We start from the raw sequence: 56,462 nt of genomic DNA on the forward strand, positions 1-56,462 counted from the left end.
CCGCCGACGACGCCGCGGTCCGCGCCGTGTTGCTGACCGGTAGCGGGCGCGCCTTCAGCGTCGGGCAGGACCTCAAGGAGCACGTCGAGCGACTGCACGACGACGCGGTGCGCGCCTCGGGGGCCACCATGGACACCGTCCGGGAGCACTACAACCCGATCGTCACGGCCATCGCCGGCATGCCCAAGCCCGTCGTCGCCGGGGTCAACGGCGTCGCGGCCGGCGCCGGCGCGGGCTTCGCGTTCGCCGCCGACTACCGGGTCGTCGCCGACACCGCCTCCTTCACCACGGCCTTCGCCGGGGTCGCCCTCAGCGCCGACTCGGGCGTCTCCTGGACGCTGTCCCGGCTCGTCGGCCACGGCAGGGCGGCCGAGCTCCTGCTCTTCCCCCGCTCGATCAAGGCCGCGGAGGCGGCTGCCCTGGGCATCGCGAACACGGTGGTCCCGGCCGCCGAACTCGCCGCCGAGGCCGAGAAGACCGCCCGCCGACTGGCCGCCGGCCCGACCCTGGCCTACGCCGCGATCAAGGAGTCCCTGGCCTACGCGGCCGGGCACACCCTGCCGGAGGCGCTGGCCAAGGAGGACGAACTCCAGGCCAGGGCGGGCGCGTCGGAGGACCACCGGATCGCCGTGGACGCCTTCGTGAAGAAGGAGAAGCCGACGTTCCTGGGGCGCTGACCGGCGCGTCCGGCCCGGGACCGCGCCACCGGGAGCCCGCCCGCCGCCGAAGCACGCCCACCGCCCGCCACCGGGGCACGCCCACCGCTCGCCGCCGGGCTCCACCCGCGCGCCGGCACCCGGCCGTGCCCTCGCGCGGGCCCGCGCCGGTCGGTCCCGGGGCGGGCCCGCGCGGCTCAGCCGGCCGGGCGGGCGCCCCGCGCGTGGCAGTCGGCCAGATGGTCGTTGACCAGGCCGCACGCCTGCATCAGCGCGTAGGCCGTGGTCGGGCCGACGAAGCGAAAGCCGCGCTTCTTCAGGTCGCGGGCGAGCGCGGTGGACTCCGGGGTGATCGCGGGCACCTCGTCCGGCGTGCGCGGCGCCGGCCGGTCCGCGTGGTCCGGGGCGTACGACCAGATCAGCTCGTCCAGCTCGCCCTCGGCCAGTTCGGCGGCGACCCTGGCGTTGTTCAGCACCGCGGTGATCTTGGCCCGGTTGCGGATGATGCCGGGGTCGGCGAGCAGCCGCGTCACGTCCTCGTCGGTGAACTCCGCCACCGCCTTGATCCGGAAGCCGGCGAACGCCGCGCGGAAGCCCTCGCGGCGGCGCAGGACGGTCAGCCAGGACAGGCCGGACTGGAACGCCTCCAGACACAGCCGCTCGTAGAGCGCGTCGTCCCCGTGCACGGGGTGGCCCCACTCGTGGTCGTGGTAGGCGCGGTAGTCGGCCATCGACTCGCCCTGGAGTCCCCACGCGCAGCGCAACAGGCCGTCCGGCCCGGCCTCCGCTCCCGTCTCGCTCATGCCCGCTCTCCCCGCTCCCCGTCCCGACCCGCGTGCCCAGACCCGGGCTCCGGCGTCCCGGGCTCCGGTGTCCCGGACTCTGGTACCCCGGGCTTCGCCGGCCGCGCGGGGGCCGGCCTCCCGTCCGAGGGTGTGTCCGCGTGCGCGTCCGGGCGGCGCTGTGCGGCGTCGTCCGGGTCGGGAGCCGTGCCGGGGTGATCCTCCACGGGGTGCGCCGGCCCGCCCACGGGGGCCGCGTCCGTGGGGTCGGCCGACCCGCCCGCGCCACCCGCGCCGTCCGTGTCGCCCGCGCCGCTCGGGGCGTCCGCCCCGGACGCGCCGCCACCGGGGCCGAAGGCCATCGCCTCGGCGGCGCGGGCGTCGCTCTCCACTGTGCCGGGCTCCGCGACGCCGGCCGGGCCGACGCCGTGGCCCGCCAGCGGGTCCACGTCAGGGTCCGGGCCGGCGGTGTCGTCCGTCCACGCCGGGGGCGGCGCGGCCCGGGCCGCGCCCAGCTCGCCTATCAGCCCCGGCTCCGCGTACCCCGTGGCCTGGGCACCGGCCAGGACGGCCTCCAGCTCGGCGATCCGGGCGTCCCGCTCGGCCAGTTCGGCCCCGAGCCGCCCGAGCGCGTCGTCCACCTCCGCCATCCGGTACCCGCGCAGCGCCACCGGGAGGCGCAGCGCCGCCACGTCCGCGTGGTCCAGGGGCCGGTCCTCGGGCAGCGGGTCGATCAGCCGGTCCGGCCGCGCCTCGGGCAACGCGGCGCCGTCACCACCGCCGACCACCACGAGCGTCACCGCCCCGACGACCGCGACGAGCGCGATGAGCAAGAACCAGAACACGACGTCTCCCCGAGGTGCATCCGCAATTCAACAGCCCCGATCGTGCCATGCCGCACCGACACCGACGCCGTACGCCGCGACAGTGGGCCCGCACCGCAGCGGCTAGGGTCGCTGCCGGACCACGGACGAGGGAGTGAGGCAATGTTGCGGCTTGGACGGCGCGAGTTCGACACGCACGAGCCGGTGATCATGGCGATCGTGAACCGAACGCCGGACTCCTTCTACGACCAGGGGGCGACCTTCCGGGACCGGCCCGCGCTCGACCGGGTCGACCAGGCGGTGTCGGAGGGTGCCGCCATCATCGACATCGGCGGGGTCAAGGCGGGGCCGGGGGAAGAGGTGAGCGCGAGCGAGGAGGCGCGGCGTACGGTCGGGTTCGTCGCCGAGGTGCGCCGGCGCCACCCCGACGTGGTGATCAGCGTCGACACCTGGCGACACGAGGTCGGCGAGGCGGTGTGCGAGGCAGGGGCGGATCTCCTCAACGACGCGTGGGGCGGCGTCGATCCCCGACTGGCCGAGGTCGCCGCGCGCTACGACGTGGGGCTGGTGTGCACGCACGCGGGCGGGGCCGAGCCCCGGACCCGGCCACACCGGATCGGCTACGACGACGTGATGGCCGACATCCTGCGGGTCACCCTCGGCCTGGCCGAGCGCGCCGCCGGGCTCGGGGTGCGGCGGGACGCGATCCTGATCGACCCCGGACACGACTTCGGCAAGAACACCCGCCACTCGCTGGAGGCCACCCGACGGCTCGGCGAGATGGTCGAGACGGGCTGGCCGGTACTCGTCTCGCTGTCGAACAAGGACTTCGTGGGCGAGACGCTCGACAAGCCCGTGAAGGAACGCGTGCTCGGCACCCTGGCCACCACGGCGGTCTCGGCCTGGCTCGGCGCGCGGGTCTACCGCGTGCACGAGGTGGCCGAGACCAGGCAGGTGCTGGACATGGTGGCGACCATCGCGGGCCACCGCCCGCCCGCCGTGGCCCGCCGCGGCCTGGCCTGACCCCACGCGGGCCGGCCGGGCCACGGGCCCGTCGAGCCACGGGCCGACCGGCGGTCGCTCGGCGCCGCTGGGGTGCCGGGCCCCCGGCGGGGTGCTCGACGCGGGTACGGGGTGGCTAGACGCCCGTCTCCTTGCTGACCAGCGCGACCGCCTCGTCCACGTCGTCCGAGATGTGGAAGAGGTCCAGATCGCGCGGCGACGCCTTGCCCTGGGCGATCAGCGTGTCGCGCATCCAGTCCACCAGCCCCTGCCAGTAGGCGGAGCCGAAGAGGACGATCGGGAAGCGGGTCACCTTGCGCGTCTGGACCAGGGTCAGCGCCTCGAACAGCTCGTCCAGCGTGCCGAGTCCGCCCGGCAGCACCACGAAGCCCTGCGCGTACTTCACGAACATCGTCTTGCGGACGAAGAAGTACCGGAAGTTCACCCCGATATCGACGTACTTGTTCAGGCCCTGCTCGAACGGCAGCTCGATGCCGAGTCCGACCGAGACCCCACCGGCCTCGTAGGCCCCCCGGTTCGCGGCCTCCATCGCCCCCGGGCCGCCACCGGTGATCACCGCGAAGCCCGCGTCCACCAGGGCGCGGCCGATCCGCACCCCCGACTCGTACTCGGGCGAGTCGGGGGCCGTGCGCGCGGAACCGAACACGCTGACCGCGGGGCCGAGTTCGGCCAGGGCTCCGAAGCCCTCGACGAACTCCGCCTGGATGCGCAGCACTCGGAACGGGTCCTCGTGCACCCAGCCGCTGGCGCCGTGGGTGTCGAGGAGGTGCTGGTCCGTGGTGCCCGACTGGATCTGACCTCGGCGACGCACCACGGGCCCCAGCCGTTGCTCCTGCTGCGGGCCCTCGCCCCCCGGCGTACGCCCGATCTCGGCATTGGCCATATGCGCTCCCTTCGCGTGCTCCTCCCCCCGCCGCGCGAGGGGAGGATCTGTGCCCTTCAGCGTATGCCTCCGGCACGGCCGACCAGCGAGGTTTCACATGAGCAAGGCCAGCGGTACGCGTACGGGACGGGCGCGCGAAACCGCGCGTTCAGGCCACCGGCGAGGTGGCCGGCGTCCGGGCGTACGGCCAGCTCGCGCGGCGCCGGTCGGTGGCCGGTGACGCCGGCCGACCGGTCGGGTCAGGACTCCAGCCAGGCACGCAGCCGCTCCTCGGCCCGCAGGATGGCGCTGACCGAGACGTGTTCCTCGCGGGTGTGCGCCAGTTTCGGGTCGCCCGGGCCGTAGTTGACCGCGGGCACGCCCAGGGCGGAGAAGCGGGCGACGTCGGTCCAGCCGAACTTGGGCGCGACCTCGGCGCCGACCGCGGCCACGAACGCGGCGGCGGCCGGGTGCGATAGGCCGGGCAGCGCGCCGGGGGAGCTGTCGGTGAGGACGACGTCGTAGCCGTCGAAGACCTCGCGGACGTGGGCGAGGGCCGCCTCCTGGGAGCGGTCGGGGGCGAAGCGGAAGTTGACGGTGACGGCGCAGGCGTCGGGGATCACGTTGCCGGCGTGGCCGCCCTCGATGCGTACCGCGTTCAGACCCTCGCGGTAGGTCAGGCCGTCGATGTCGACGTGGCGCGGCTCGTACCGGGACAGCCGTTCCAGGATCGGTGCCGCGTGGTGGATGGCGTTGTCGCCGAGCCAGCTCCGCGCGGAGTGGGCACGCCTGCCGGTGGTCTCCACGCGTACCCGCAGGGTGCCCTGGCAGCCGCCCTCGACCTGGCCCTCGGTGCCTTCGAGCAGCACCGCGAAGTCGCCGGCCAGCCAGTCGCGGTGGTGCTCGGCCAGCCGCCGCAGGCCGTTGAGCTCGGCGGCGACCTCCTCGTTGTCGTAGAAGACGAACGTCAGGTCGCGGTTGGGCTCGGGCACGGTGGCCGCGATCCGCAACTGCACGGCGACGCCCGACTTCATGTCGGAGCTGCCGCAGCCCCACAGCACCTGCTCGCCGTCGGCGTTCTCGGTCCGGTGCGAGGGCACGTTGTCCGCGATCGGCACGGTGTCCAGGTGGCCGGCGAGGACGACACGTTCGGCCCGCCCGAGGTCGGTGCGCGCGACGACGGCGTTCCCGTCCCGGTCCACGCGCAGGTGCGGCAGCGCGCGCAGCGCGGTTTCGACGGCGTCGGCCAGCGGCTTCTCGTTCCCGCTCACGGACGGGAAGTCCACGAGGCGGGCGGTCAGCTCGGCGGCGTCCACGGACAGGTCAAGTGCGGGGTGCTCGTGCTCCATGAGTGTGACCCTACGGGGTGCCGCGCCGGCCCCGCCCGTCGCGCCCGGCGCGTGCCCGCGCGCCTCGGGCGGGGCGCATACGCGGAGGTGGCGGGCGTGTGACGGCCGGTCGGCCGCTTCCTTGGCCCCTCGTACGGTGGAGGTACGCACTCCAGTACGGTGTCTCGCGTGGTCCTCCCCTTCCTCCGCAGCCGCGCCCGGCGGGCGCGCGTCGGGGTGGCGTGCGCGGTGGTCCTCGCCCTGCTCGGGTACGTGACGGCGCATCTGCTGACCGGGGGCGGCGGCGCCCCGCGCTGTGTCGTACGGGCCGACGGCGAACGCCTGGAGCTCGATCCGGAGCAGTCGCGCCACGCGGCCACCATCGCGGCGGTCGCCTCCGCGCGCGGCCTGCCCGACCGGGCGGTGACGATCGCGCTGGCCACCGCCATGCAGGAGTCGGGGCTGCACAACATCCGGCGCGGCGACCGGGACTCGCTGGGCCTCTTCCAGCAGCGCCCCTCGCAGGGCTGGGGCAGCGCGCGGCAGATCCTGGACCCGGTCTACGCCACGGGCAAGTTCTACGACGACCTGGTGAAGGTGCCCGGCTACTCGCGGTTGCCGCTGACCGTCGCGGCGCAGCGCGTGCAGTTCAGCGGCTTCCCGCAGGCGTACGCGAAGCACGAGCCGAAGGCCCGGCTGCTGACGGCCTCGATGACCGGCCGGCTCGCGGCCTCCTTCCGCTGCCCGGCCCTGCCCGACGACGGGGAGGCCGGCGACCCGGAGCGGCTGCGGACGCTGGTCGCGCGCGAGTTCGGGCCGCGGGTGTGGGGGGCCGAGGCGGAGCGGGGGCCCGAGGCCGGGAACGACGCCACCGGTCAGGGCGGCATCGGCGAGCCCGGGGCCGGCGGCGCCGACCACGGGGCGGCGGGAGGAACCTCCGACACCACCCGACGGGGGCCCGGCGACGGCGCCCCGGGCGCGCCGGGGCCCGGCGCGCGGCCCGACGCCGGCGCGGCCGACACGGCGCGCCACGAGGTGGTGATCCCGGTGCGGACGACGGTGCCGGGCGGCGACCCCCGGGAACGGGGCTGGGAGTTGGCGCACTGGGCGATGGCCCGCGCCACCGAGCTGCGTGTCGCGCGGATCTCCTTCGACGGCCGGGAATGGGTGGCGAGCTCCGCCGAAAAGGGTTGGCGAACGGTTTCCCGAAAGAGCGCTCATTCCGGGGATTCGGTTGCGCGGAATTCCCTGACCGAGGTACGCGTCGAGCTCGCCCGGTGAATCCCGAGGCCGGGGAGAATCCGTCGAACTCCACGGGCCCGCCCACCGCCACGCCGTGCGACCCACTTCGGACGTCGACCCGTGGCGCCTTCGTACGCCCGCCCGAGCGCGTACCACCCCGTGTGTACGCCAGGCGGATCACGGCCGCCCGACACCGGCACCGCGCGATGTGCGCCCCTTTCCCGTCCGGGGTGGGAAATAGGGCGCTCCTACCGGGGCGATAATGCGACGCATTAACAATTCTTTACCTTACGAAACCGCAACCTTCCGAGCCCTCGCGCGGTAGTCACTGCGTCCACTCTCCGGACACTCGCACCAAACGTCGCGCATCTGACGTTTTCCGCATGACACCGTCGAAGGAGCACTATGTCCCTCCCCCTCACGCGTCGGATCGCTCGGGCCGCGCTGCTCGTCGCCGCGGGCGCGGCCCCCCTGGTCGGCGCCGGGGCGGCGCAGGCGGCCCCCGCCCAGTCCCCCGCCGAACTGGCCGGCCTGAGCTCCCCCGACAGCAGCCCGCTGGGCGACGCGCTGGACCGCACCACCCAGGGGACCGCCGAGAGCGCGGGACAGATCGGCGGCGAGATCGTCAAGCAGGGCGTGCCCGCGGCGGGCAAGGCGGTGGGCTCGCTCGGCAAGAAGGCGGCTCCGCCGGTCGAGGAAGCGCAGCAGTTCGCGGGCGAGGCGTTCCTCGACACCGTGCTCAAGCTGGACAAGGCCCTGCCGGAGGACAACCTGCTCCAGCGCGGCGTCTCCACCGACAACCTGGCGCGCGACGTGACCGGCACCGACCTGCCGATCGGCTGACCCAGCACGCTCCTCCCGCGCGGGCCGCGCCTCCCCCACGAGCGGCCCGCGCCCCGCTCTCGGCGCGGTCGAAGCCGAAGGGGCCCGGAAAGCGCTCACCACACGCGCCTCCGGGCCCCTTCGGCTGCCCGTCAGGCGCCCAGCCGGGCGACCGCCGCCGCGATCCGCTCGTCCGTCGCCGTCAGGGCGACCCGGACGAACTGGTCGCCCGCCGCGCCGTAGAAGTCGCCCGGCGCCACCAGGATGCCGCGTCGCGCCAGGTCGGCCACGGTCTCCCAGCACGACTCGGCCCGCGTGGCCCACAGGTAGAGCGACGCCTCGCTGTGCTCGATACGGAAGCCGTGGGCCTCCAGCGCGCCGCGCAGCGCCTCGCGCCGGCGGGCGTAACGCTCCCGCTGCTCGGCCACGTGCGTGTCGTCGCCCAGCGCGACGACGGTGGCCGCCTGGACGGGCGCGGGCGTCATCAGCCCGCTGTGCTTGCGGATCACGAGCAGCTCGCCGAGCACGGCCGCGTCGCCGGCCAGGAACGCCGCGCGGTAGCCGGCCAGGTTGGAGCGCTTGGACAGCGAGTGGACGGCCACCAGGCCCTCGAAGGAGCCGCCGCACACGTCCTCGCGGAGCACCGAGACCGGCTCGGCCTCCCAGCCGAGCTCCAGGTAGCACTCGTCGCTGACCAGCAGCACCCCGTGCCGCCTGGCCCAGGTCACGGCGCGGCGCAGCTCGTCGGCCGACATCACGCGACCGGTCGGGTTGGACGGCGAGTTGAGCCACAGCAGCTTCAGCCCGGCCGGGTCGAACGCGGCCAGCTTCGCGTCGTCGGCGAAGACGTCCTCGTCGTAGGGGACGGGTTCGGCCCGCGCGAGCCGCGCCCCGACCTCGTACGTCGGGTACGCCAGCCGGGGGAAGGCCACCCGGTCGCCGGGGCCCAGCCCGAGCTGGCTGGGCAGGGCCGCCACCAGCTCCTTCGAGCCGACGACCGGCAGCACTTGGGCGTGGTCGACCTCGCCGGCGCCGAGCCGCCGCCGCACCCAGCCGGCGATGGCGTCGCGCAGCGCGAGCGTCCCCCACACGGTGGGGTAGCCGTGGCTGTCGGCCGCCGCGCTCAGGGCCCGCTGGATCGCGGCGGGCACCGGGTCCACCGGGGTGCCGACCGACAGGTCCACGATGCCGTCCGGGTGGCTGGTCGCGGTGGCCTTGTACGGTTCGAGCCGGTCCCACGGAAAGACGGGAAGGCGGTCGGTGACGGGGGACACGGTGCCTCGTTTCCTGTGCTGCCGGAAGTGCTGGTGGTGCGGGTGGTGCGCGTACCGCCGGAGTCGGGGCCCTCTGGCGCCGCGCGCGACGCGGAGGGGGCGCGGAGGGGGCACCGGATGGTGCGCGTACGACGGGTGTCGCGGGTGTCGCGCCGGAAAAACGTCTCGGCCCCGCGCGGCCCGTCACGCGCGCCCACGGGGGGCGGGGAGGGCCGTACGGGACCGAGACCGCGCTCGACGCGCGGAGCCTATCGGGGCCGGACGAGGCCGGTGGTCACTCGTCGCGGCTGAGGGTCACTCGTCGTGGCTCTGCGGCGGGAGTGCTGCGATGAAGGGGTGGTCCCGCTCGATCAGACCGAGCTTCGAGGCACCGCCGGGCGAACCGAGCTCGTCGAAGAACTCGACGTTCGCCTTGTAGTAGTCCTTCCACTCCTCGGGAGTGTCATCCTCGTAGAAGATGGCCTCGACCGGGCAGACCGGCTCACACGCACCGCAGTCGACGCATTCGTCAGGATGGATGTACAAGGACCGCGAGCCCTCGTAAATGCAGTCGACGGGGCATTCCTCGATGCAGGCCTTGTCCTTCAGGTCAACACAAGGCTCCGCGATGACGTAGGTCACGCTGTCGTTCCTCCTCGGTAGGGCTGGCGGGACCGGTGTGCGGCCCCGCCGCGTGGCGCGCGGGAGCGCGGCGTCGTCGATGCCCACACCTAGTATCTCCGTTCCGGGGCAGGAGACGAACATGAGGGGCGGACCAAGCTGTGGAGTTCACCACGGGCGGACGACTTGAGGTCAGAATTTCCCCCGCTGACGTGGGAAAACGCGTGTCGGTACGCCGCCTGAACGATCCTGGGGGCGGGCCCCAGAAGTTCACCGACACCGTAGGGGTCCTTACATCCTGGACTGGGGGTGTGGTGCGGATCACGCGAAAGAACGGTGAGGATGTTCGCATCGCGGAAGCCACGCTCGTGGCGGGCAAGGTGATCCCGCCCGCGCCCGGCGGGCGCCCCGGTGTGCCGCCGACCCGGCGTCGCGGTCCGGCCACCGACGCGTACGAACTCGACCGGGTCGCCGCACGCGCCTGGCCGCCGGCCGACCGGCTGCGGCTCGCCCCGGCCGGCGCCGACCCCACGGCCGGGCTGGCGGCGGGCGCGGGCTGGGAGCTGCGCGCGGCCGGCGGGTTCACCCGGCGCGCCAACTCCGTGCTGCCGCTCGGTGACCCCGGGCTGCCGCTCGACGAGGCGCTCCGTCGCGTGCGGGCATGGTACGACGAACGCGGGCTGCCCACGTACGTGCACGTCAGCCGCGACGGCGCGGGCGGGCAGCAGGATCTGGCCACCGAGCTGGCGCGGCGCGGTTGGACGAACGAGGGCACGGCCGAGGTGTGGACGGCGGCCCTGGCGCCGGTCGCCGACCGGGACCCCGCGCCCTTCCGCGACCCGGACGGCATCGGCGGCGCGCCGTCCGGCAGCTTTGGGGGCGCGGCCGGACCGGGCACGACGGGTTTGCGCGCCGAGGTCTCGCGTACGGTCAGCGACGCGTGGCTGGCCCGCTACCAGCGGTTCGGGGAGCCGGTCCCGGAGAGCCTGACGGTGCTGACCGGCGGCCCCTCGGTCTGGTTCGCCACCGTGTGGGAGGAGTCCGACGCGACGGGCGACCCGGGGGACGTACGGGGCCCCGGCACGGCCGGCGGGGGCGAGGCCGTGGCGATCGGTCGGTGTGTCGTGGACGGCCGCTGGGCCGGGTTCACCGCCGTCGAGGTCGCGCCGTCGCACCGTCGCCGGGGCCTGGCCAGCGCGGTGATGGCGGCCCTGTCCCGCGCGGCGCTCGCCGAGGGCGCGTCGGCGGCCTACCTTCAGGTCGAGGCCGACAACGCGCGGGCTCACGCGCTCTACGACGGCCTCGGCTTCCGCGTCCACCACCCCTACCACTACTTCCGCGCGCCACGGGGCGACGCCCGCTGAGCGGGTACTCGACACGGCCCGGCAGGGTACGAGGCACACATGTACGACACGACGGACCGACGGCGACGCTTCGCCGATGAGGCGCGGGAAGAGCGCCCTGACCTGGCCTTGCTGTGCCTGCTGGTCGGCGCGGAGGCCCACCCGGAACTGGGTGAGGCGGGCGTCGACGCGGCCCAGATCGAGCTCGACCGACTGGCCGGGCTGCTGCCCTTCGCGCCGGGCGACCCGGACGCGTGGGCCAGCGCGACCGCCGCCCTGCTGGGCGAGCGGTGTGGTTTCCACGGCACCCCGGCCGACTACCGGCGCCTGGAGTCCTCGCTGCTGCACGAGGTGCTGCGGCGCCGGCGGGGTCTGCCCATCCTGCTGTCCGTGGTGTGGCTGGAAGTGGCCCGTCGCGCGGGCGCGCCGGTGTACGGGGTGGCGCTGCCGGGCCACTTCGTCATCGGGTTCGGCGATCCGAGCGGGCGGCACGCGCTGGTGGACCCGTTCGACGGCGGGCGCCCGCTGACGGAGGAGGACGCGGCGCTGCTGGTGGCGGGCGCCACGGGTACGCCGCTGTCCCCGGCCCTGCTCGCGCCCGCCGAGCCGCTGGAGATCCTGCTGCGGGTGCTGAACAACATCCGTGCCTGGGCCGCCGCCCGCCCCGAGCGCACCGACGTCCAGCTCTGGGCGGTCGAGCTGTCCCTCCTGCTGCCCAGCCACCCGGCGCGGCTGCGGTACGAACGGGCCCAGCTCCTCGTCCAGCGCGGCGACTTCCGGGGCGGCGCCGCGCAGATGGAGGAGTACGCGGACGTCATCGCGGCGATGGAGCCGAGCTCGGCCGAGACCGTGCGCCGAGAGGCCCGCGCGGCCCGCGCCCTCCTCAACTAGCCGCCCCGGCCCGGCCCGACCGCCGCGCCTCGGCCTACGCCGGCGACCCCGTGTCGGGTCGCCGGCCGGCCCTCGTGAGGTCGCCGGGCGAGCGTCGGGCCCCCTGTCTCAGCCGCCCAGGGTCGCGTGGGGGATCTGGACCACGCGCTCCAGCGGCGTCTTGGCGGTCAGGGCCTTGCCCAGCACGCTCGCCACGTCCGTCGGGCTGACGGGGGTCTTGGTGCCGTCGCCGCGCTCGACGAGCACGCCCTCGAAGGTGCTGCCGTACAGCTCCTTTATGGCGTCCAGGTCGTAGTGCTCGACCAGCTTGCCGTCCACCACGTTCATGGACAGGATGCGCGGCAGCGAGCGGTCGGGGCCGAAGTCGATGCCCCGGCCGGCCGCCTGAACGGTGATCAGGCCCGACATCGCCGGCTCGGCGAACTGCTCCATCTTGCGGTCGACCTCGGCGTTGGAGATCTTGGGCTGCCTGGTCGCGCTCGGCAGCGCCACCGCCCGGTTCTCCCCGCTCTCGGCCCGCTCCCGGTACGCCTGGGCCACCGCGTCGACCGACCGGTCGGCGTCCAGCGACTTGCCGGCCTTGCCGTAGACGGGCACCGCGCGGCCGGGCTCGAAGGTGATGTTGCCCTCGCGTGCCGTCCCGGAGCCCTCGCCCGCGAGTCGCCCGAGCGCGTCCCGCAGCTTCTCCTCGTCCACCTTGACCTTGGCGTCGGCCTCCCGGGTGCCGCCGAAGAGGGAGCCGATGACGGTGACCGGGTTGTAGTCGCGCCCGGCGGTCGCGCGCACGGTGGCCTCGGTGTCGATCGACAGGCCCGCCACGGACGGCTTGAGCTCCAGTTGCTCGCCGTCGACGGAGACCTTGATCGGCGCGGTGGTGCGGTTGCCGAGCTGGGAGTCCAGCTTCCTGACCGCCTCCTCCTTCGAGGTGCCGCCGATGTCGATGCCGAGCACGGTGGTGCCGTTGGGTACGTCCGCGTGGCCGAGCACCAGCCCCGCCCCGTACGCCACACACACCACGCCGACGATGCCCACGCCCGCCATGACGAGCTTGGACCGCCCCTTCTTCTTCTTGGCCTTGCCGCCGCCACCGCTGGGCGCGGGCGCGGCCGGCTTCGGGCTCTCCCCGCCGGGGGGCGCGGGCGGCTTGGCCGCACCACCAGGCGTCGCGGGCACGCCGCTGACCAGGGTGTTCCCCGAGGCTGGTGGGCCGCTCGGCGGAGCGGTCGCGGCGGGCGGCGGGCTCGGGCGGACGCCGGAGGCCAGCGCGTCCAGCGCCGCCTTGGCCGCGCGCTCGCTCTCGGTCGGCTCGGGCTCGCCGGTGGCCCGGCCACCGGAGGGGCCGCCGCCGCGCGTGGTCGCGCCCGGTCCGCCGGACGCGCCGGCGCCCGGTCCGGGCGGCCCGCCGGGGCCGGCCGGCGGCGTGGACGTGTCCTTCTTCGTCTTCTTGCGGGGCTGCTGCGGCGTCAGCCGCGCCGTGTCGCCGCCGACACCGACGGCGCCGCTCGGGTCGGCCCCGCTCAGATCACCCTGACCGCCGGGCGTGTCGAAGCCACCGATCCCACTGCCACCAGGGCTGTCGAACGGGCTGCCGGGCCCGTCGAAGGAGCCGCCGGGCGTGTCGAAGGGCGCGGCCGGCGCGCCGGGGGCCGCGCCGCCCACCCAGGGGCTGGCGAAACCCTCGGCCGGCGTGTCCGTACGCACCGGCCAGTCGTCGTACTCCAGACCCCGGGTCGGGACGGAGAGCGGCGGGTAGTCCGTGCCCGGCTCGTCCGGCGCCGCGCCGCCCGTCCCGGGCCCGGAGCCGGGGAAGCCGGCCAGCGGGTCGGTGAGCGGATCCGGCGGCGGGTCGGCGAGGGGGGCGGGCAGGGGGTCGGTGAGCGGATCGCTCAGGGGGCCGGGCAGCGGGTCGGTCAGCGGGTCGCCCTGACCGGCGCCCGACTGGCCGCCCAGGCTCGCGCCGTGCTGGCCGTCGGCGTAGTCCGGGTAGTACGGCTGGCCGCCGCTCGGGCCGGGCTGGCCGGCGCTCGGGCCGGGCTGGCCGGCGCCGAAGGGGTCCTGCCCCACGGGAGCCGCCCCGCCGAAGTCGAGCGGGTCGGCGTAGCCGTTCTGACCGCCGTAGCCCTGGCCGGACGCGCCGTCCGGGGCGGGGCGCTCCGGGTAGCCGTCGGTGTACGGGTCGTCGCCGGACAGGCCGTCCGCGCCGAAGGCCGGGAAGGGCTGCGTGGTCTCCTGGGTGGTCTCCGGCGCGGGGGCGCTCGGGGGCGTGGGAGCGGCCGGCGCGGGGGCCGCCGCCTGCGGGGCCTGCGTCGCCTTCGGCTTCCGGGGGGCGAACCAGTCGCTGGTCCGCTCGCTCGGCTTGCGCTCGCCCTCGCCGGCGTCCCCGCTCGGGCCGGAGAGCGTGCCCGAGCCGGAGGCGGTGCCGCCGGACGGCGGCAGGGCGGAGGCGGGCGAAGGGGCCGCACCGGACGCGGACCCGGCCGCGCCGCGTGCCGGGCCGCCCGGCCGTGAGCCGTCCTTGCCGCCCGCCGCGCCGCCCGACCGCTGTCCGCCACGGGGGGACGCGCCCGCCGGGCCGGCGGCCGAGCCACCGGAGCCCGCGCCCGTCGCGTCGTCGTCACCGACCGGCTTGCGCACCACGACCGGGGGGATCGGCCGCGAACCGGGGATGTTGATCCGGATCCGCGTGGTCAGCGTGGTCTCGGTCTTCGGCTCCTCCGGCACGCGCGGGGCCCGGGGGGCGTCCGCGGTGGCGTTGTCGTACGGGGCCTCCTGGGTCGGGTGCGGCGACGGATACTGGCGCGATCCGTACGGCGGGGTACCCGAGGGGTACGCGGTGTCGCCGCGCCCCTGGGGCCCGGAGGACGAACTGTCAGATTCACGGCTCAAAGCAGGTTCTCCCAGTTAGCTCCGCCGCCCCCCATCTCGCGCTGGGGTTCCCCATGCCGTAGGCCAGGGCAGGCTCGGCGGCGCGCACCACCATACTGGGCACGGCCGACCGGCACTTGTCGGCCGCCGTTTCCCCACTCCCAGCGGGTACCCGGCGCCGCGTCCCGTGCCATCCGGACGTCACGCCCAAATGGTGACGTCATTTCCCAAGTCGGTTCGCCGGGGCCGGCGGTTGCGGAAGCTTGGGCACCGTGGCGCACATCACACCCGCGAACATCCCGCCCAGCAGGAAGAGATACGAGCCGACGCCCGAGCCGAAGACGAAGTCGCCCTCGGGTCGCGTGGCGGTCAGGAACAGCACCACCATCAGCCAGCCGCCGGCGGGTGACCAGGCGCCGGCGCGCGCGCCGGTGGCATACAGACCGCCGTAACACAGCGCGGTCAGCCCGAGCAGTGCCAGCAGCAACCCACCCGGGAACCACGCCGATTGGACCAGCGCGCCGGCCACGCCGACGACCGCGCCGACCACCACGAGCACGGCGTACACGCCGATCCGCAGCGGGCTGAGCGGCTTGGCCAGCCACGCGCCGCCACCGCTGGTCCCGCCGCCCGCGCTCGCCCCGGCGCCGGAGCCCGGCCGCGCCCCGGCGCCGCTGCGCGCCGGCGTACGACCGCCCGCGCCGGCCGCCTTGGCCGCACCGGCGCCCGACCTCGTGCCCGTGCCCTTGGCCGCGCTCGCGTCGGCGCCCGGTGTCGCGCCCGTGGCCGCCCTGTCCCGGGGGGCGTTCGCGCCGGCGGTCGCGCCCTTGCCGGCGCCCGCGTTCGCACTCATGTGGCCACCCCCGCGAACAGGTCGTCCTCGCGGCCCGGCCAGGGTGTGGCCTCGGGTGCGGTCGGCCCTCTGTCGCCCCGCACCAGGCGGTAGTACTCCGTCGTGAGCAGGGGCTGGCCCAGCCCGTTGGACAGGGCGAAGAAGTCGCCGCTCACGGTGATCTGCGTGGCGTGCGCCCGCATCGCCGCGACCTTCGCCGGCGCGTGTGCCGTTCCGTCAACCACCGTCGTCACCTCGTCGTCCTCGACCACACCCGGTACGTCGACCAGCGACGCGGTACCGGTGAAGGGTCCGCCGTCCGCGCCGTCGGCCAGCTTCCGCGCGCGGGCCAGTCCGGATTCGGCCACCGAGCGCGGGACACAGTTCCAGTAGACCTTCTCGATCGCGTACGCGTCACCCAGGTCGCGGCGGAAGCCCCGTTCCGCCGCGAGCTCGGCCGCGCGGACCGCGACCCGGTGCGCCTTGACGTGGTCGGGGTGACCGTAGCCGCCGTGCGGGTCGTAGGTGACCAGCACCTGTGGCCTGATCTCGCGGATGACCTCGACGAGGTACGCCGCCGCCTCGTCGGTGTCGGCCTGCCAGAAGGCGCCGGCCTCGCGGTTCTGCGGCGCGCCCATCATTCCCGAGTCGCGGTAGCGGCCCGCGCCGCCGAGCTGCCGGTGGTCGTCGACACCGAGCGCGGCCATCGCCTCGGTCAGCTCGCCGGCCCGGTGGGCGCCGAGCGCGGCACGGCGTCTGGCCTCCCGGGTCGCCGGGGACGTCGCCCCCGGGGGCGACGTCGGCCGCTCGTACTCCGTGTCACCCGGCGGGGTGGTGGGCGCCGGGGCGGCGAGGTGGGCCAGATCGGCGGGGATCACCTCGCCCTCCTCGCCGAGGGTGCAGGTCACCAGGGTGACGTGCGCGCCCGCTGACGCGTACGCGGCCATGGTGGCGCCGTTGTTGATCGACTCGTCGTCCGGGTGCGCGTGCACCAGGAGCAGACGACGAGCGGGAAGGACGGTCATGGGAACAGCCTACGAGTCCGCCTCGCCCCACGGGCCCCGGGCGGCTACCGGTCGGCGGCCCCGGCCGCCCCGCCCGCGTTCGCGCCCGCGCCGGGTGCGGTCGGGGCCACCACGGGCGGGCCGGCGCGGGATCGGGCGCGGGGGCCGGGCCCTCGCGGGGCCGGGTGGCGCGGGCGACGGGGAGGGCCGCTAGAACTTGATGTCGCCGATGACGTCGGCGACGTTGGTCCCGAGGTCGTCGATGGTGGGAGCCATGTTCGAGCCGGCCAGATAGAAGCCCAGCATCACGCAGACCACCGCGTGCCCCGCTTTCAGGCCGGATTTCTTCACCAGCAGGACTGTGATGATCGCCAGCAGCAGCACCGCCGAAATCGAAAGCACCACAGCGGCTCACCTCCAGTTTCATCCGTCAACGACTACTGACCGAAACTCACACCGCGCCCCCCGTCAGGGAATGCGCGGCCGTACACCCCGGCGCGCCCCACGCGATGCCGCGCGCGACCCGCCGAACACCCGTCCCTCGTCCACCTCGTGTACGCCAACCGCAGCAGGAGCTACCCAGCTCGCCCCGCGTTCATCCACGCCACCACCACACCGCACGCTCCGGCGCCCCGCGCGGGAGCCGCCGGCACGCTGTCCGCACGGGCCACGGCAACGCCTGCGCCCGTGAGCCGACTTGAGTTCTACCCACCATGCGCACGGGATCATAACTTTCCGTCCCCTCGCGCGACGCGGTGTACGGGGGCATGACAGGGGCGCATGCTTGTTCGCATGTGCCACCGAACCGGTTCCCGGCGGCGGCACCGACCCGACCGGCCCCCTCCGCCCGGCGGCCAGGGCCCGGCACCACCGCCGCCCCACCGGGCACCCCGCCCCGGCCCCGGCCCGACCGGCGGTACGCCACCCTGCGCACCCCGGCGCGCGGCGCTGGCCCGACCCGCGTCCGGGCGCCCGGGCCGGGCCGTGGCCCGCGCGCGATCCGGGCGCGGGGGCGGCCCGTAGGCTCGGCCTCATGACCGGACAGCTCTCGTTTCCTCGGCAACACGCGCGTACGCAGCGCTTCACCCTCGGAGCGCCGCGCGCCTTCAGCGTGTCCCCGGACGGCGCACGCGTCGTCTTCCTGCGCTCGCGGCACGGCACCGACCGGGCCAACCTGCTCTGGGTCCTGGATGTCGCGCGGGGCCGCGAGTACCCGGCCGCCGACCCGGCCGCGCTGCTCGGCGGCGCGGGCGAGGAGCTGTCGGCGGAGGAGCGGGCCCGGCGTGAGCGCAGCCGCGAGGGCGCGGCCGGGGTGGTCGGCTACGCGACCGACGGCGCCGTCGAGTTGGCCGCCTTCGCCCTGTCGGGCCGGCTGTTCGTCGCGGAGCTGCGCGCGGGCACCACCCAGGAGCTGTCGCTCACGGCGGGGCACGGTCCGGTGGTGGACCCGCGCCCCTCGCCCGACGGGCGGCACGTGGCCTACGTGGCCGGCGGCGCGCTGCGGGTCGTGGACAGCGCGGGCACGGGCGACCGGGCGGTGGCCGAACCGGAGGGCGCGGACATCACCTACGGTCTCGCCGAGTTCATCGCCGCCGAGGAGATGGACCGCTCCCGGGGCTTCTGGTGGTCGCCGAACAGTGACGCGCTGCTGGTCGCGCGGGTGGACGAGAGTCCCGTACAGCGCTGGTGGATCGCCGACCCGGCCAACCCGGACCGGGAGCCGACCGAGGTCGCCTACCCGGCGGCCGGGACGCCCAACGCCGTGGTGACGCTCGTGCTGGTCGGGCTCGACGGCACGCGGACCGAGGTGACCTGGGACCACGCGCGCTTCCCGTACCTGGCGCGGGTGCACTGGTCGGCCGACGGGCCGCCGCTGCTGCTCGTCCAGGCCCGTGACCAGCGCACCCAGCGCTATCTGACGGTCGACCCGGCCACCGGCGCGACCCGCACCGTGCACGCGGACGAGGACGACGCCTGGCTCGACCTCTTCCCCGGGGTGCCCGCGTGGACGCCGGACGGGCAGCTCGTGCGGATCGCCGACGAGGCCGGCGCGCGCGTGCTCATGGTCGGTGACCAGCGCCTGACCTCGGACACCCTCCAGGTCAGGGCCGTGCTCGACATCGGCGAGCGGGACGTCCTGTTCTCCGCCGCGCCCGGCGCGGGCGGCGGGCTGCCGTCGGTGCCCGGCGAGATCGGTGTCTACCGGGCGTGGTTCCGCGCCGGCGGCCAGGAGCCCGGCGACGCCGGCCCGCGGCCGGGTGTGCCCGGCGGCTGGGAGCCGGTCGCCCTGTCCGCCGAGCCGGCGGTGAGCTCCGCGGTGCGCGGCGGCGACGTCCTGGTGTTGCCCTCGCTGGGGTTGGCCGAGCCGGGCGTGCGGGTCGCGGTCGTCCGGGCCGACGACGAGCGCGGCCCCGCCGAGTGGGAGCGGCTGGCCGAGATCGCCAACCACGCGGAGCGTCCGACCCTGACCGCCGCCCCGCGGCTGGTCTTCGCGGGCGAGCGCGACATCCCGTGCGCGGTGCTGCTGCCCACCGGTTACGCCACCGGCGACGGCCCGCTGCCGGTCCTGATGGACCCGTACGGCGGCCCGCACGGGCAGCGGGTACTCGCGGCGCACAACGCGTACCTGACCTCGCAGTGGTTCGCCGACCAGGGCTTCGCGGTGATCGTCGCCGACGGGCGGGGCACCCCCGGGCGCTCCCCCGGCTGGGAGAAGGCGATCCGGCACGAGGTGGCGGCGGTGACCTTGCAGGACCAGGTGGACGCGCTGCACGGGCTCGCCGACCGGTTCCCGCTCGACCTCGGGCGGGTCGCCATCCGTGGCTGGTCCTACGGCGGGCTGCTGGCCGGCCTCGCCGGGCTGCGCCGCCCGGACGTCTTCCACGCGGCGGTCGTCGGCGCCCCGGTCACCGACCAGCGGTTGTACGACACCCACTACACCGAGCGCTACCTGGGCCACCCGGACGAGCAGCCGGCGGTGTACGCGCGCAACTCGCTGGTCACCGACGAGGGGTTGGTCCAGGCGGCGGAGCCGGCCCGGCCGATGATGATCATCCACGGGCTCGCGGACGACAACGTGGTGGTGGCCCACACCCTCCGACTGTCCTCGGCCCTGCTCGCGGCCGGCCGCCCGCACGAGGTGGTCCCGCTGTCCGGCGTGACCCACATGACGCCCCAGGAACAGGTGGCGGAGAACCTGCTGCTCCTCCAGGTGGACTTCCTGCGCCGCTCGCTGGGCCTGTCCGGCGGCGACGAGACCGCCTAGCCGCCTGACGCGCCGTCCGAGTCACCCCGCGCGCGGCGCCCGCCCGCCTGTCACGGATGAGACCGGCTGTCACCTGGCGGAATCGTCGGGGGGCTGGGGCGGGCGGGGCTCGCGCTGGCGACCGCCCGCCCCGCATCGCGCCCGCCCGGCCGCCGCGAGGGCGAGCGGCGCGGCCGGGCGCGGCGCGGACGGCTGACGGGTGGGTAGCCGGGCACGGCGCGGCGCGACTGGCGGGTGGGTGGCCGTCGGGTGATCCGGACGGGTGGTGGTGGGCGGCTCCCAGGGCCCGGCTACCGGAGCCCGCCCACCGCGAGCCGGGCTCACGCACCGCGTGCCGGACCGCACCCGACGAGCGCCACGCCCGGCCGCCCGGCCGGATGAGGTCGGCGGTGGCCCGGCGGAACGCGGCTCGCCTACCAGCCGGGCGGGTTCGGCGGGGGGTTGGGCGGCGGCGGGGGGACGGGCGGGGACTGGCTCGGCGGGGGTGGCGGGCCGTATCCGCCGCCCTGGGCGCCGGGGTGGCCGCCCCCGTACGGATCGCCGCCGTACGGACCCCCCGGGTGGCCGCTGCCGCCGCCGTACGGGCCACCCCCCTGATAGCCGCCCTGGTACCCGCCGCCTCGCGGGTCACCCCGCTGGCCGCTGCCCGACGGGTAGCCACGGGGCGAGTGGCCGGGGCCGTAGCCGTCGGGGGTGGCGTAGCCGCCGGGGGGTGGGTCCCAGGGAGCCGGCGGGCCCGCGACGTGCTCGGGGCCGGGGGTGGCCAGCGCGAGCAGGGCCACCAGGCCGGCGAGGACCTGCGCGAAGGCCGAGTAGATGGCCAGCTTGCCGTTGGTGGGCACGTCGTCCAGGTGGTCGAGGAGGTCGAGCTTGAAGATGACCGACACGTCGCTGACCGAGTGGGCGACGACCAGGAAGGCGGCGACCAGGCCGAGTGGTCGGACGAAGGGGGCCCGGCGCGGGGTGAGGACGGCGGCCGTGACCGCCAGGAGCGCGATGAACCAGCGTACCCACGCGCCCGGTTGGCCGAGGACCGCCACCAGGTACCGCTCGCCGGTGAGCTGGCGTTCGTAGGCTTCCCAGCCCCACTTCCGCGCGTAGTAGATCTCCCAGGCGATCAGGACGAGGCCGACGCCGCCGAGGAGGGCGCAGGCCGCCCTGGCCCCGCCGGGTGTGGGCTCGGCGTAGCGCGCGGGCGGGGTCGTGCCGTACCGCCGGTCGGGCGCCGGGGCGGGCTGCCGGGAGCGGCTGGCGGCGACGGCCGCGAGCACACCGGCGCTGACCAGCACCGCCGACCAGCAGGTGAGTTGCGCCCGGGTGGCGATGCCGCCGGGGATGCCGTCCATCCAGTCGGAGTGCAGGTTCCACAGGCTGGGCAGGCGCAGCACGATGGTGGTCACGGCGACGGTGACCAGGGCGCTGCCCGCGACCGCCGAGCGCGTCACGATCAGGCCGGTCACGACGTAGAGGACGAGCAGGACCAGGTCGTAGTACGAGGAGGTGACCACGCCGTCGCTGTAGCGGTGGTAGCTCAGGCCGGCCCAGTTCCACCACAGGTACGAGGTCTCGTCGACCTGGTCGAGGTCCCGGATGATCCAGGCCAGTGAGATGGCCGCGAAGACGGCGCAGTACAGCGCGCCGAAGATCCGCAGCTCGCGCCCGATGGTTGGTCGTTCGCTCATGCTGGCCGCCCCCTGACTGCCCGCCGACGCGGGCCCCCCGCCCGGCACCCCAGGTCTACCCAGGGTGCGCGCGCTCCAGTACGCCGGCGGCCGGTCGGCCGGAATTCCCGGCGGCCCCGCGCGGCCGGCCGCATTCCCTCCCCCACGCCCCCGTGGGCGGGCTTCGTGCCCTGCCCCGGGCGGGTATCGCGCGCACGCGTGGCCGCCGACAATTGACCGCCTCGGGGGCGGGAGATCCCGTGGCCCGTTCCCGCCACGCCCGCGCCCCGCCGCCTTTGCGTGAGCGCGGTAAGCACTGCGAAGCGTGCGCGTATCGGCGGGCCCGCGTGACCAACAGGGCGTGCGCCGAGCGTGGTTGATGGGCTTTCGGAGACGTATGCCGCTCTTCTCCGTGACCTGTCAAGCACGCGCCCACCTCGATTGGCACAACCTTCGCTCAAGAAGGGGGCGGGCGGGTGGTATCCGTTTGACGCCCCCTTGACCGAGCTGGGAATTCATTGCGACAGTCCCGCTCATCCGACGACGTTTTCCCCGACGTCCGCGGTCAGTCCACGAGCACGGCACGTCCAGTGAGAAGTGCGAGGGCGCTACGTGATGACGAGTCGATCCAAGGCCGCGGGCGCGGGCGCCACACCCGCCGCGAGCGGCACGCCACCGAGCCCCCAACATGGCTTGCCAGCAGGCGCGTTGGGCGTAGCGAAAGAGCTGGTCGGGCGCTCGCCCCGGGAGTTGGCGTGGCGGCGGTTCCGACGTGACCGGGCCGGGGTGGTCGCCGCCTGTGTGGTGGTGTTCTTCTTCGCCGTCGCGCTGCTGGCGCCGGTGATCGCGTGGTGGTACGGAAAGGACGCCTACACCACCTACGGGCTGGACCGGCCGGAACTCCTGGACCCGGTGACCGGCTATCCGATGAAACCCAACGGCGGTATCGACGGCGAGTTCTGGTTCGGAATCGAGCCCAAACTCGGCCGCGACGTCCTCATGCAGCTCGTGTACGGCATTCGCACCTCGCTGCTCATCGGTCTCGCCGCCACCGTGCTCTCCACGCTCACCGGCATCGTCATCGGGGTGGCGGCCGGATATCTGGGTGGGCGGACCGACTACTTCCTGGGCCGGCTCATCGATCTGCTGCTCTCCTTTCCGCAGCAGTTGTTCTTCGTGGCGTTCATGCCGGTGGTCACCGCCCTTTTCGTCAGCCCGGAGAAGGAAACACCTACCTATCTCCGGGTGACGGCGCTGGTTCTCGTGCTGTGGCTGCTGGGTTGGATGCAGTTGGCGCGGCTGTTGCGCGGGCAGGTGCTCTCGCTGCGCGAGCGGGAGTTCGTCGAGGCGGCGCGGGTGACGGGCGCCTCGCCGTGGCGGATCATCCGCAGGGAGCTGCTGCCCAACCTGGGCACGCCGATCCTCGTGCAGTCCACGCTGATGCTCCCGATGTTCGTGACCGCCGAGGCCGGGCTGTCCTTCCTCGGTGTCGGGGTGGTGGAGCCGACCCCGGACTGGGGCCGGATGTTCGCCAAGGGGGCCGAGGTCTACGAGGGCGACATCACCTACATGTTCTTCCCCGGCATCGCGATGGTGGTCTTCGTGGTGGCGTTCAACCTGCTCGGGGACTCGGTGCGGGACGCCCTGGACCCCAGGACCGCCCGCTGACCCCGGCCGGGCCCGACCCGGCTCCCCCGGCCGGTTCCCGACCGGCCACCGTTCAGCAGTGTTCCCTCCGACGAGGCAGGTGGATGCGCAGCCATGACGGTCAACCGCACATCGAAGGTCAGAACCCGTGTCATCGCGCTGACCGCCGGGGCCCTGGTGCTCGCGGCGTGCAGCGAGGGCGGCGGGTCCGGCGAGGACCGCTCCAAGGAGCCGACGATGGCGGCCCAGGGCATCACCCTGGGCACCGCGGCCGACTCCACCGGCCCCGCGAAGGAGGTCCCCGGCGCGAGGAAGGGCGGCACGGTCCAGGTCCTCCAGCGCGACGCGTACGAGTACCTGGACCCCGGGCAGATCTACGTCAGCGACGAGCTGATCATGCAGACCGTCTACAACCGCACGCTGACCAGCTACCAGGTGGACGACGCGACGGGCAGAACCAAGCTGGTCGGCGATCTGGCCACCGACATCGGCCGCTCCTCGGACGGCGGACGGACCTGGACGTACACGCTCAAGGACGGGCTGAAGTTCGAGGACGGGAGCCCGATCACCTCACGCGAGGTACGGCACTCGATCGAGCGGCTGTACGCGAGGTTCCTCACCAACGGGCCCACCTACCTCCAGCAGTGGCTCTCCGGCGAGGGGCAGACCTTCCGCGAGGCGCTGCCGGACGGCCCGTACGGCGGCGACCACCTGCCCGCCTCCGTGCTGGACACCCCGGACGCGAAGACGATCGTCTTCCACTTCGACCAGCCGCGCGCCGAGGTGCCGTTCGCGGTGGCCATGCCGAACATCGGGGCGGTGCCACCGGGCAAGGACGGGAAGGAGCGGTACAACAAGGCGCCGGTGGCCTCCGGCCCGTACCGCGTCGCCGACTTCAAGCCGGGCAAGGGGATCACCTTCGTCCGCAACCCGCACTGGGACCCGAGGACCGACCCGATCCGCCACCAGTACGTGGATCGCTTCGAGGTCTCCTTCGGGCACCAGTGGGCGGACTCCACCCGCCGGCTGCTGGCCGACCAGGGCGCCGACCGCCGCGCCATGACCTGGAACAACGCGGTCGACCCGGCGCAGATCTCCACGGTGCTGAAGAACAAGGAGGCGCTGGCCCGCTCGCTGACCCGCACCCAGCCGTACGTGGACGTGGTCAGCATCAACACCACTCGGGTCACGGACAAGAAGGTCCGCGAGGCGCTGGCCTGGGCGTTCCCCAACGGCCAGTACCTCCAGCAGTACGGCGGGCCCAAGGCCGGCGAGATCGCCGGGTCGCTGGTCGGCCCCACCCTCAAGGGCCACCACCGCGACTTCGACCCCTTCGAGAAGCGCAGGTACCCCGGCGGCAACATCAAGAAGGCGAGGCAACTGCTGAAGGAGGCGGGCAAGGAGGGCTATCCGATCGTCTACGCGTACGGAAACGACAAGCCCGCGCAGGACGCGTCCGTCGTGGTCGAACGGGCGCTGGAGGCGGCCGGTTTCCGGGTCGAGAAGAAGGAGCTGGATCGGGGCACGTACTACACGCAGATCGGCCGGCTGGACAACACCTACGACCTGTACCGGTCCTCGTGGGGCGCCGACTGGCCCTCGGGTTCGACGGTCGTCCCGCCGGTCTACGGTGGCAGGAACGTCTACGACGACTCGCCGAACTACTCCCATCTGAAGTCCCCCGCGATCGACAGGGAGATCGAGCGGATCGGGCGGATCGAGGACGTCGAGCGCGCCGCTCCCGAGTGGGCCAGGCTGGGCGAGCGCGTGCTGACCGAGGAGGTCCCGCAGGTCCCGGTCTTCTACAACCGGCTGTTCACGCTGTGGGGTTCGGGCGTGGGCGGGGTGAAGTTCCACGAGCCGTACGGCGCCGTCGACCCGACCGCCGTGTTCGTGAAGTGAGCCCGCGCGGCCGGGCGCGCGCCACCGGCGCCCGGCCGCCCCGACCCGGAAGGGCCGCGAGGCCATGCTGAGATTCCTCCTCCGCCGCTCCCTCGGCGCGATCGTGATCCTCCTGCTGATCAGCGCGATCACCTTCTTCCTCTTCTTCGCGCTGCCCGCCGAACCCGCCAAGCTGGCCTGCGGCAAGAACTGCGATCCCGCCTCCATCGCCCTCATCAACGAGAACCTCGGCCTCGACCAGCCCGTCCCCGTCCAGTACTGGGATTTCATGGTCGGCATCGTCGCGGGCCGCGACTTCCCCGTCGGGCACTGCGACGCGCCCTGCTTCGGCTACTCCTTCGTGAACCAGGAGCCCGTCTGGGGCACCATCGTGGACCGCTTCCCCACCACGCTCTCGCTGGCCCTCGGCGCCGCCGTCGTCTTCCTCGTGGTGGGCGTGGGAATCGGCATGATCGCCGCGTGGCGGCGGGGCACCTGGGTCGACAAGCTCTTCAGCTCGCTGTCGCTGCTCGGCCAGTCGCTCCAGGTCTACTTCGTGGGCGTGCTGTGCCTGGCGTGGTTCGTCAGCGGGCTGTCGATCATGGAGCAGCCGGCGTACCACCCGATCACCGACGACCCCACCCGGTGGGCCAGCGGCATGTTGCTGCCCTGGCTCGTGCTGTCGCTGATCTTCATGGCCAACTACAGCCGGATGACCCGCTCGCAGATGGTCGAGCAACTCCAGGAGGACCACGTCCGTACCGCCCGCGCCAAGGGCCTGTCCGGGCGGACGGTCTTCTTCCGGTACGCCTGGCGCGGCGCGATCGCGCCCATCGTGACCATCTTCGGCATGGACCTGGGCTCGCTGCTCGGCGGCGCCATGATCACCGAGTACACGTTCACGCTGCACGGCGTCGGACGGCTGGCGGTGGACTCCGTACGGCTGACCGACCTGCCCATGCTGATGGGCGTGATGCTGGTCAGCTCGGCGGCGATCGTGGTGTTCACCATCGTGGTCGACGCCCTGTACGCCGTCATCGACCCGCGCGTACGCCTGGCCTAGGAGGGCCCGAGCAGATGACCACAGTCAGCCACGACGCCACCGCCACCCCGCCCGGCGCGGGCGGCGGCTATCTGTCCGTACGCGACCTGCGGGTGCGCTTCGCCACCGAGGACGGCACCGTACGGGCCGTGGACGGGCTCTCCTTCGACCTGGAGCGGGGCCGCACGCTGGGCATCGTCGGCGAGTCCGGCTCCGGCAAGTCCGTCACCAACCTCACCGTCCTCGGCCTCCACGACCCGCGGACGACCACCGTGGAGGGCCAGATCGTGCTGGACGGACAGCGGCTGGTCGGCGCCGGCGAGCGCGCGCTGGAACGGCTGCGCGGCAACAAGATGGCGATGATCTTCCAGGACCCGCTGACCGCGCTGTCCCCGTACTACACGGTCGGGCGGCAGATCGCCGAGCCGTACCGCAAGCACACCGGCGCCTCCAAGCGGGCCGCCCGACGGCGGGCCGTCGACATGCTGGCCAAGGTCGGCATCCCGCACGCGGCGCGGCGCGTGGACGACTACCCGCACCAGTTCTCCGGAGGCATGCGCCAACGGGCGATGATCGCCATGGCCCTGATCTGCGATCCCGACCTCCTCATCGCCGACGAGCCGACCACCGCCCTGGACGTCACCGTCCAGGCCCAGATCCTCGACCTGCTCGGCGACCTCCAACGGGAGTTCGGCTCGGCGATCATCCTCATCACCCACGACCTGGGCGTCGTCGCCCACACGGCCGACGACCTGCTGGTGATGTACGCGGGCCGCGCGGTGGAACGCGGCACGGTACGCGAGGTGCTGAGTACTCCCCAACACCCGTACACCTGGGGCTTGTTGGACTCCATGCCGAGCCTGACCGGCCCCGTCGACATCCCCCTGGCCCCCATCCCCGGCACCCCGCCCAGCCTCCTCGCCCCACCCCCCGGCTGCCCCTTCCACCCACGCTGCGCGTACGCCGCCCTGGTCGACGGCGACCGCTGCGCCACCCAGCGCCCGGAGCTGCCCACCGGGGACGGGGCGGCGCCGGCCGGACACGGGGCCGCCTGCCACCTGGGGCCGGAGCGGGCTCTCGCCATCCGGCGAGGGGGGCCTGCGGCCGGCCGGCGGGATGGGCCGGTCGCTCCGCGAGGCGGGCCCCCGGGCCCCGCGTCCCCGGGCCCCGCGTCCCCAGGCCCCGCGTCCCCAGGCCCCGCGTCCCCAGGCCCCGCGTCCCCGGGCCCCGCGTTCCCGGGCGCGGAGGTGCCGGGCCCGGCGGGCGCGGGCCCGGCCGACGGACAGCCGGGCGGCGAACGGCCGAGCGGGGACGCGGGGCGGGGAGGGGACCGATGAGCCACGACGCGGCCCCGGCGCCGGACGCGCGCCCGGCACGAGCCGAGGGGAGCGGGGGCGGCACCGGGTCCGCGTCCGGAGAACCGCTTCTGGTGGCCGAGCGACTGACCAAGCACTTCCCGATCATGGGCGGCTTCCCGTTCCGGCGGAAGGTCGGCGCCGTACAGGCCGTGGACGGCATCGACCTGGCCGTGCACGCGGGCGAGAGCTTCGGCCTGGTCGGCGAGTCCGGGTGCGGCAAGTCCACCACCGGGCGACTGCTGACCCGCCTCCTCGAACCGACCGCCGGCCGGATCAGCTACCGGGGCCAGGACATCACCCACGCGGACCGGCGGGCCCTGCGCCCGATCCGCTCCGAGATTCAGATGATCTTTCAGGACCCGTACTCGTCCCTCAACCCCCGACAGACGGTGGGCGCGATCATCTCCGGCCCCATGGAGGTCAACCGCGTCCGGCCGCGCGGCGGCCGGGAGGCCCGGGTACGCGAACTGCTGGAGACGGTGGGCCTCAGCCCCGAGCACTACAACCGCTTCCCGCACGAGTTCTCCGGCGGCCAACGCCAACGCATCGGCGTGGCCCGCGCGCTGGCGCTGAACCCGCGCCTCATCATCGCCGACGAACCCGTCTCCGCGCTGGATGTCTCCATCCAGGCGCAGGTCATCAACCTGCTGCGCCGCCTGCGCGCCGAACGCGGCATCGCCTTCGTCTTCATCGCCCACGACCTGGCGGTGGTACGGCACTTCTCGCAACGCGTCGCGGTGATGTACCTCGGCAAGATCGTCGAGGTGGGTGACCGCGAGTCGATCTACACCCGCCCCCGCCACCCGTACACCCACGCCCTGCTGTCGGCCGTGCCCGACGCGACCGGACTCCTGTCGGAGGGGGCGGCCCTCGCGGGCCAGGCGGGGGCGGGCCAGGCGGGCGCGGGGCCAGCGGAGACGGGGCCGGCGGAGACGGGGCCGGTGGGGGCGGCCTCCCCGGGCCGGGCGGGAGCGGTCGGCCCGACCGCGACACGTGAAGGCGAGGCGTACGGGGCCGGGCTGGCGGCGGGCGGGCCCGCCGGTGGCCTCGAGAGCGGGGCGCGCCCTGCCGGCGGCGGGCGCATCCGCCTGGCCGGCGACGTGCCCTCCCCCGTCCGCCCCCCGTCCGGCTGCCGCTTCCGCACCCGCTGCTGGAAGGCCCGCGACCGCTGCGCCACGGAGGAACCCCCACTGGTCCACCTCCCGGGCAACGGCCCCGGCCACCTGGTCGCCTGCCACTTCCCGGAGGACCCGACGACCGCCCGCCACGAGGCGGTCATCCTGGACCCGGCGCTACGGGGTTCGTCGGCGACGAAGGAGGCGGGCGGAGACGGCTGAGGGGGCGGGGACGGCTGAGGGGGCGGGCGGTCGTCTCGGGACGCCCCTGATCGACGGCTCCCCCGCCGCCCCGGTCGCTCCGCTCAGTCCTCCCCGGCGGGCCGGGTCGAGCGGTCGGGGTCGCGGAAGCAGCGGGAGTAGACCGCGAAGGAGATCAGTGGCTCGCGGCCCTGGAGTCCCTTCCGCCAGGTGATCTCTGCCTGAGTACGGCTCTTGAGGTGTACGGCGAGGATCTCGGGGTTGCGGTTCTTGCTGGCGTCGGGGCCGTTCTTGACGATTTTCCACCCCCGGTCCGGCAAGCCTTTCGCGAGGTTGTCCATGGCGCTTTCCAGAACCTTGTTGTCGACGCCGTAGAACGACCAGGGATGGCGGACGCTCCGGTACATCTCGGCGTCGGCGGCGCTCACTCGGCACGGCCCCGCCATCGGACCGGGCTTCGTCACCTCTCCCTTGGCCTGGAGCACGTCGAGGAGTTCGCCGGAGAGGGCCGCGATCTCCTGCTCCACCTCGTCGCCGTACCGGTCCTTCGGCTGGTAGTCCAAGTCGCTCGCCTCGTCTCGTGCGTGGGTGCATCCCGTGGGCATCAGAAGCGCCAGGCAGAGAGCGAGCCCCCACCGCAGACGCTCGCGACGGCGCCGCCTCACCAGCGCGCTTCCCGCTTCAACTCAACGTCCTCGTAGCTTCCGACAATGACATTCGCCTGGTTCTTGAGACTGATCGAGGGCGTACCGTCCACCGTGTCCCAGAACGCTCCGTGCCCGGCGGCGTCACTGGCCATGATGTTGGCTCCGAACTCGGGGTCGGTGGGAATGACGCTGTCTTCGCCCAGGCCCACGTATCTGCCGCCCTCGCGCACCCACCGGTCGTCGCCCGCCCCTCCCATGGCCCACATGTGCCCCGACTCGATACCGAGGTCGGCCGCGTGCCTGGCCTGCATGCCAGGGCTGCCGATGGCCATGACGTCATCGACCGGCAGCGGGTCGCTGAGGGACATGGGCCGGTAGTCGCTGGTGTGCTTCGCGGTGTCGCCGATGAGGGTGCTGCCATAGCTGTGCCCGATCAGGGTCGTGTGGGCGCTGTCGCCGGTGGCGACCTGATGAGCCGCTTCACTCCCGTCGAGAAAGCTACGCAGATGCGGCGCGCCACGGGCCGCGTAGTCGTCGGACATCGCCTCGGGGAGGAGGTCTCCCTCCACGATAGGTTTCGCGGAGCGCGGGGCGTCGTAGTCGAACCAGGTGATGACCGAGACCGACTGCTTCGGCGTCAGGCTGGAGCTCTCCTGCCACAACGCCTCCCCCTTCGACGTCTCGTCCTCGATGCCCTCCAGGGTCGTCTTCGTGCCGGGCACGTAGATCGCGATGTGGTCGGCCGTGTCCGGGTTCCCGTTGGCGATGATGACGCGGCCGTCCTTGTTGGCCTCCGCGTCGAATCCGAGCAGGTACGCCTCGGGTAGTTGATTCTGGCCCACCCGGTCGAATCGGCTCTGGATGGTGGCCATTCCGTCCAGGCGGCCCTTCAGGTGTTCGTACCGCTTCTCGTATTTCCTGTTCCAGGCTTCCCGCTCGTCTCCCCCGGCCGGGCGGGGCGGAATTCCGTACAGCTCCGACTCGTACCGGCCGCGCGTCTCGGCCAGCACCGCGCGGTTGGCCTCGTCACGGACTTCGGCCGGCAGGCCGTCCAGGGCTCCCACGCTGGCGGGGTGCAGGGCGACGTAGGCCGCCTGCTCGTCGCGTGACAGGCCCTTCCACCAGTCGGCGTTCCCCTCCGGGTCGCCGTTGCTGGGCGGGGCGTCGATCGTCTGGAGGTAGTCCGTGGCCGCGCGCTGGGCGCCCGCGCGGTCCCGCCCGGTGTCGGCCCAGTCCGCGTGCGAGACGTGCAGGTCGTCGTCCGCCGCGAGCCGCCTGATCTGGGGAGCCCAGCGTTCGTCCGCCTCGGTGGCCTCGGCGATCGCCCGCGCGATGCGGTCGGCGTACTCCTGGGCGCGACCGTAGTACGGGTTCGGATGCTGGTTGGCCGCCTGGTCGCGCAGGGCGTTGGCGACGTCGCTCGCCTCTCCCGCCGGGTCGATGGGCTTCGACGGGCCGCCTCCCAGGGCGCTGCCGCGCACCGTGCCGCCCGCCGGGGTCTGGCCGTCCACCGCGTCGCCGCCCGGCGGGTAGCGCACGGAGCCGTCGGGGTTGACCGTGCACCCGTCGGCCCGGGCTGTCTCGACGGCCGCCGCCAGCTTCCGCTGCGCCACCCGCAGTTCGCCGGCGAGCGTGGTCAGAGCGGTGGTCAGCACGCCGCACTCGACCTGCGCGTACTGGAAGTTCTCGGACAGCTTCCGGAGTTGGCGTACCGCCGCCTCCACGGCCTCGCCACCGAGCGCGGTCCGCATGGCGAGGGGGATCTGACCGTTCAGGGCGTCCTTGGCGGCGCTGGCCATGTCGCGGCTGGCCCGGTAGCCGTCTGCCGCGTCCTCGAAGTCCGCCGGGCGCAGGGTCCGCAGTGCCGTGAAGTCCATGGGGCGCGCCTCACCGCTCCCGGCCCCGGCCGCCCACGGCCGGGGTGTCCGCGTACGGGCCGTCCATCGCGTCGAACGCGCCCTGGGTGGCCCGGTCGTTGGCGTGCTGGGTGGCGCCGGCCTTCCTGAGCCGAGTCCGCACAGCCTCGCAGCGCTCGCCCACGGCTTTCAGGTACCACTGCCAGGAGGCGTACGCCTCACTCTGGGCCCGCGCGCTCGCCACCCCCCGCGCGGCGGCGCGCCGCACACCGGCCTGCCCGTGCTCCAACGCCGTCAGGGCCTTGGTGACGTTGGCCCGCAGGGCTTCGACACTCCCACCCGCCGCGTTCCAGGCGGCCTGGTCGGACCGCACGCCGCCCTCACCGCCACCCCACTCGTCCGGGGCTCTGGTCCCGGCCGGCCGCGTACCCGCCGTATCCGCCGACGCTCCCTGCCGGAGCCTGGCCCACTCCTCGTCGAACGTGCCCACCGCTACGCCCCCACCCTCGGTAGTCCTGCCGTAACAGCGGTCATCCTACGGACGGTGTCCGCGCCGTGCGTATGAGTAGTCGTACTCACTCGGGCTCCCGGAGGGGTCGGCCCAAGTGGAGCCACGCCAACGCCCTCGCGTCGCCCGACCTGACCCGGTCCGGGGGCAGCCGTCGGATGGTTCCCGCTCGATCGCGGGACTTGACCTCAATCGTGGTTGAGGTTGGAGGCTGGCGCCATGACCACCACCGACACCGGCCTCCAGCCGGTCGCACTGCCCACCCCCGACCGACCGGACGCGGGTCTCATCCTGGCCTCCGTCTGGCGCACCGAGGGGCCCGACCACCAGCGAAGGGTGATGTCCGGCGTCATGGACGCCTGGGAGGTGGCCCAGCTGCCGGCCGCGTACCTCGCGCGGCACTGCCTGGCCGGATCCGACGGCCGGACCATCCTCAACTTCGCCCAGTGGACGGATCCTGACGCGCACCTGGCCTTCGCGGCCGACCCTCGCAACCAGCAGACTCTCGGCAGCGCCATCCAGGCGCTCTACTCGGCCGACCCACCGGGCCGTTACGCGCCCTACCGCTTCACGGGGCGGCACGATGGAGCCGTCCGCTACTTCACCGCGACGCGGCACGCCACCGAGGACGCCGATACGGCCCGGTCGCTCGCCGACGAGTTGGCCGAACGCTCCTCGGCCGCATTGGGCCAGTCCTTCTACGTCGGCGAGGACGGACGGCAGCTCCTGGCGCTCGCGGGATTCGAGATCGAACCCGCCGGCGCCAGCCTCTGGTTCCGCCCGTTCCGCGGGCTGACGCGGTCGCCACGCTAGGGGCCCCCTCCCGCGTCGCGGCCGTCGGCTCACCACGACCACTTCAAGATCAGCTACTCGGACAGGGCCCGGGTGGCGAGGGGCGTCCGGACCCGCTGACGGACGGGGCTGGCGGCTCGGCGCGGTGTGACCCCGGGTCGGCGTGCCGACGTTCACGGGCTCCGACAGCGCGAGAGCCCCCGACCGGTCTGGTCGGGGGCTCTGATCGAGCGGTGGCGGGTGGTGACGGCCTACGCGTCGAAGTCGCCGCCCTTGACGCCCGCCACGAACGCGCGCCACGCGGACGACTCGAAGGCCAGGGCCGGCCCGTTGGGGTCCTTGCTGTCGCGGACGGGGACGACACCGGTCACGGTCGCGCGTCCGGGAGCCCACTCGACGCACTCGCCACCGTTGGACTGGCTGTAGCTGGACTTGATCCACGTCTCGGTCATCGCTGAGCACCTTTCGGGATCTGGTCGATCGACCCTGCGGCACCGCTAGAACAGCGCGCAGCCCTACGCACCGAACTCACCGGCTTTGACGCTCAGGACGAACACGCGCCACGTCGACACGTCAAAGCTCAAGGCCGGGCCCTGCGGATCCTTGCTGTCGCGCACGGGGACGACACCGGTCACGGTCGCGTACCCGGGAGCCCACTCGATGCATTCGCCACCGTTGGACGCACTGTAGCTGGACTTGATCCACGTCTCGGTCATACGTCGCAGCCCTTCTGAGTCACATAGGTCAACTCACCCGTTGGAGAGGCGAGTCGCAAAGCATCCGAACTGGATCACACGCGGACGACGCTGTGTGATCTCGACGTCATTCGCCCCAACCAGGATGTACCCCGGACGAGCCGACCCGTACCTGTACGGGCGGACCCCGCCAGGGTCACAACGGTGCGCACGACTGTCGCCGTCGCGGACGCCTCGCACCGCCGACACGGAAACCCCCGACCGGTCTGGTCGGGGGCTCCATGTCGAGCGGTGGTCGGTGGTGACGGTCTACGCGTCGAAGTCGCCGCCCTTGACGCCCGCCACGAACGCGCGCCACGCGGACGACTCGAAGGCCAGGGCCGGCCCGTTGGGGTCCTTGCTGTCGCGCACGGGGACGACACTCGGCACACCGACGCCGACCTCAACGCAGTCACCGTTGCTCGCGCCGCTGTAACTGGACTTCCGCCAGCTCACCGCGCGCAGGTCTTCATCCTTCATCGCCGAACTCCTCCGCTACTCGCTCAAGCATGACAAGAGACTGTTCTGCTGACAGAGCGTCCCCCAAGGCCAGAGCATATGCGGCCTGGCAGTCATCGACCATGACTGGCTCGTCCAGCAACCGACCTGTTCGCAGGCCCTCGACGTACGCGACTCCAGGATCGTCCGGGAAATCCATGAGGACCAGCATGCTTTCAAGCAGCGCATGCGCGCCGCGGTCGAAAGAAAGAACGTGGACCCGAACGCGTCCGCGCCGACCTAGGCCCGAAATGTGCCTGAGCTGTTCCGCCATAACGGACCCTCCCCCCACTCGTCGACGGATTACGGCCTCATCCAGGAGAGCCCACACAACTGGCCCATCCGGCCCACTGATCAGGTTGGCGCGCTTTATCCGATCGTCCACAAGCTGTTCGATCTCGTGGTCGTCAGGGTTAACGCGTCCTGCGCGAAACACCGCGCGGGCATACTTCGGTGTTTGGAGTAGTCCTGGCACTAGCGTCACGCCGTGCAGCCTGATAGTGCTCGCCTCAACTTCCAGCTCAGCCGCCGCGTTGAAGTGGTCCGCGAAGCGTGCCTCAACCAGATCACGACGCATCCGAAAGAAGAGCCCGTCAGTCTCCAGCACCTCATCAAGGCGTCTCGCATCAACCGCACGCGGGCGCCGTCGCCCCGCCTCCCAATGGGCAACCATCTGCGGCGAGATGAGGAGACGTCCCGCCAACCTTTCCTGCGTGAACCCTTTCGCCTCACGACGTCGCGCCAACTCCCTGCCCTAGAACTCCTGCGGAGACAGCCCGTCATCGGCCGCCGCCGCCGTCGCTGAGCTCACGCGAACCCCTCTCTACAACGCCTCTTGGAGAGCCAAACCTCCTCGTAACAGCAGAAGATACGGGCAACGCTGTAGGCGAACGATCACAACCGGTGATCGCTAGCTCAGCAGGGAATCCGACCTTGGAACACACGATGTTTTTGCGGGTCTACCAGGCGCGCGCCGGGGAGGAGCCGGCTGTCGACGGGAGGGCGTCCGTCGTCACCGTGGACTCCGCAGCCGTCTTTCGCGATGACTTCGCCATCGCGGCGACCGCCGCCTGGCCCCCGTGCCGCTGTCCCCTCCACCGCGCGGAAGCGACCGCCCACCGCGAGGGGACAGCCTCGTGATCCGGCCCCGCGCCTGGCGGCCCCGCAGCGCCCCCCGCTGCGAGGTCTGTCGCGATCTCATGACCCGACGGCAGCGGGCCCGCGCCCGTCGGGACGATGACGCATACGTCGAGGCGAGTACCGAACTCGACAAGCACGTCAGGGAGCGTCACGCACCCCGCCGGCGCCCGGACGGTGCGGCATGACCGATGCACTGCTGACGCCCCGGCAGACGTGGGTGCACCTGCTCGTGTGGTGTCCGGCACAGACGTCACACACCCCCGACCCCGACCTGTGGTGGCCACGCGTCCTCCAGGTCACGCGCGGCGAGGAAGCGGGGCCGCCCGGGGTCGTACTCCGGCCCGGAGAGCCGATCCAGCGCGCGGCCGAACGGGTCGCCGGCGCGCTGGGCATCACGCTCCCGCCCCCGCCACTGCGACTGCTCGCCGTGGACCAGCAACCCGCCGAGGCCGGCCAGCTCGAAGAGCTCGGGCTCGTACTCGACGGCGGCTGTCTCGCCGCCGACGCCCTGCCCCCCTGCGCCTGCGGCGGCCATAACGGCAGCGACCGCGCCGGCCACCATGAGCTGACGTGGACCCCCGTGGGCGAACTCGGCCGCGTGACGCTGATCCAGGCGCTGCGCACCCTCCTGCTGGAACTCCAACCCACCCTCCTGTGGCAGGGGCTCCCCGTCCCCCGAGGACACGCCGGGTCCGCCCGGTGAGCCATGACCGCACCGTTGAAGTGCCTTACCCACAAGGTGAGTTGCCTATGAGCCACACCGACCTCGCACACACCGTGACCAACCAGTCAGCGAAAGGCGCCGGCACGTGAGCACATCGACTCAGCTCCGTGAGAGCTTGGTGGACAAACTCGCCGAGGAGGGCACCCTCACGAAGCCCGAGTGGCGCCGTGCGGCCAGGGCGGTGCCACGCGAGTTGTTCGCGGGGGCCTACTTCAGGCCGGTGGCGGGCACCGTGCCGACCCGCTACCGGCCCGTCCGCGAGGGCGATTCCGGTTGGCTGGAAGGGATCTACTCCGACGAGACGCTGATCACCCAACTCGACGGTCGGAGCCGACCCGACGACGTGACCGAGGAAGCGGTGACCGGTTCCCCGTCCTCGTCGTCCACGCTGCCGTCGCTGGTTCTGCGCATGTGGCAGCGACTCGACGTCGAAGCAGGTCAGCGAGTGCTGGAGATCGGCACCGGAACCGGGTACTCGACCGCCCTCGGCGCGCATTGCCTGGGGGACGCCAGCCTGACCAGCGTCGAGTACGACCCGGCGGTCGGGGCGGCTGCCGCCACGGCTCTCAAGGCGGCCGGCTTCGCGCCCCGGCTGGTCGTCGGCGACGGGCTACGCGGCGACCCGGGCGGGGGCCCGTACGACCGACTGATCGCCACGTGCTCGGTCCGGTACGTCCCGCTCCCGTGGCTGCACCAGGTGCGACCGGGCGGAAAGATCCTGGCCACCCTGTCCGGGTGGAGCTACGCCAACGCCCTCGCACTGCTGGAGGTGACCGGGCCCGGGGTGGCCACGGGGCGGTTCCTGCCGGGCTACACCAGCTTTATGATCGCCCGGCCGCACGACCGCCCACCCCGCCCGGCTCTGGCCCTGCTGCCCGGAGACGAGCGGACCAGCCGGATCGACCCCGCGAAGCTCGACGACTGGACGGGCGGTTGGGTGGCACAACTGGCGGCGCCCTCGGCCGAACGCATGGGGGTGGGCGCCGAACAGATCCTCTGGGACGTGTCCACCGGCTCACAGGCCCGGACCACCCCCCGCCCCGACGGCGGCTGGACCGTCGTACAGCGCGGTCCCGTCCGCTTGTGGGACCAGGTGGAACGCGCCGTACAGCACTGGCAGACCGCCGGCGAGCCACACCAGGAGCGGTTCGGCATCACGGTCTCGGCCGCCGGCCAACGGGTGTGGCTCGGCGCGGAGACCGGCCCCGGATGGGACCTGCCAATCTGACCCGACATGATCGGGAGGCATCCTGTGACGCGCCGGCGGATAGCGGGCCCAGCGTGAGACAAGGCGCCCCGACCGTCTGGTCGAGGCGCCTTGTCCTGCCCGCGATGCGCGATGGCCAGGCACAGAAGTCGCCCGTCCTGACGCACACGACAGACGCGCAGCCCAGGCGGTCGGCTTCGAAGGTGCGGGCCGTCCTCATGGCGGGTGCGGCCGGGCGGGCCGGCAGCGGATCGCGGCGGCGGATTGATGGTGTCGCGTCGGGGACTTGCTAGGTTCGGGCGTATGCCGCCGCGTTCGGTTGATCTGCGGGAAGAGCCGGTGGAAGCCGTGTTGGACCGTGTCGAGCGGTCGCTGGGGACGGGCCTGGACCGCGAGAACGTGGTCCGTAAGCGCCGGTCGGTGGGGGCTCGCACGGAGCGCGGTACGTGGGTGCGGGTGGAACGGCGCGGGCTCGACCGGGTCGGTGCCCAGGGAGGGGACGGTGTCGCTTCGGCGGAGGCCCTGTCCGGGATCGCGAAGCCCGCCTGGTTCGCCGGTGTCGCGTGGCGGGACGAGGTGGAACCGGTGGTGTGGCGTGCCGACGAGACGGAACTGCTGCCGGCGCCGCCGGCTGGCAGCGCCGTGGTGGCGAAGGCGCCGCGGCTGCCCGAGGCGTGGTGGGTCGCGATGGGCGCCTCCCTGGACGCCCTCGCCGCCCAGCGCACCCACCGGATCGCGACGCCCGACACACAGACCCTCACGCGGGAACTCGTCACGCGAACGATCCACGGCCTCTTCCCCGGTGTTGACACGGCCCTGGGTGAGTGGCACCCGGCCCACGCCGATTTCAACTGGGCGAACGTGACGGCGCCGACGTTCCGCGTGTTCGACTGGGAGGACTGGGGCATGGCTCCCCGGGGTCTGGACGCGGCGACTCTGTGGGGCGCGTCCCTCGCCGTCCCCGCCCTCGCCGACCGCGTCCGCCGCGAGCGGCGTGACGATCTGGAGAGCCGGGACGGCCGCCTGATGACACTGTTCGTCGCCGCGAAGATCCTCGGCCCCCACGCCGACCCGACCGACCCTCGGCTCGGACCCGCCAAGGAGGCAGCGGAGCGAGTGGTGGGCGAGTTCCGGACCCGCTGACGGACGGGGCTGGCGGCTCGGCGTGGTGGGGCCCCGGGTCGGCGTGCCGGCGTTCACGGGCTCCGACAGCGCGAGAGCCCCCGACCGGTCTGGCCGGGGGCTCCATGTCGAGCGGTGGTGGGTGGTGACGGTCTACGCGTCGAAGTCGCCGCCCTTGACGCCCGCCACGAACGCGCGCCACGCGGACGACTCGAAGGCCAGGGCGGGCCCGTTGGGGTCCTTGCTGTCGCGGGCGGGGACGACACTCGGCACACCGACGCCGACCTCAACGCAGTCACCGTTGCTCGCGCCGCTGTGCGTGGACTTGATCCAGACTTCGGTCATCGCTGAGCACCTTTCGGGATCTGGTCGATCGAGTCTGCGGCACCGCCACAACAGCGCGCAGTCCTGCGCCCCGAAGTCGCCCGCCTTGACGCCCGCCACGAACGCGCGCCACGCGGACGACTCGAAGGCCAGAGCGGGCCCGTTGGGGTCCTTGCTGTCGCGGACGGGGACGACACCGGTCGAGGCCACGCGCCCGGGGGCCCACTCGACGCACTGCCCCTCGCCCGCGCTGCGACTGGACTTGATCCACTCATCGGTCATGAGCCGCCGCCCTTCGGAGGTCGAGGCGTTCAACTCTGCCGCGCAGAAGGGCGGTTAGTCCACACGGAGTCGGGTGGGTCGGCTCATCGGGCCGCCTCGGCGCGTCGGAGCGCGTCCCGGTGTTCCCGCGTCCACGGGGCGTCCCGCAGTTCGGGGGGAAGTCCTTCGAGTCCCGCTGTGATGTGGTCCGCCGCGTCGGCGTAACGGCCAAGCCCCAGGTTCGCGATGCCCATGTTCAGCCGGTTGAACTCGGGGGTGAGCCAGTAGGCCGTTTCGGGCGGGGCGAGAGCGGCGGCGGCGTCCGTCAGTCGTTCCGCGTTCTCGACCATGCGTAGCGCGTCGTCGCGCCGGCCCAGTTCCGCCATTCCGGCGGCGGCCTGCAACATGTCCCCGAGCCGCTGGGCGGGATGCGCGCCCGGTGTGCATGCCGCGGCCTCGTACCAGCGGGCTACGCCGTCGGGCCTGCCCTGCTGGCGAGCCAGGTAGCCCTTGAAGTTGAGGGCCTGGGCGGCGAGGGTTCCGTCGTGGATTTCATCGGCCAACTCCACTGCCTGGTCGAGTAGCTGGACCGCGTGTGCGTCCTGGCGGTCCTGGGCGAGCAGCCAACCGCCGAACTGGGCGAACTCCGACGCCACCGCCGCCAACCGGTCGCGGTGGGGGCCCCGCGCGCCCTTCAGGAGCCGGGTCACGGCCCGCGCTTGCACCAGGGTCGCCGGAATGATCGACCTGGCCGGCGCCGTGTCGTCGAGCCGTCGGTAGGCGGCGAGCACGTCGGCGAGCGCGCTCACCGTTCCGGCGTCCAGCCGTGAGGGGTTCGCGACACCGTGGGATGTCCGTGCGTCGCTGTCGGGGTCCGGCAGCGCGTCCGCCAGCGCTCCGCCGGCTCCCAGGAGTTCGTCCAGGGAAGCTGCCAGCCCGCGCGACGCTCTTTGCTTCCCGTTCAGGACGCGGGACAGATAGGCGGGGTCGTAGTGGGTCGCACGCGCGGCGGCCCGTGTCGAGTAGTCGCTCTCGTGGAGAAGACGGCGGGCAAGATCGGCGAAGTCGTCACGCATCGCGCCTCATCGGGCAGTGGGTTGACCGGTGGTTCAAGAGTAGTCACCCTCGGTCAACCCCCATGGGAGTGTCTGCAGGGAGAACCACGGGCAGAGTGGGCGGTGGGACGTGAGCACACCAAATCGTGTGCGCGTATCACCGCTCCAGCCAGCCAAGAGCCGCGCGGCCGGCCAACGGTCGAACCGGCGAACCGCACACCGCGCGAAGGGAGCCAGCCGTGACCCACGACACCTCACACCACCGTGGCGGCGACGGAGGCGACGGCCTGCCGGGGCAGCCCTGGCCCGGCCCGCCCGCCCCGCCCACGCCGGACGGCGGACCGGGCGTCCCCAACCCTCTGAAGAAGTAGGCGGGCGCCCCGTGACCGCCCACATCCACCGCGAGCGCCCCGACCACACCGAACTCGGCCGCCTCCTCGCCGCCGGGGGCGCCCTCCCCCCGGAGTGGGCCGGGGCCTTCGCGGCCGTGCCCCGGGCGGGGTTTCTGCCTGAGGTGATGTGGCCGTTCGACATGGCGGCGGGGACGAGCGTCGCCGTGTCGCGGGGGGACGATCCGGACGGCTGGTGGGCGTACGCGGACGCCGACGTTCCCGTGGTCACCCAGTGGGATGACGGGGCGCACAGTGGTCGGGAGCCCGGGCGGGTGTCCACGTCGTCGGCGTCGATGCCGAGTGTGGTGTTCGGGATGCTGCGGGACCTGGACGTGCGCCCGGGGCATCGGGTGTTGGAGGTCGGCACCGGGACCGGGTGGAACGCGGCGCTGCTCGCCCATCGGGTCGGGGCGGGCAACGTCGTGAGCGTCGAGGTGGACGAGGCGGTCGCCGAGCGGGCGCGCGGGGCGCTGGAACGGTTCGGGACCGGGGTGCGGGTGGTGCGCGGCGACGGGTACGCGGGGTGGGCCGAGGGCGCTCCGTACGACCGGGTCGTGGTGACCGCCGGAGTGCGGCACGTGCCGTTCGCCTGGGTGGCGCAGACCCGGCCGGGTGGGGTGGTCGTCGTCCCCTGGGGAACGCACTACGGCAACGGTGACGGGGTCGCCCGCCTCGTCGTCGCGCGGGACGGGCGCAGCGCGGCGGGGGCCTTCACCGGGCCCGTGGAGTTCATGAAGCTGCGGGCGCAGCGGCTGCCGGCGGTCGTCCACGGCGACTACGTGAGGGGCGGGCCGGCGGACCGGGACACCTCGGTCACGGAGGTGCCGGAACACGCGGTGGTCGGGGGGCGGTTCGACGCCCGGGGGTTCGCCGTCGGGTTGCGGGTGCGGCACTGTCACCGGGTCGTCGCGGAGCGGCGGGGCGGGGCGCGGCCGGTGTGGTTCTACGGGCTCACCGACCGCTCGTGGGCGTGCGTGCTGTTCCGGGACGGCGCGGACACGCGCGTGTGGCAGTCCGGGCCGCGTCGGCTGTGGGACGAGGTCGAGGCCGCCTACCGGTGGTGGGAGGGCGCGGGCGGGCCGGGGTACGAGCGGTTCGGGCTCACCGTGTCGGCGCAGGGACAGTTCGCGTGGCTGGACACCCCGGAGCGGGCCTGGCCCCTCTGAGGCGGGCGGCGTCCGTCACACCCGCGTGGACCCGGTACCCGGCTCGGGCGGCTGCGGCCCGGACTCGCCCGGGCCCGACCCCGAACCCGGTCCCGATGCCGGCGGCCTGCCCCCGGGCTCTCCCACCCCATCCGCGCCCGCGTCCGGCTCCGGGCCCGACTCCGACCCGGGCCCGGATGCCGCGCCGGGCTCGGGCGGCGGGGGCCCCGACGCGAGCGCCGGCCCCTCCCCCGGCTCGGACGGCTGCGGCCCCGCTCCTTCCCCACCCGGCCCCGGCCGGCCCGCCTCGGACCCACCCTTCTCCGACCCACCCGCCTCAGCGGACCCCGCCTCGGACCCACCCTCCCCCGACGCACCCGCGTCAGCGGACCCCGCCTCCCCGGACGCGCCCGCGTCAGCGGACCCACCCTCCCCCGACGCACCCGCCTCAGCGGACCCCGCCGGCCGCGTGGGCCCCACGTTCGGGACCACGTCCCGCTCCTCCGCGAAGTGGCAGGCCGAGTCGTGAGCGACGGGGCCGGGGACGTCGCGGTACACGGCGGGGACGGCGAGGAGGGGCACTTCCAGGGCGCAGCGTTCTTGCGCCTTCCAGCAGCGGGTGCGGAAGCGGCAGCCGGAGGGCGGGTTGGCGGGCGAGGGGACGTCGCCGGCCAGGAGGATGCGGGTGCGGTGTTCGCGGGCCTCGGGGTTGGGGACGGGGACGGCGGAGAGCAGGGCCTGGGTGTACGGGTGGGTGGGGTGGTCGTAGATCTCGGTCTCGGTGCCCACCTCGACCAGGCGGCCCAGGTACATGACGGCGACCCGGTCGGAGATGTGGCGGACCACCGACAGGTCGTGCGCGATGAAGACGTAGCTGAGGTCGAACTCCTGCTGGAGCTTCTCCAGCAGGTTGACGACCTGGGCCTGGACGGAGACGTCCAGGGCGGAGACGGGTTCGTCGGCGACGATGATCTCGGGGCGCAGGGCGAGGCCGCGGGCGATGCCGATGCGCTGGCGCTGGCCGCCGGAGAACTGGTGCGGGTAGCGGTTGATGTACTCCGGGTTGAGACCGACGACGTCCAGCAACTCCCGGACCTTGCGCCGGCGTTCGCCCTTGGGCGCGACCTCGGGGTGGATGTCGTACGGTTCGCCGATGATGTCGCCGACGGTCATGCGCGGGTTGAGCGAGGTGTAGGGGTCCTGGAAGACCATCTGGATGTTGCGGCGTACGGCCTTCAGGGCGCGGCCGGAGAGGCGGCTGATGTCCTCGCCCCGGTAGAAGATCTTTCCCCGGGTGGGGCGTTCGAGGTGGACCAGGAGTTTGGCGACGGTGGACTTGCCGCAGCCGGACTCGCCGACGATGCCCAGCGTCTCGCCGGGGGCCAGGTCGAAGCTGACGCCGTCCACCGCCTTGACCGCGCCGACCTGCCGCTTGATGACGATGCCCTGGGTGAGCGGGTAGTGCTTGACCAGGTCGCGTACCTCCAGGATCGGCTCACTCGTCATTGAGGGTCTCCTCCCAGAAGTGGCAGGCGCTGGTCCGGCTGACCGCGCCGGCGCCTCCCGCGTCGGCCACGCTGTCCGGGTCGCCCACCTCGTACAGCGGCGGAAGGTCCTGGCGGCAGACGTCGCGGGCGCGCGGGCAGCGCGGGTGGAAGGGGCAGCCGGCGGGGATGCGCGTGAGGTTGGGCGGCAGGCCCTTGATCGCGTACAGCTCCTGGCCGCGCTGGTCCACGCGCGGGATGGAGTCGAGCAGGCCACGGGTGTACGGGTGGGCCGGGGCGCGGTAGAGGTCGTGCACCGGCGCGGTCTCCACGATGCGGCCGGCGTACATCACCGCGATGGTGTCGGCGACGTCGGCGACCACGCCCAGGTCGTGGGTGATGAGGATCAGGCCCATGTCCAGCTCGCGGCGCAGTTCGGCCAGCAGCTCCATGACCTGGGCCTGGACGGTGACGTCCAGGGCGGTGGTGGGCTCGTCGGCGATGATCAGCGCGGGTTCCAGGGCCATCGCCATGGCGATCATGATGCGTTGGCGCATGCCGCCGGAGAACTGGTGCGGGTAGTCGCCCACGCGCTGGGCGGCGGCCGGGATGCGGACCCGGTCCATCAGCTCGACGGCCCGCCGCCGGGCCTCCTTGCGGGAGGTGCCACGGTGCACCTCGAACATCTCGCCGAGCTGGGCGCCGACCGAGACGACCGGGTTCAGCGCGGACAGCGCGTCCTGGAAGATCATCGCCATCCGCGCGCCGCGCACCTTGCGTCGCTCGTCGCGGCCCAGGGTGAGCAGGTCGCGCCCCTGGAAGAGGACCTGGCCGGCGGTGACGTAACCCGGTGGCGAGTCGAGGATGCCCATGATGGCCTGGGCGGTGACCGACTTGCCCGAGCCGGACTCGCCGAGGACGGCCAGCGTCTCGCCGGCGCGCACGCGGTAGCTGACGCCGTTGACGGCCTTGGCGACGCCGTCCCGCAACCGGAACTCGACGTGCAGGTCGCGCACGTCGAGCAGTGGCTCGTCGGGCGCGGCGGCGGTGGGCTGGGGGCTGGGCTCGTTGACGACGGTCACCTGCGGGCTCCTCAGCGCAGCTTGGGGTCGAGGGCGTCGCGCACCGCGTCGCCGAGCATGATGAACGCCAGCACCGTGACGCTGAGCGCGCCGGCCGGCCACAGCAGCATGTGCGGGGCGTTGCGGATGTGCGTGGAGGCGGCGGAGATGTCGATGCCCCAGGAGACGGTGGGCGGTTTGAGGCCCACGCCGAGGTAGGACAGCGTGGCTTCCAGGGAGATGTAGGTGCCCAGCGCGATGGTGGCCACGACGATGACCGGGGCCACCGCGTTGGGCGCGATGTGGCGCAGCAGCAGTCGGCCGTTGCCGGCGCCGAGCGCCCGCGCGGCCTGCACGTAGTCGTTCTGTTTGACGGTGACGACCGAGCCGCGCGCGATGCGGGAGATCTGCGGCCAGCCCAGCAGCACGATGAAGCCGACCACCGGCCAGACCGAGCCGCTGGTGATGACGGACAGGAAGACCAGGCCGCCCAGGACGATCGGGATGCCGAAGAAGATGTCGGCGACCCGGGAGAGGATGGCGTCGCCCCAGCCGCCGAAGAAGCCGGCGAGCCCGCCGAGGAGGCTGCCGAGCAGGGCCGCGCCGGCGGTGGCGCACACGCCGACGACGATGGAGGCGCGGGCCCCGTAGACGACGCGGGTGTACAGGTCGCGGCCCTGGACGTCGTAGCCGAAGGGGTGGCCGGGTTCGGAGCCCTGTTGGGCCTTGGCCAGGTCGGCCTTGTACGGGCTGCCGCTGGCGATGAGCGAGGGCCAGATCGCGATGACGATCAGGAACAGGATGATCAGCGCGGAGACGATGAAGACGGGGTTGCGGCGCAGGTCGCGCCAGGCGTCCGACCACAGGCTGCCCACCCTGGTCTCGGGTCCGGGGCCGCCCGGTTCCTGGCCGCCCTCCAGGGACGTGGCCTCGCTGGTGGCCAGGTCGAGGGCGGGGCCGCCGGTGGGGGCGACGGCCGTGTGCGGGTCGGGCGGCAGGCCACGGGCGCCCGGCCCGTGCGGGGGTTCAGGCATAGCGAATCCTCGGGTCGAGCACGGCGTAGAGGAGGTCGACGAGCAGGTTGGCGACCAGGAACACCAGCACCAGGACGGTGACGAAGCCGACCACGGTGGGCGAGTTCTGGCGCAGCACGCCCTGGTAGAGCTGGTAGCCGACGCCGTGGATGTTGAAGATCCGCTCGGTGACCAGGGCGCCGCCCATCAGTCCCCCGATGTCGGTGCCGATGAAGGTGACCACCGGGATCAGCGAGTTACGCAGCAGGTGCCGGGTGATGACGCGGTGTCGGGGCAGGCCCTTGGCCAGCGCGGTGCGGACGTAGTCGGCGCGGACGTTCTCGGCGATCGAGGTGCGGGTGAGGCGGGTGACGTAGGCCAGGGAGACCAGGCCGACGACGACGCCGGGCAGCAGGAGTTCGTTCAGGGGCGCGTCCGGCGAGACGGTGGGGCTGACGGTGTTCCACTTGATGCCGCACAGGTACTGGAGGACGTAGCCGCTGACGAACGTCGGGATGGAGATGACGATGAGGGTCAGCAGCAGCACCGTGGTGTCGATGGCGCGGCCCCGGCGCAGTCCGCTGAGGACGCCCAGGGTGATGCCGATGAGGATCTCGAAGGCGATGGCCACCAGCGTCAGGCGGACGGTCACCGGCCAGGCGTCGGCCATCAGCTCGGTGACGGGCTGACCGTTGAAGGCGGTGCCGAAGTCGCCCTGGAAGATCTGCCCCATGTAGTGCAGGTACTGCTTCCACAGGGGTTCGTCCAGGTAGAGGTCCTTGCGGATCTGGGCGGCGGTGGCGGGGTCGGGCGCCCGGTCGCCGAAGAGTGCGGCCACCGGGTCGCCGAGCGCGTACACCATGAAGAAGATCAGGAACGTGCTGCCGATGAACACCGGGATCATCTGGAGCAGCCGCCGGATCACATAGCGTCCCATGGGGGCTCCGGGGGGAGGGGGATGGTGCGGCGGGTGGGCTCGCGGGGGCCGGGCGACGCGGTGGGCGGGCGGGCCCGGCCACCGGAGGCGGGAGCCGGGCGCGCGCCGAACCGCGTGCCGTGGGGGGTCAGTTGACCTTGATCTCGTTGTAGACCGGCACGCTGAAGGCGTTCAGCCGTACGTCGCTGACCCGGTCCGAGTAGCCGGCGTTGCCGTTCTGGTACCAGAGCGGGACGCCGGGCATGTCCTTGGCCAGCACCCGCTCGGCGTCCTGGAAGGTGGCGACGGCCTTGGCACGGTCGGACTCGGCGTTGGCCCGGTCCACCAGGTCGTCGAACTCCTTGCTGCTGTACTCGCCGTCGTTGGAGGAGGCGTTGGTGTAGAACATCGGCTGCAGGAAGTTCTGGATCAGCGGGTAGTCCATCTGCCAGCCGGCGCGGAAGGGGCCGCGCATCTGCCGGTCGGTGATCTTGTTGCGGAAGTCGGCGAAGGTGCCGATGGAGGTGCCGACGCAGGCGTTCTCCTTGTCGAGCGCGTTGTTGATGCTGTTGCACACCGCGTCGACCCAGTCCTTGTGGGAGCCGGTGTCGGCGTTGTACGTGATCGTCATCTTGCCGCCGGGCAGGCCGCCGCCCTCCTCGACGAGCTGCTTGGCCTTCTTCGGGTCGTACGCGCACGCCTCGCCGCACAGACCCGACTTGTAGCCGCCCTCGGCGCCGAGCACCGGCGAGGTCCAGTCGGTGGCCGGGGTGCGCGTCTTCTCGAAGATCCGCTCGGTGATCTGCTTCCTGTCGATGGCCATCGACAGGCCGCGCCGCACCTTCTCCGACCCCTCCTTGTTCCACCGCTTGTCGTACATCGGGAAGGTGAGGGTCTGGATGATGCCGGCCGGCTGGTTGATGTACCGGTCGCCCAGGTCCTGCTTGACGTTCTTGAGCTGCGCGGCGGGGATGTCGTCGGCCAGGTCCAGGTTGCCGCCCTGGAGGTCGGTGTACGCGGTGCCGACGTCGGTGTACACCCGCAGCTCGACGCCGCCGTTGCGGGCCTTGTCGGTGCCGGGGTACTTGTCCCACTTCTTGAGCCGCATCGACGTGCCCTTCTTGTACCGGTCCACGGTGTAGGGGCCGTTGCCGACGGGCTTGCTCACCCAGGCGTCGTGGTCGTCGAAGAACGCGCGGGGCAGCGGGGCGAACGCGGCGTAACCCAGCGTCTCGGGCCAGGTCGAGAACTTCTGCGTGAGCTGGACGGTGAACGTCGACTCGTCCTTGACCTGGAGCCCGGACAGCGTCTTGGCGGTGGCCTTGCCGGAGGTGGGGTGGACCTTGTCGTAGCCCTGGATGTACTCGAAGAAGTAGGCGTTCTTCTGCTTGTTGTCGAGCAGCGCGCCGTAGTTCCACGCGTCCACGAAGGACTTCGCGGTGACCTTCTCGCCGTCGCTGAAGGTCCAGCCCTTCTTGACGGTGACCGTGTAGTTCTGCGCGTCCTTCGTCTCGATCCGCTCGGCCAGCATGTCCTGGGCCTTGCCGGTCTTCGGGTCGTACCGCTTGAGCCCGCGGAAGATCATGTCCAGGACCTTGCCGCCCTGCACCTCGTTGGTGTTCGCGGGCTCCAGCGGGTTCTGCGGGTCCCCCCACGAGGCCCGCACCGTGCCCGAACCGTCGCCGCCCCCACCCCCGCCGTCGCCGCCACCGCCGCCACAACCGGCCGCCACCAACGCGCCGACCAGCCCACAGACGACCCACCTGGCGCGCCTGACTCCGCGCATGGCGTCCTCCTCAAGGTCCCGAAGCACACTTAGGCCCCGATATCACCCCGCCCCGCGACGCCCCGCACGCTGGGCGCGGCTGTCCGGGTCGCGGGGATAGGCCGAGCGGGGGGCGCGCTGCCGCGCGGGACGTGGGTACGGGGTGAGCTTTCCCCTCGCGCCGGGGTGGGCTTCTTGTTGGGCCGGAGCGGCCCCACCTCGCGCCGGGGTGGGCTTCTCCTCTTGGGCTGGGATGGGCTTTCCCCTCGCGCCGGGGTGGGCTTCTTGTTGGGCCGGAGCGGCCCCACCTCGCGCCGGGGTGGGCTTCTCCTCTTGGGCTGGGGCGGGCTTTCCCCTCGCGCCGGGGTGGGCCTCTTGTTGGGCCGGAGCCGCCCCACCTCGCGCCGGGGTGGGCTTCTCCTCTTGGGCTGGGATGGGCTTCCCCCTCGCGCCGGGATGGGCCTCTTGTTGGGCCGGAGCCGCCCCACCTCGCGCCGGGGTGGGCTCCGCTGGGTGGGGTGGCGCTGCCGTGCGCGTGTGCGGGGTGTGCTGGCCGCGCGGGCGTGGCTGGCGGAGCGGCGCCGTCCCGGACCGGGGCGACCCCCGCCACGTGGGGGGCGGGGTGCGCTGGCCGGACGTGCGCGACGGGGTGCCTCCGCGTGGCGGAGTGCGGCGCGAGCCGGTCGCCGTCGTGCGGCGGGTGCTGTGTACCGGGCAGGGCGAGGGTCCTGCGCGTACGGGCGTACAGGGGGTGTGCCGCGCGCGGGGTGCTCGCCCGGAACGGTGGGCGCCGCGTGCCGGGCCGTCGTGCGCGGCCAGCGGGGGCCGGTTCGGGGGTACCGGGCGGCGCGGCGCGAACGGGGGCGCCAGGGTGGTGGGCGCCCCGGCAGGGGGCGTCGGGAGGGCGAGGCGCCATGTCACGGGGCTGCGCCCGGGGGCCACGTCGGCGGGCCCGCGCCGGGGAGCCGCGCCGGCCGCGTCGAGGTCGTCAGGGGGAGGCGGTCGCGTTGGACCGGGGACGTGGGGCGACGGCAGGCACCGGCAGCGCGGGGCGACGGCAGGCACCGGCGGCGGAGAGGTGACAGCGCCCACCGCCGGCGCGGGGTACCGGCAGGCGCGAAGGTGCCGAGTAACCGAAGGTGTGGAGTACCGGCAGGCGCCGGGGGCCGAAAACGCGTGGACGTCCGCGTCGGTATCTCGCTACGCTGCGGCACCATGTCCAGCCCCGAGGCGTCCAGACGCTAGCCACCGGTCCTCCGGTGGCTTTCCGCGTTGCCGTGTCGTAGCCCCGCCCTGACCGGGCTCGGGGCCCGTCGGCCTCCGTGGGCGCGCCGCCCGCCCCGCATCAGCGGGCCGGGGCGCCTCCCGGTACGCCGCCGCGCGCGCAGTGCCGCCATCGGATCGCCGCCGTATGGGTTGTGACCCCCTGCCCGCCCGGCCCGGCCATGTGCCGGGCTCGCGGGGAGGGCTCACGCGCGGTCGCCGCGCACCTCCCGGTCGAACCGGACGAGCCGCACGGCTCGGGCCCGGCCCTGCCGTGACCTACGCCGACCGCCCGCCACGCTGCCCTCGCGCGCAGTGTCTGTCGATGGCGTCGCGCCATCCCCACGCACCGGAGTTCCGCCGTGCCCTTCGCGTTGTACATGCTCTCCCTGGCGGTGTTCGCCCAGGGGACCTCGGAGTTCATGTTGTCCGGCCTGTTGCCGGACATCGCCCGTGACCTCGACATCTCCGTATCGACCGCGTCCACGCTCACCTCCGCGTTCGCCGTGGGGATGATCGTCGGCGCGCCGCTGATGGCCGTGCTCAGCATGCGCTGGCCGCGCCGGCGCGCGCTGTTGACCTTCCTCACCGTGTTCCTGCTGGTGCACGTGGCGGGCGCGCTGACGACGCACTACCCGGTGCTGCTCGCCACCCGCGTCATCGCGGCGCTGGCCAACGCCGGTTTCCTCGCGGTGGCGTTGGCCACCGCAACGGGCATGGCCCCGGCGGGCGCGAAGGGCCGCGCCACCTCCGTTCTGCTCGGCGGCATCACGCTCGCCTGCGTGGCCGGCGTGCCCGGCGGCGCGCTGCTGGGCGCCGCGTGGGGCTGGCGCTCCGCGTTCTGGGCCGTGGCGCTGGTCTCGGTGCCGGCCGTGGTGGCCATCGTGCGCTCCGTACCGGCGGAGGCGGCCCGGCCGGCGGCCACCGTCGGGGCCCGGGGCGAACTGCGGGCCCTGCGGGCGCCCCGGCTCCGGGTGCTGCTGCTGCTCGGCGCGCTCGTCAACGGCGCGACGTTCTGCGCGCTGACCTACCTGGGGCCGCTGACCACGGACGTGAGCGGGCTGGGCGAGGGCTGGGTGCCGGTGCTGCTGGCGCTGTTCGGCGTGGGTTCCTTCCTCGGCGTGACGGTCAGCGGCCGACTGGCCGACAGCCGGCCGCTGGCCCTGCTGCTGACGGGCGGCGCGGCCCTGCTCGCCGGCTGGGTCGCCTTCGCGCTCACGGCCGGGCACCCGACGGCCACCGTCGTGTTCGTCCTGGTCCAGGCCGTGTTGTCGTTCGCGGTCGGCTCCACGTTGATCGCGCGGGCACTGTACGCGGCGACCGCCGCGCCCACCCTGGGCGGCGGCTTCGCCACGGCGGCGTTCAACGTGGGCGCGGCCCTCGGCCCCGCGATCGGCGCCCTGTCCATCAGCGCCGGCCTCGGCTACCGCTCCCCGCTGTGGGTCAGCGCCCTGCTGGTCGCCCTCGCGTACGTCGCGGCGGGCGCGGCGTACGCACTGGGCGCCCTGCCCCGGCGCTCCGCGCCCGACCCCGCCACGGAGGAGGGGGCCGACACAACCGCCGCATAGCGCACCTCGGTTGTCGGATGCGGCCCGCCGGAGGCCTTGCCGGCGGGCGGTCGGGACTGGCGGACGGTCGGGACTGGCGGGGCGCCCGCCCCGGCGGCCCACACCGGGGCGGGCGCCCCGCCGGATCACCGGCGGGACGGGGCTCAGGAGTCCCCGTCGCCCCCGCTCGGCTGCGGGTCGCGGGGCGCCTCCGGCGGCATGGGCCCGCCGTCGTGCTTCCCGCCGTCGTCCTGGGCGACCGCCCGCAGGTCCCTGGGGAGCCGGAAGGGGACTCCGCGCCACCCCTGTGCGTCGGGTGTGCGCGTCTCGTACGTGTCGACAGCCGGAACGCTCATCCACCCACCTCCTCTTTCCGCGCGTGACCATGCCGCCGTACGTCGCCGACACGGTCGGTGAGGCCACGGAGGGACTCCCCCGTGGCGGACTCCGCCCCGGCGCGCGACCTGTCCGGGGCCACTGTCGGAGCGGGTGTCGTATCGCCCCCCGAAAAGCCGGACGCCACTGTCCGGATCGATGCGGGCATATGGCGGAAGGGCGAATGCCGACGAGATGAGTCCGGCATGCGAAACGCACCGCACATGCCCTCGGGCGGTCGACATGAGTAAATCGTCGAGCATTCGGGCTTCGGTCTCTACCCTGTTTCCCGTTCCCTCAAGAACTCGTCGCGAATACCGGATACGAGTGCCCGCATCTCCGCCCCGACGACGGCGGCATTCTCGAAACTGTCGAACTTCCGTGCGTAGAGCTCCACGTCCGCGGACTCGGTAGTCGTCACCTCCGCATGCGGAATCTCCACGATGACCAGGCTGGTGTCGAAAACGACGAACGACGAGCTGGGCAGGTCCGTCATGGGCGCCGCCAGAGGGACGACCCCGAAACTGAAGTTGGGCATACGCGACACGCTCACGAGTCTGTCAAGCTGCGCGGCCAGCATGGGTGGTGGCACGAGCCGCCATCTGAGCACCGATTCGGTGACCACGAAGCGAAACGTGCGATCGGCGTCGTAGAGCACCTCCTGCCGAAGGAGTCGGGCGCCCATCATCTTTTCCAGAGTTCCCGGCGTATATCCATGCCGACCAAGAACGGCCCGCGCGTACTCCGGTGTCTGGAGCAGGCCGGGAACACAGGCGGGTTGGAAAAGGCGTACGAGACTGGTCTGAGCCTCTATAGCCCTGATCTCGCCCTGGTGTTTGTGAAGCCCTGCGCGGCGGTATATGCGCCACGCTGTGGCCTCCGTGGCCGCCTTTCGCGCCACCTCAGCGAGTCTGGCCTTGACCTCGTCGGAGACTTCCAGGGCCGTGAGGATGCGCTCCACATCCATGAGGCTCGGCGCGAGAACTTCGTTCTCGATCTTGCTGAGCTTGCTGGGAGACATGACGGCGCTACGGGCCACTGTTTTGGCCTGCTTCCCACTGGCCTCACGGAGATCCCGTAGCGCACGACCGATACTGAACCCGTTCACGTCGGCTGGTGCCGCTCCCACCAGTCGCGGAACGGCACAGCATGACGCATGGCCGTATCCCGGAGGTCCAGCCACTCCTGGGCCTGCTCCTCGGCGACGAGTTCGGCGCCGAGGAACGCACCGCCCGGGCCATATTGCATGGTCACCACGGTTCGCTCGTCGAAGGCCCAGAAATCCGGGACGCCCACCAGCGGATTCGGTGTGTCGGTCGCGTCCAGGACAAAGAACTCCTCACCGGCCTCCTGGTTCCGCACATATCCCCACCCCAGTTCGAAACGCAGATAGTCAGTGAGCGGGCGGACCAGGATATGTACCCGATACATACGCTTACCACCTCGCGTGGCGTCCCGCACGGTCGCGACCCACCCGGCCGTTTTGTACTCCACTGGCTGCGGGTCGCCCGCGAGAAATGCGCGATAGGCGTCAACCCCACCCGACTTGCTGTAGTCGTCCAGAGTTTCCAGCCGAAAGGCTTCCCGTTCGAATTCCTCGAAGAGTTTCCCGAACGCGTCAGGCGAGATGTTCACGAGCCACCCTCAAGAGCAATGACATGGGAATGCGCACGACAGTCTCGTTGTCGGGTAACCGCATGGTGGCGAGCGCATCCACATCGTCCACCTTGAAGCCCTGCACGAGGACGTTCTCCGATTGCGCTATTGCCCACACTGTCGGGCAGGGCCCCTCGTCGCACTCACTGGCGAGTTGCGTGATCATCACCGGCCGCCCCCTGTCGGTTTGGCATCTCGTGCGATCCTCGCAACCCGACAACTGCATCGCAAGGCGCCTCAGTTGAGGGAACGGGAAACCTGTGAACCAGCTCGTCAACGGCTTCGCACACCTGTTGAGGAGCTACCCTCGCCGCCGCACGCCAGGCCCGGCCCCCGGTGCCGCTCGCGGCGCGGGTGGGGGCGGGTCCGTGACATCGGGGGGGGTACGGCTCGGTCGGCAAGGAGTTGCCGGGCTTGCTGGACACTTGACGATGCTGGCTGGGCCATGGCGCGTCAGACCGGCTTGTACTCCTCGTGCGGCGTGGCCCGGTCCCACACCAACTCAAAGGCCCCGGCGGCCAGCCGCACGGCCTCCGGGTCCGTCCGCCATTCACGGTCCACGACCTCCCCGATACCGGAGAAGTACGTGAACAGCACCGACTCGCCGTCGAACATCCACAGGTCGGTGCCGGGCAGCGGGATGTCGGCGGCCTTCCGGCGGGGCAGCCAGCGCACCTGTTCGCCGGCCGCGATGTTGGGGAACGTCACGTCGTGCTCGTACCGGATGTAGTCCGTCACCGGCTCCGAGACGATCCGCGCCCGCCGCATGACCACCCCCGGGGCTGTCGTCTCCGCCACCACGTCCAGGAACGGCCGCCACCACGTCGAGCGGTCAGCGGCCGGGTCGAGCCGCTTGCCGTGCTGCCAGGCGACGAACTCGGGGTCGGTCGGCTGGTAGGCGTCGCGCATCTCGATGTGGACGGCCGAGTGTCGGGCCTTCGCCAGCCCCTGGAGTACCGGGTTCGTCATCGCTCCCCCTCGCTTTCGTGCGGCGGTGTACACCGTCGCACGACCACGGGCAACCGGGTGGTCACTTCGCGGTCGGGAACGTCCGTGCTGTGCCCGGAGACCGGGCCGACCTCGCGGAGTGCCGCGTCGCGCTTCGTGCGCGTGGGTCGCTTCCGCTCGGGTACTCGCGCCATCGTGATCACTCGCCTCGTTCGTCCCGCCGCCTCCCGTCCCGCCACCTCCCGGCGCCGAGCCGCCGCCGGGCCGAGCCCCTGGCGGGTGCCGGTCCCGTCGATCCCCCCGCCACTCGGTCGTATCCCGTTGGGCTGAACCCGGCCCGTACTCCCGTTTGGCGTCCGGCGCGCGCGGCCAAGGCTGTGGCGTTGCCGCGCTCCGCTTCCGTACGACCTTCGCCACCGAGCATGGAGGATTCATGGGCACGTCCCATCCGTTGAAGGCGGTCGCCGACAAGGTGGCCGCCGCCCTGCGTGGCGGCGACACCGGTCCGGCCGACGGTGTCCCCGGCAAGCCGGGGGCGGTGACGCCGCCGGTCGAGGAGCCGACCGAGCCGCGTGAGCCGCTGCCGCCCAAGCCCGACCAGGGCGCCCCCGCCCCCGTCTCCCCCACCGGGCAGGACACCGGCGCGGACCCCGCGACGGCGGCCCAGGGTGGCCCGTACCTGACGACGGCACAGGGCACGCGGCTCTACGAGACCGACAGGTCGCTCAAGGCCGGCCCGCGCGGGCCGGTGCTGCTCCAGGACCACCACCTGCGCGAGAAGATCACCCACTTCGACCACGAGCGCATCCCCGAGCGCGTGGTGCACGCGCGCGGCGCGGCGGCGCACGGCGTCTTCCACGGCTACGGGACGGCCGGCCAGGTCACCAAGGCCGCCTTCCTCGCCGAGGACGTCCAGACTCCGGTGTTCGTGCGCTTCTCGACCGTGCTGGGCTCGCGCGGCTCGGCCGACACCGTCCGCGACACCCGTGGTTTCGCGACGAAGTTCTACACCACCGAGGGCGTGTGGGACCTGGTCGGCAACAACATCCCGGTCTTCTTCATCCAGGACGCGATCAAGTTCCCCGACGTCATCCACGCCGGCAAGCCGCACCCCGACCGGGAGATCCCCCAGGCGCAGAGCGCCCACGACTCGTTCTGGGACTTCGTCTCGCTGCACACCGAGGCCACCCACCACACCCTGTGGAACATGTCCGACCGGGGCATCCCGCGCTCGTACCGGATGATGGAGGGCTTCGGCGTCCACACCTTCCGGCTGGTCAACGCCGAGGGCCGGACGACGCTGGTGAAGTTCCACTGGAAGCCGAAGCTGGGTGTGCACTCCCTGGTCTGGGAGGAGGCGCAGATCGCGGGCGGGGTCGATCCCGACTTCCACCGCCGGGACCTGGCCGACGCGATCGAGGCCGGCGCCTTCCCCCAGTGGGAGCTGGGCATCCAGACCTTCCCCGACACCCCGGAGCAGACGTTCGAGGGGATCGACCTGCTCGATCCGACCAACATCGTGCCGGAGGAGATCGCCCCGGTGCGGCCGATCGGGCTGCTGACCCTGAACGCCAACCCGACGAACTTCTTCGCCGAAACCGAACAGGTCGCCTTCCACCCCGGCCACCTGGTGCCCGGCATCGACGTCACCGACGACCCGCTGCTGGCCGGGCGGCTCTTCTCGTACCTGGACACCCAGATCACCCGGCTCGCCGGCCCGAACTTCGGCCAGATCCCCGTCAACCGCACCCACGCGCCGGTCAACGACATGCTGCGGGACGGCTTCCACCAGGACGCGGTCCACCGTGGCGTCGCCCCGTACCGGCCCAACTCGCTCGACGGCGGCTGCCCCTTCCTGGCCGGCGCCGACACCGGGGCCTACATCGAGGTGCCCGTGGAGGTGCCGGCCGCCCGCAGGGGGCGCGAGGCGCCGGCCTCCTTCGAGGACCACTTCAGCCAGCCCCGGCTGTTCTGGCAGAGCATGAGCGCCGTGGAACGTGAGCACATCGTCGCCGCGTACACCTTCGAGCTGGGCAAGTGCTACGAACAGGCCGTCAAGGAACGGCAGTTGCGCGTCCTGGCCAACATCGACCCCTGGCTGTGCGAGCAGGTCGCCACCGGGCTGGGCCTCCCGGCGCCCGACCCCACCGAACCGCCGACGACGGTCGAGCCGAGCCCGGCGCTGTCCCAGCTCGGCCGGGTCTGGCCGCTGGACGGGCGCGTGGTCGGCATCGTCACCGGCCCGGGAGGTGACCTGGCCGGAGTGCGCACGGTACGCCAGGCCGTACGGGAGGCGGGGATGGTGCCGCTGGTGGTCGCGCCCTCGGGCGGGCGCCTGGACCCGGACGGCGAGCCGATCGCCGTCCAGCGCTCGTTCACCACCGCCCGTTCCGTGGAGTTCGACGCCCTCCTGGTGGCCGGCGTACCGGACCCGGGCGCGGACGCGTACGGGGCGCGGGACGCCAAGGCGGGCGACGGGGCGGCGCACACCGCCACCGACCCGCGGGTCCCGCTGCTGCTCACCGAGGCCTACCGGCACGGCAAGGCCCTCGGTGGCTGGGCGGGCGCGGAGGCGGTACTGACCGCGGCGGGCATCCCGACCGACGCGCCCGGCGTCGTCCTCGGCGGAGGCGGCGCGGACACCCTCGACAGCGTCACCGAGCTGCTGGGCAGCCACCGGGTCTGGGAGCGGTTCGCGCCGAGCCCGTGAGGCGATCGTGGTGCGCCCTCCCCGGCGGGCCCCCGGGCCGGGAGCGGCTCCGGGGACCCGCCAAGGGCACGTGATGACGCTCACGGCCCGCGTGGGGCGGTGCGCGACATCGGGGGAGTACGGCTCGGCCGGCCCGGGTACCCGGGAAGCGGACGACGATCGTCCCGGTTGAGAGGAGACGCACGTGTTGATGGCCCACCCCGCGGTCCTGCGACGGCTGGTCGAGCAGTACGAGGCGCTGCGCACGCTCCACGCCGAGGCCGGCGACGACAGTGCCCGACAGCGCATGGACGACGTGGCCTACACGCTGTGCGTCTCCACGGGCACCCGTGACGTGGACACCGCGCTGATCACCGCCAGGTACCAGCTCCCCGGCGCCCGCGTGCAGGATGACTCCCTGCTGACCACGCCCGACGACGCGGAACCGACCCAGCCCGTCCCCGGCGTGTGACCCCACCCCCACCCCGCGTCACCCCGCGCCCACCCGTGGCGCCCCATCCCCGCGCACCCCGCCGCGCCCGCGCACGCCGCGCCGGCGGGGTCCGTACGCCCCCGCCCGCGTGAGCCACCGCCCGTCCCCCTCCCCCGGCGAGCGGCCGACGGGCACCCGGACCGGGCCACCCCGCGCGCCATCCCCCGGGGCGCGCGGGGCCGGGGCCCGTGCGTGCGTCGCGGCCCTTGGTGATCTTTGGAGGGTTACTCACTTGTCGGGTCGGCGTCGCATGGGGGACGGTGAGCCCGTTCAACGGGCGGACGAGCCGTCCGGGGGGATGCGCGCGCGGACGCGCGCGCGGTGAGGGA

The 56,462-nt window shown here is 73.2% G+C and carries 50 protein-coding genes and 1 pseudogene (1 of these 51 cut by a window edge); 21 read left to right on the forward strand and 30 right to left on the reverse strand.

Features of this window, described 5'->3' with window-relative positions:
- Positions 1-677 carry the 3' portion of an enoyl-CoA hydratase-related protein gene (locus ACFVFR_RS22250; protein WP_383704363.1) on the forward strand. It extends 124 nt beyond the left edge of the window, so only the last 677 of its 801 coding nucleotides appear in the window; its start codon lies beyond the left edge, outside the window; it ends in the stop codon at positions 675-677.
- Positions 678-853: 176 nt separating this feature from the next.
- Here the strand turns inward: ACFVFR_RS22250 and ACFVFR_RS22255 are convergent, their stop codons facing one another.
- Together ACFVFR_RS22255 and ACFVFR_RS22260 are read right to left on the reverse strand one after the other, a co-directional pair.
- Positions 854-1,459 carry a DNA-3-methyladenine glycosylase I gene (locus ACFVFR_RS22255; protein WP_383704365.1) on the reverse strand — a complete coding sequence of 202 codons (606 nt, stop codon included), beginning with the start codon at positions 1,457-1,459 and terminating at the stop codon, positions 854-856.
- Complete coding sequence (locus tag ACFVFR_RS22260) at positions 1,456-2,283, reverse strand: DivIVA domain-containing protein (protein WP_383704367.1); 828 nt, start codon at positions 2,281-2,283, stop codon at positions 1,456-1,458. Before ACFVFR_RS22260 ends, ACFVFR_RS22255 begins: the two co-directional genes overlap by 4 nt.
- A 141-nt stretch (positions 2,284-2,424) precedes the next feature.
- Between ACFVFR_RS22260 and folP the strand changes: the two genes are divergently transcribed.
- On the forward strand, positions 2,425-3,285 hold the full coding sequence (gene folP, locus ACFVFR_RS22265) for a dihydropteroate synthase (RefSeq protein WP_383704369.1): 861 nt from the start codon (positions 2,425-2,427) through the stop codon (positions 3,283-3,285).
- Between the two features lie 115 nt (positions 3,286-3,400).
- Here the strand turns inward: folP and ACFVFR_RS22270 are convergent, their stop codons facing one another.
- A complete protein-coding gene (locus ACFVFR_RS22270; RefSeq protein WP_383704372.1) occupies positions 3,401-4,168 on the reverse strand; it encodes a TIGR00730 family Rossman fold protein in 768 nt (255 codons plus the stop codon).
- Between the two features lie 239 nt (positions 4,169-4,407).
- Complete coding sequence (dapE, locus tag ACFVFR_RS22275) at positions 4,408-5,496, reverse strand: succinyl-diaminopimelate desuccinylase (protein ID WP_383704374.1); 1,089 nt, start codon at positions 5,494-5,496, stop codon at positions 4,408-4,410.
- A gap of 168 nt (positions 5,497-5,664) precedes the next feature.
- Here dapE and ACFVFR_RS22280 point away from each other — a divergent pair, with 168 nt between their 5' ends.
- Together ACFVFR_RS22280 and ACFVFR_RS22285 are read left to right on the forward strand one after the other, a co-directional pair.
- Positions 5,665-6,756, forward strand: a complete 1,092-nt coding sequence (locus tag ACFVFR_RS22280) for a hypothetical protein (RefSeq protein WP_383704376.1) — start codon at positions 5,665-5,667, stop codon at positions 6,754-6,756.
- 366 nt (positions 6,757-7,122) lie between these two features.
- Positions 7,123-7,560: an ATP-binding protein gene (locus ACFVFR_RS22285; protein ID WP_383704378.1), complete on the forward strand. Its 438-nt coding sequence runs from the start codon at positions 7,123-7,125 to the stop codon at positions 7,558-7,560.
- 131 nt (positions 7,561-7,691) lie between these two features.
- Here ACFVFR_RS22285 and dapC read toward each other — a convergent pair whose 3' ends face one another.
- Entirely contained in the window at positions 7,692-8,813 is a 1,122-nt protein-coding gene (gene dapC, locus ACFVFR_RS22290; protein ID WP_383704380.1) for a succinyldiaminopimelate transaminase, read from the reverse strand.
- A 294-nt stretch (positions 8,814-9,107) separates the two neighbouring features.
- Positions 9,108-9,434 carry a ferredoxin gene (gene fdxA / locus ACFVFR_RS22295; protein WP_176163910.1) on the reverse strand — a complete coding sequence of 109 codons (327 nt, stop codon included), beginning with the start codon at positions 9,432-9,434 and terminating at the stop codon, positions 9,108-9,110.
- A gap of 140 nt (positions 9,435-9,574) precedes the next feature.
- Here fdxA and ACFVFR_RS22300 point away from each other — a divergent pair, with 140 nt between their 5' ends.
- Entirely contained in the window at positions 9,575-10,777 is a 1,203-nt protein-coding gene (locus tag ACFVFR_RS22300; protein WP_383704382.1) for a GNAT family N-acetyltransferase, read from the forward strand.
- A 39-nt stretch (positions 10,778-10,816) separates the two neighbouring features.
- Complete coding sequence (locus ACFVFR_RS22305) at positions 10,817-11,647, forward strand: tetratricopeptide repeat protein (protein WP_383704385.1); 831 nt, start codon at positions 10,817-10,819, stop codon at positions 11,645-11,647.
- 108 nt (positions 11,648-11,755) lie between these two features.
- Here the strand turns inward: ACFVFR_RS22305 and ACFVFR_RS22310 are convergent, their stop codons facing one another.
- The 4 genes from ACFVFR_RS22310 to ACFVFR_RS22325 all read right to left on the reverse strand — a co-directional run bounded on the left by ACFVFR_RS22310 (position 11,756) and on the right by ACFVFR_RS22325 (position 16,753).
- Positions 11,756-14,533: a hypothetical protein gene (locus ACFVFR_RS22310; RefSeq protein WP_383704387.1), complete on the reverse strand. Its 2,778-nt coding sequence runs from the start codon at positions 14,531-14,533 to the stop codon at positions 11,756-11,758.
- 199 nt (positions 14,534-14,732) lie between these two features.
- Positions 14,733-15,365, reverse strand: coding sequence for a DUF6113 family protein (locus ACFVFR_RS22315; RefSeq protein ID WP_383704389.1), 633 nt, complete (start codon positions 15,363-15,365; stop codon positions 14,733-14,735).
- Complete coding sequence (gene mshB, locus ACFVFR_RS22320) at positions 15,362-16,369, reverse strand: N-acetyl-1-D-myo-inositol-2-amino-2-deoxy-alpha-D-glucopyranoside deacetylase (protein ID WP_383704391.1); 1,008 nt, start codon at positions 16,367-16,369, stop codon at positions 15,362-15,364. Before mshB ends, ACFVFR_RS22315 begins: the two co-directional genes overlap by 4 nt.
- Positions 16,370-16,558: 189 nt before the next feature.
- Entirely contained in the window at positions 16,559-16,753 is a 195-nt protein-coding gene (locus ACFVFR_RS22325; RefSeq protein ID WP_383704393.1) for a hypothetical protein, read from the reverse strand.
- Between the two features lie 628 nt (positions 16,754-17,381).
- Between ACFVFR_RS22325 and ACFVFR_RS22330 the strand changes: the two genes are divergently transcribed.
- Positions 17,382-19,613, forward strand: a complete 2,232-nt coding sequence (locus tag ACFVFR_RS22330; protein ID WP_383704395.1) for a prolyl oligopeptidase family serine peptidase — start codon at positions 17,382-17,384, stop codon at positions 19,611-19,613.
- Between the two features lie 413 nt (positions 19,614-20,026).
- Here the strand turns inward: ACFVFR_RS22330 and ACFVFR_RS22335 are convergent, their stop codons facing one another.
- Positions 20,027-21,295, reverse strand: a complete 1,269-nt coding sequence (locus ACFVFR_RS22335; RefSeq protein ID WP_383704397.1) for a hypothetical protein — start codon at positions 21,293-21,295, stop codon at positions 20,027-20,029.
- Between the two features lie 594 nt (positions 21,296-21,889).
- Between ACFVFR_RS22335 and ACFVFR_RS22340 the strand changes: the two genes are divergently transcribed.
- The 5 genes from ACFVFR_RS22340 (at position 21,890) to ACFVFR_RS22360 (ending at position 28,539) form a co-directional block, all read left to right on the forward strand.
- On the forward strand, positions 21,890-22,942 hold the full coding sequence (locus ACFVFR_RS22340; RefSeq protein WP_383704399.1) for an ABC transporter permease: 1,053 nt from the start codon (positions 21,890-21,892) through the stop codon (positions 22,940-22,942).
- A gap of 93 nt (positions 22,943-23,035) precedes the next feature.
- On the forward strand, positions 23,036-24,823 hold the full coding sequence (locus ACFVFR_RS22345) for an ABC transporter substrate-binding protein (RefSeq protein ID WP_383704401.1): 1,788 nt from the start codon (positions 23,036-23,038) through the stop codon (positions 24,821-24,823).
- A gap of 64 nt (positions 24,824-24,887) precedes the next feature.
- Complete coding sequence (locus ACFVFR_RS22350; protein ID WP_383704403.1) at positions 24,888-25,865, forward strand: ABC transporter permease; 978 nt, start codon at positions 24,888-24,890, stop codon at positions 25,863-25,865.
- 14 nt (positions 25,866-25,879) lie between these two features.
- Positions 25,880-27,181, forward strand: a complete 1,302-nt coding sequence (locus ACFVFR_RS22355; RefSeq protein ID WP_383704405.1) for an ABC transporter ATP-binding protein — start codon at positions 25,880-25,882, stop codon at positions 27,179-27,181.
- The gene (locus ACFVFR_RS22360) at positions 27,178-28,539 is read left to right on the forward strand and encodes an ABC transporter ATP-binding protein (RefSeq protein WP_383704407.1); all 1,362 of its coding nucleotides are present in this window, start codon (positions 27,178-27,180) and stop codon (positions 28,537-28,539) included. Before ACFVFR_RS22355 ends, ACFVFR_RS22360 begins: the two co-directional genes overlap by 4 nt.
- A gap of 83 nt (positions 28,540-28,622) precedes the next feature.
- Here ACFVFR_RS22360 and ACFVFR_RS22365 read toward each other — a convergent pair whose 3' ends face one another.
- The 3 genes from ACFVFR_RS22365 to ACFVFR_RS22375 form a co-directional block, all read right to left on the reverse strand.
- The gene (locus ACFVFR_RS22365) at positions 28,623-29,081 is read right to left on the reverse strand and encodes a hypothetical protein (RefSeq protein WP_383704409.1); all 459 of its coding nucleotides are present in this window, start codon (positions 29,079-29,081) and stop codon (positions 28,623-28,625) included.
- Positions 29,082-29,179: 98 nt separating this feature from the next.
- Positions 29,180-31,042, reverse strand: a complete 1,863-nt coding sequence (locus ACFVFR_RS22370; RefSeq protein WP_383704411.1) for an alpha/beta hydrolase — start codon at positions 31,040-31,042, stop codon at positions 29,180-29,182.
- A 10-nt stretch (positions 31,043-31,052) separates the two neighbouring features.
- The gene (locus ACFVFR_RS22375) at positions 31,053-31,511 is read right to left on the reverse strand and encodes a hypothetical protein (RefSeq protein WP_383704413.1); all 459 of its coding nucleotides are present in this window, start codon (positions 31,509-31,511) and stop codon (positions 31,053-31,055) included.
- A 237-nt stretch (positions 31,512-31,748) separates the two neighbouring features.
- Here ACFVFR_RS22375 and ACFVFR_RS22380 point away from each other — a divergent pair, with 237 nt between their 5' ends.
- Positions 31,749-32,342, forward strand: a complete 594-nt coding sequence (locus tag ACFVFR_RS22380) for a hypothetical protein (protein WP_383704416.1) — start codon at positions 31,749-31,751, stop codon at positions 32,340-32,342.
- Positions 32,343-32,572: 230 nt separating this feature from the next.
- On the opposite strand, the gene ACFVFR_RS22385 is transcribed toward ACFVFR_RS22380, so the two are convergent.
- The 4 genes from ACFVFR_RS22385 to ACFVFR_RS22400 all read right to left on the reverse strand — a co-directional run bounded on the left by ACFVFR_RS22385 (position 32,573) and on the right by ACFVFR_RS22400 (position 34,298).
- A complete protein-coding gene (locus tag ACFVFR_RS22385; protein ID WP_383704418.1) occupies positions 32,573-32,773 on the reverse strand; it encodes a DUF397 domain-containing protein in 201 nt (66 codons plus the stop codon).
- 63 nt (positions 32,774-32,836) lie between these two features.
- Positions 32,837-33,037 (reverse strand): DUF397 domain-containing protein, encoded by a 201-nt coding sequence (locus ACFVFR_RS22390; RefSeq protein WP_383704420.1) that lies wholly within the window; start codon positions 33,035-33,037, stop codon positions 32,837-32,839.
- Between the two features lie 288 nt (positions 33,038-33,325).
- A complete protein-coding gene (locus ACFVFR_RS22395) occupies positions 33,326-33,535 on the reverse strand; it encodes a DUF397 domain-containing protein (RefSeq protein WP_383704423.1) in 210 nt (69 codons plus the stop codon).
- Positions 33,525-34,298, reverse strand: a complete 774-nt coding sequence (locus tag ACFVFR_RS22400) for a helix-turn-helix transcriptional regulator (RefSeq protein WP_383704425.1) — start codon at positions 34,296-34,298, stop codon at positions 33,525-33,527. The genes ACFVFR_RS22395 and ACFVFR_RS22400 overlap by 11 nt, the downstream gene beginning before the upstream one ends.
- Before the next feature lie 576 nt (positions 34,299-34,874).
- On the opposite strand from ACFVFR_RS22400, the gene ACFVFR_RS22405 reads away from it, so the two are divergent.
- From ACFVFR_RS22405 to ACFVFR_RS22415, 3 genes are all read left to right on the forward strand, one after another.
- Positions 34,875-35,396 (forward strand): hypothetical protein, encoded by a 522-nt coding sequence (locus ACFVFR_RS22405; protein ID WP_383704427.1) that lies wholly within the window; start codon positions 34,875-34,877, stop codon positions 35,394-35,396.
- A 106-nt stretch (positions 35,397-35,502) separates the two neighbouring features.
- Complete coding sequence (gene tgmC, locus ACFVFR_RS22410) at positions 35,503-36,645, forward strand: ATP-grasp peptide maturase system methyltransferase (RefSeq protein WP_383704429.1); 1,143 nt, start codon at positions 35,503-35,505, stop codon at positions 36,643-36,645.
- A 282-nt stretch (positions 36,646-36,927) separates the two neighbouring features.
- Positions 36,928-37,767 (forward strand): hypothetical protein, encoded by an 840-nt coding sequence (locus tag ACFVFR_RS22415; RefSeq protein ID WP_383704431.1) that lies wholly within the window; start codon positions 36,928-36,930, stop codon positions 37,765-37,767.
- Positions 37,768-37,899: 132 nt separating this feature from the next.
- On the opposite strand, the gene ACFVFR_RS22420 is transcribed toward ACFVFR_RS22415, so the two are convergent.
- Complete coding sequence (locus ACFVFR_RS22420) at positions 37,900-38,352, reverse strand: DUF397 domain-containing protein (RefSeq protein ID WP_383704433.1); 453 nt, start codon at positions 38,350-38,352, stop codon at positions 37,900-37,902.
- Positions 38,353-38,435: 83 nt separating this feature from the next.
- The gene (locus ACFVFR_RS22425; RefSeq protein WP_383704435.1) at positions 38,436-39,407 is read right to left on the reverse strand and encodes a helix-turn-helix domain-containing protein; all 972 of its coding nucleotides are present in this window, start codon (positions 39,405-39,407) and stop codon (positions 38,436-38,438) included.
- Positions 39,408-39,625: 218 nt separating this feature from the next.
- Here ACFVFR_RS22425 and ACFVFR_RS22430 point away from each other — a divergent pair, with 218 nt between their 5' ends.
- Positions 39,626-39,757 (forward strand): hypothetical protein, encoded by a 132-nt coding sequence (locus tag ACFVFR_RS22430; protein WP_383704438.1) that lies wholly within the window; start codon positions 39,626-39,628, stop codon positions 39,755-39,757.
- Positions 39,758-39,768: 11 nt separating this feature from the next.
- Positions 39,769-40,944 carry a methyltransferase domain-containing protein gene (locus tag ACFVFR_RS22435; RefSeq protein WP_383704440.1) on the forward strand — a complete coding sequence of 392 codons (1,176 nt, stop codon included), beginning with the start codon at positions 39,769-39,771 and terminating at the stop codon, positions 40,942-40,944.
- 405 nt (positions 40,945-41,349) lie between these two features.
- Here ACFVFR_RS22435 and ACFVFR_RS22440 read toward each other — a convergent pair.
- From ACFVFR_RS22440 to ACFVFR_RS22460, 5 genes and pseudogenes are all read right to left on the reverse strand, one after another.
- Positions 41,350-42,429, reverse strand: a pseudogene (locus tag ACFVFR_RS22440) (ABC transporter ATP-binding protein); the annotation flags it as partial.
- Complete coding sequence (locus tag ACFVFR_RS22445; RefSeq protein ID WP_383704442.1) at positions 42,419-43,489, reverse strand: ABC transporter ATP-binding protein; 1,071 nt, start codon at positions 43,487-43,489, stop codon at positions 42,419-42,421. The gene ACFVFR_RS22445 and the pseudogene ACFVFR_RS22440, both read right to left, overlap by 11 nt.
- An 11-nt stretch (positions 43,490-43,500) precedes the next feature.
- Complete coding sequence (locus ACFVFR_RS22450) at positions 43,501-44,502, reverse strand: ABC transporter permease (protein WP_383704444.1); 1,002 nt, start codon at positions 44,500-44,502, stop codon at positions 43,501-43,503.
- Positions 44,495-45,418, reverse strand: coding sequence for an ABC transporter permease (locus ACFVFR_RS22455; protein ID WP_383704446.1), 924 nt, complete (start codon positions 45,416-45,418; stop codon positions 44,495-44,497). Before ACFVFR_RS22455 ends, ACFVFR_RS22450 begins: the two co-directional genes overlap by 8 nt.
- Positions 45,419-45,545: 127 nt before the next feature.
- A complete protein-coding gene (locus ACFVFR_RS22460) occupies positions 45,546-47,183 on the reverse strand; it encodes an ABC transporter substrate-binding protein (protein ID WP_383704448.1) in 1,638 nt (545 codons plus the stop codon).
- A 1,604-nt stretch (positions 47,184-48,787) separates the two neighbouring features.
- Here ACFVFR_RS22460 and ACFVFR_RS22465 point away from each other — a divergent pair.
- Positions 48,788-49,993, forward strand: coding sequence for a Cmx/CmrA family chloramphenicol efflux MFS transporter (locus tag ACFVFR_RS22465; protein ID WP_383704450.1), 1,206 nt, complete (start codon positions 48,788-48,790; stop codon positions 49,991-49,993).
- 143 nt (positions 49,994-50,136) lie between these two features.
- On the opposite strand, the gene ACFVFR_RS22470 is transcribed toward ACFVFR_RS22465, so the two are convergent.
- The 5 genes from ACFVFR_RS22470 to ACFVFR_RS22490 all read right to left on the reverse strand — a co-directional run bounded on the left by ACFVFR_RS22470 (position 50,137) and on the right by ACFVFR_RS22490 (position 52,972).
- Positions 50,137-50,328 (reverse strand): hypothetical protein, encoded by a 192-nt coding sequence (locus ACFVFR_RS22470; protein WP_383704452.1) that lies wholly within the window; start codon positions 50,326-50,328, stop codon positions 50,137-50,139.
- Positions 50,329-50,624: 296 nt separating this feature from the next.
- Positions 50,625-51,455, reverse strand: coding sequence for a helix-turn-helix domain-containing protein (locus ACFVFR_RS22475; RefSeq protein WP_383704454.1), 831 nt, complete (start codon positions 51,453-51,455; stop codon positions 50,625-50,627).
- Complete coding sequence (locus ACFVFR_RS22480) at positions 51,452-51,982, reverse strand: DUF6879 family protein (RefSeq protein WP_383704456.1); 531 nt, start codon at positions 51,980-51,982, stop codon at positions 51,452-51,454. Before ACFVFR_RS22480 ends, ACFVFR_RS22475 begins: the two co-directional genes overlap by 4 nt.
- Positions 51,966-52,169, reverse strand: a complete 204-nt coding sequence (locus ACFVFR_RS22485; protein ID WP_383704458.1) for a hypothetical protein — start codon at positions 52,167-52,169, stop codon at positions 51,966-51,968. Before ACFVFR_RS22485 ends, ACFVFR_RS22480 begins: the two co-directional genes overlap by 17 nt.
- Before the next feature lie 287 nt (positions 52,170-52,456).
- Complete coding sequence (locus ACFVFR_RS22490; RefSeq protein ID WP_383704460.1) at positions 52,457-52,972, reverse strand: DUF6879 family protein; 516 nt, start codon at positions 52,970-52,972, stop codon at positions 52,457-52,459.
- A 412-nt stretch (positions 52,973-53,384) separates the two neighbouring features.
- On the opposite strand from ACFVFR_RS22490, the gene ACFVFR_RS22495 reads away from it, so the two are divergent.
- Both ACFVFR_RS22495 and ACFVFR_RS22500 read left to right on the forward strand, forming a co-directional pair.
- Entirely contained in the window at positions 53,385-55,661 is a 2,277-nt protein-coding gene (locus ACFVFR_RS22495; protein WP_383704462.1) for a catalase, read from the forward strand.
- Positions 55,662-55,845: 184 nt separating this feature from the next.
- The gene (locus ACFVFR_RS22500; protein ID WP_383704464.1) at positions 55,846-56,112 is read left to right on the forward strand and encodes a DUF5133 domain-containing protein; all 267 of its coding nucleotides are present in this window, start codon (positions 55,846-55,848) and stop codon (positions 56,110-56,112) included.
- Positions 56,113-56,462 lie beyond the last annotated feature (350 nt).

Source organism: Streptomyces sp. NPDC057702 (assembly GCF_042799315.1).
GTDB lineage: Bacteria > Actinomycetota > Actinomycetes > Streptomycetales > Streptomycetaceae > Streptomyces.

Coding starts and splice junctions, on each gene's coding strand:
- ACFVFR_RS22255 (WP_383704365.1), bottom strand. CDS start 1,459: ATGAGCGAGACGGGAGCGGAGGCCGGGCCGGACGGCCTGTTGCGCTGC.
- folP (WP_383704369.1), top strand. CDS start 2,425: ATGTTGCGGCTTGGACGGCGCGAGTTCGACACGCACGAGCCGGTGATC.
- ACFVFR_RS22270 (WP_383704372.1), bottom strand. CDS start 4,168: ATGGCCAATGCCGAGATCGGGCGTACGCCGGGGGGCGAGGGCCCGCAG.
- dapE (WP_383704374.1), bottom strand. CDS start 5,496: ATGGAGCACGAGCACCCCGCACTTGACCTGTCCGTGGACGCCGCCGAG.
- ACFVFR_RS22285 (WP_383704378.1), top strand. CDS start 7,123: ATGTCCCTCCCCCTCACGCGTCGGATCGCTCGGGCCGCGCTGCTCGTC.
- ACFVFR_RS22305 (WP_383704385.1), top strand. CDS start 10,817: ATGTACGACACGACGGACCGACGGCGACGCTTCGCCGATGAGGCGCGG.
- ACFVFR_RS22315 (WP_383704389.1), bottom strand. CDS start 15,365: ATGAGTGCGAACGCGGGCGCCGGCAAGGGCGCGACCGCCGGCGCGAAC.
- mshB (WP_383704391.1), bottom strand. CDS start 16,369: ATGACCGTCCTTCCCGCTCGTCGTCTGCTCCTGGTGCACGCGCACCCG.
- ACFVFR_RS22330 (WP_383704395.1), top strand. CDS start 17,382: ATGACCGGACAGCTCTCGTTTCCTCGGCAACACGCGCGTACGCAGCGC.
- ACFVFR_RS22335 (WP_383704397.1), bottom strand. CDS start 21,295: ATGAGCGAACGACCAACCATCGGGCGCGAGCTGCGGATCTTCGGCGCG.
- ACFVFR_RS22340 (WP_383704399.1), top strand. CDS start 21,890: ATGACGAGTCGATCCAAGGCCGCGGGCGCGGGCGCCACACCCGCCGCG.
- ACFVFR_RS22345 (WP_383704401.1), top strand. CDS start 23,036: ATGACGGTCAACCGCACATCGAAGGTCAGAACCCGTGTCATCGCGCTG.
- ACFVFR_RS22350 (WP_383704403.1), top strand. CDS start 24,888: ATGCTGAGATTCCTCCTCCGCCGCTCCCTCGGCGCGATCGTGATCCTC.
- ACFVFR_RS22355 (WP_383704405.1), top strand. CDS start 25,880: ATGACCACAGTCAGCCACGACGCCACCGCCACCCCGCCCGGCGCGGGC.
- ACFVFR_RS22360 (WP_383704407.1), top strand. CDS start 27,178: ATGAGCCACGACGCGGCCCCGGCGCCGGACGCGCGCCCGGCACGAGCC.
- ACFVFR_RS22370 (WP_383704411.1), bottom strand. CDS start 31,042: ATGGACTTCACGGCACTGCGGACCCTGCGCCCGGCGGACTTCGAGGAC.
- ACFVFR_RS22380 (WP_383704416.1), top strand. CDS start 31,749: ATGACCACCACCGACACCGGCCTCCAGCCGGTCGCACTGCCCACCCCC.
- ACFVFR_RS22385 (WP_383704418.1), bottom strand. CDS start 32,773: ATGACCGAGACGTGGATCAAGTCCAGCTACAGCCAGTCCAACGGTGGC.
- ACFVFR_RS22390 (WP_383704420.1), bottom strand. CDS start 33,037: ATGACCGAGACGTGGATCAAGTCCAGCTACAGTGCGTCCAACGGTGGC.
- ACFVFR_RS22395 (WP_383704423.1), bottom strand. CDS start 33,535: ATGAAGGATGAAGACCTGCGCGCGGTGAGCTGGCGGAAGTCCAGTTAC.
- ACFVFR_RS22405 (WP_383704427.1), top strand. CDS start 34,875: ATGACCGATGCACTGCTGACGCCCCGGCAGACGTGGGTGCACCTGCTC.
- ACFVFR_RS22415 (WP_383704431.1), top strand. CDS start 36,928: ATGCCGCCGCGTTCGGTTGATCTGCGGGAAGAGCCGGTGGAAGCCGTG.
- ACFVFR_RS22420 (WP_383704433.1), bottom strand. CDS start 38,352: ATGACCGATGAGTGGATCAAGTCCAGTCGCAGCGCGGGCGAGGGGCAG.
- ACFVFR_RS22425 (WP_383704435.1), bottom strand. CDS start 39,407: ATGCGTGACGACTTCGCCGATCTTGCCCGCCGTCTTCTCCACGAGAGC.
- ACFVFR_RS22450 (WP_383704444.1), bottom strand. CDS start 44,502: ATGCCTGAACCCCCGCACGGGCCGGGCGCCCGTGGCCTGCCGCCCGAC.
- ACFVFR_RS22455 (WP_383704446.1), bottom strand. CDS start 45,418: ATGGGACGCTATGTGATCCGGCGGCTGCTCCAGATGATCCCGGTGTTC.
- ACFVFR_RS22460 (WP_383704448.1), bottom strand. CDS start 47,183: ATGCGCGGAGTCAGGCGCGCCAGGTGGGTCGTCTGTGGGCTGGTCGGC.
- ACFVFR_RS22470 (WP_383704452.1), bottom strand. CDS start 50,328: ATGAGCGTTCCGGCTGTCGACACGTACGAGACGCGCACACCCGACGCA.
- ACFVFR_RS22485 (WP_383704458.1), bottom strand. CDS start 52,169: ATGATCACGCAACTCGCCAGTGAGTGCGACGAGGGGCCCTGCCCGACA.
- ACFVFR_RS22490 (WP_383704460.1), bottom strand. CDS start 52,972: ATGACGAACCCGGTACTCCAGGGGCTGGCGAAGGCCCGACACTCGGCC.
- ACFVFR_RS22495 (WP_383704462.1), top strand. CDS start 53,385: ATGGGCACGTCCCATCCGTTGAAGGCGGTCGCCGACAAGGTGGCCGCC.